The organism is Duganella dendranthematis (assembly GCF_012849375.1).
GTDB classification, from domain to species: Bacteria; Pseudomonadota; Gammaproteobacteria; order Burkholderiales; family Burkholderiaceae_D; genus Rugamonas; species Rugamonas dendranthematis.
This window is the reverse complement of record NZ_CP051684.1, coordinates 114,767-169,423: the sequence shown is the minus strand read 5'-3', so window position 1 is coordinate 169,423 and position 54,657 is coordinate 114,767. Positions and strand designations below refer to the sequence as shown.

Sequence of the window (54,657 nt, the reverse complement as noted above, 5' to 3'; positions counted from 1 at the left end):
TTATCTGACCGTGGCCGTGGTGCAGGGCCTGCTGGCGGCCGCGCTCACCTGGAAGCTGGCGCTGGCGGCCTGGTGGCGCGCGATCCAGTTGTTGTTTCCGCTGGCGGTGCTGGCCGCGCTGGCGCTGAGCCTGCCGTCGTGGCTGTTCGGCGCGGTGTTTTTGCTGCTGCTGGGCTGGTATTGGTCGACGTTCCGCACTCAGGTGCCGTATTACCCGTCCGGTCCGGCCGTGTGGGATGCGGTACGCCAGCTGCTGCCGGCCCGCCAGGGCGCTGCGCCACGTGTGATCGACATCGGCAGCGGCCTCGGTGGCCTGACCCTGTACCTGGCGCGGGTGCGGCCGGACGCCGACGTCGTCGGCATTGAACTGGCGCCGCTGCCGTGGCTGGTTAGCTGGCTGCGCGCCAGGCTCGGCGGCAGCCGTGCCCGCTTCCTGCGGGGCGACTACGAAAGCCTGGACTTTAGCCAGTTCGACATGGTATTTGCTTATCTGTCACCGGCCGCCATGTCCGGATTGTGGCACAAGGCGGCTGCTGAAATGTGTCCTGGTTCGATGCTTGTGAGCTATGAATTTGTCATTGAGGAAAGAACACCAGATAGCATCATTAGAGCCACAGAGCGCGAAATTCCCCTCTATATATGGTACTTTTAAGCATCATTTGACGTTATTCACTTGCCCGCCCCCCCTTAGTCAGGCTATTGTAGTTCTATATGTAAATTCTTGAAAAACCGGCCCACTTCGTCACAATTCGGCCGGTTTTCGCTCTGGGGAGTCAGAACACTTGTTAGTCATCATCGGATATGTAGTGGTCCTGCTTGGCGTGTTCGGCGGCTATGCCGCCAGCGGCGGGCACATGGCCGTGCTGATTCAGCCGCTGGAGCTGGTCATGATCGGCGGCGGCGCTGTCGGCGCCTTCCTGGTCGGTAACAACGGCAAGACCCTGAAAGCTACACTGGGTGCGATTCCGACCCTGTTCAAGGGCTCGCGCTACACCAAAGACCTGTACATGGAGCTAATGTCGCTGCTGTTCGACGTGCTGTCCAAGGTCCGCAAGGAAGGCCTGATGTCGATCGAAGGCGATATCGACAGCCCGGAGCAAAGCCCGCTGTTCAGCAAGTACCCGAGCGTGCTGGAAGACCATCACATCGTCGAATTCATGACCGATTACCTGCGCCTGATGGTGTCGGGGAATATGGATGCGTTCCAGATCGAGAACCTGATGGACATGGAGATCGAGACCCACCACCACGAGGGCGCCGCGCCGGCCCACGCCATCGCCAAGCTGGGCGACGGCATGCCGGCCTTCGGTATCGTGGCGGCGGTGATGGGCGTGGTGCACACCATGGAATCGGTAGGCTTGCCGCCGGCCGAGCTGGGTATCCTGATCGCCCACGCGCTGGTCGGTACCTTCCTCGGTATTCTGCTGGCCTACGGCTTCGTCGGTCCGCTGTCGAGCCTGCTGGAACAGAAGCTGGAAGAGTCGACCAAAATGTACCAGTGCGTGAAAGTCACGCTGTTGGCCAGCTTGAACGGCTACGCGCCGGCGCTGGCGGTGGAATTCGGCCGCAAGGTGCTGTACTCGACCGAGCGCCCGACCTTCAACGAGCTGGAAGACCACATCAAGAAATCCAAGTCGAAGTAAGCCATGCCGCGCAATTTCACTAGTTTAAGGATGAATCATGGCTGAAGAGGGCTTGCGGCCGATTATCGTCAAGCGCATCAAGAAGGGCGGCGGCGGTCACCACGGCGGCGCCTGGAAGATCGCGTATGCCGACTTCGTGACGGCGATGATGGCGTTCTTCCTGCTGATGTGGCTGCTGGGTTCGACCACCAAGGGCGACCTCAACGGCATTTCCGAATACTTCAAGACGCCGCTGAAGGTGGCGATGGCGGGCGGTTCCGGCAGCGGCGACAGCTCGTCGGTGATCAAGGGCGGCGGCAAGGACTTGACCCGTACCGACGGCCAGGTCAAGGCCAGCGACGACCCGCAGGTCAAGAAGACCTATAACCTGACGGCCGCCAAGGCCGCCATGGAAGCGGAAGAAAACCAGCGCCTGAAAGCGCTCAAGGAACGCATCGAGAACAAGATCGAGGCCAACCCGCTGCTGAAGAAATACAAGGACCAGCTGCTGCTCGACATCACCAGCGAGGGGCTGCGGATCCAGATCGTCGACGAGCAGAACCGGCCGATGTTCGCGCTGGCCAAGGCTGAGCTGCAACCGTACACCAAGGACATCCTGCACGAGATCGGCTTCGTGCTGAATGACGTGCCGAATCGCATCAGCCTGTCCGGCCACACCGATTCGACGCCGTATATGAGCGACGCCGGCTACAGCAATTGGGAATTGTCGGCCGACCGCGCCAACGCTTCGCGCCGCGAGCTGATCGTCGGCGGCATGCAGGATGCCAAGGTCTTGCGCGTGGTCGGGCTGGCCTCGGCCATCAACCTCGACAAGGCCGACCCGTTCAATCCGATCAACCGCCGCATCAGCATCGTCGTCATGAACCGCAAGGCCGAAGACAATGTGCTGCGCGACGGCCGCAAGATCGAGGTCGGCGACGCCGAGGATGCTGCCGAGATCGCCCCCGCAGCGGCGGCCCAGGGTAAGCCGTCCGGCCCGCCGGTGCGCAAATAAGCCAGTAGAAGTAAACAGAAGTAAACGAGACTGTTATGACGAGAAAAAAAATTCTGGGGTCCCACGTCAAGCGCCTGCTGTCCGGCGTGGCTGACCACGGTCGCCGGCATCTGACCGAAGTCGAGACCGACCTGATCCAGACCGGCCTGCTGCTGGAGGAAGCGATTGAAAAGCTGTCCTTCAACTTCATGGCGATCCATAAGACGGTGGAGGCCGAGCAGGCCACCATCCAGCTGCTGCTGCAAGGCGGCACCGCGACCCCCGAGCAGCGCGCCCAGCTGGAGGCGCTGCAAGGCCAGGTCGGCGGCTATGTGAACGCCGCCATCACCAGCCTGCAATTCCAGGACATGACCAGCCAGTTGCTGGACCGCACGCTGAAACGCGTGACCGGCTTGCGCGAGTTCCTCGGCACGCTGGGCGCCCATGGCGACGAGATGCTGCCCGAGAGCGACAACGAACAGATCGTCGAGCTGCTGGGCAAGGTCAGCATGGCGCTGGCGATACAGAGTTTGGAATTGCGCAGCGTGTTGCGCAAAGCAGTCAGTCAGCAACACCTGGAGAGCGGCGACATCGAGCTGTTCTAACAACTATATAACGTGATTTACAAGAGAGATAAAGATGGCCAAGACTATACTTGCAGTTGATGATTCCAGCTCCCTGCGCCAGATGGTGGCGTTCAGCCTGAAGGCGGCCGGCTACCAGGTGGTGGAGGCGGTGGACGGCCAGGAAGGCCTGGAAAAAGCCAAGCTGCAGAACGTCGACCTGGTGCTGACCGACCAGAATATGCCGCGCATGGACGGCCTGCAACTGATCAAGCTGCTGCGCGAGCTGCCGAGCTACGCCAAGACTCCCATCCTGATGCTGACCACCGAATCGTCCGACGAGATGAAGGCCAAGGGCCGCGCCGCCGGCGCCAATGGCTGGCTGGTCAAACCTTTCGATCCGCAGCGGCTGATCGAAGTCGTCAAAAAGGTCATCGGCTGATAAGGCGTCATGATGCGAAGCGAACGTAACGGAGTATCCCCATGACCATCGATATAAGCCAGTTTTATCAGGTCTTTTTCGATGAGGCCGAGGAGCTGCTGGCTGAAATGGAGCGGCTGCTGCTGGCCGTCGATCTGGACGCCCCCGATGCCGAGGATCTGAACGCGATCTTCCGCACCGCCCACTCGGTCAAGGGCGGCGCCTCCACGTTTGGCGTGACCGACATGAGCGAAATCACGCACGTGCTGGAAACCCTGCTGGACCGCATCCGCAAAGGCGAGATGGCGTTGACCGGCGAACACGTGGACGCCTTCCTGGCCGCCAAGGACATCCTCAAAATGCAGCTGGACGGTCACCGTCTCGGCAGCGCGGTCGATCAGGACGCGGTCGGCAATGTGCGCATGATGCTGCAATCGCTGGCGCAGGACGTGCCGGTGGTGGCGCTGGCGCCGGTCGCGCCGGCCTACAATGCGGTCGAAACCAAGGTGGTCGATCACAGCGGCGGCCGCCGCTACCGCCTGGAACTGCCGGCCATGCCGCACCGCGAGGTGCAGGCGCTGGGCGAGGAACTGGGCCTGATGGGCCACGTCTCGATCACGCCGCTGGACAAGGACCGCAACGCCATGCTGGTCACCACGCATGAGAGCCTGGACGACGTGATCGCCATCTGCTCCTTCGTGCTCAATCCGGACGACATGATCGTCACCGAACTGCCGGCGCTGGACGACGCGCAGGCGGCAAAGGAACGGGCCGCGCGCAATCAGGTCGAGGCTGACCTCGGCTACGGTTTCTTCGACACTACCGAACTCAAGCCCGCCGCCGCCGGCGAGGGCTATGGCTTCTTCCAGCCGCTGGACGAAATCCGCGCCAACGCCGCCGCCGGCAGCGAAGACGCACAAGGTTACGGCTTCTTCCAGCCGGTCGAACAGATCCGCGCCGCCGCCGGCATCGTGATCGAAACGCCGCCGGAAGAAGAGAAGAAAGTCGTCAAGAAGGAAGAGAAGGAAAAAGAGAAGGCACCTGCCCACGCCGGCGCCGAGTCGGCCTCGATCCGCGTCTCGATCGAGAAGGTCGACCAGCTGATCAATCTGGTTGGCGAACTGGTCATCACGCAGGCGATGATCGAACAGCGCGTCGATACGCTCGACCCGATGGTGCACGAGCGCCTGCTCAACAGCGTCGGCCAGCTGACCCGCAATACCCGCGACCTGCAGGAAGCGGTGATGTCGATCCGCATGATGCCGATGGACTTCGTGTTCTCGCGCTTCCCGCGCATGGTGCGCGACCTGGCGCACAAGCTGGGCAAGAAGGTCGATTTCATCACCAACGGCGCCGCCACCGAACTGGACAAGGGCCTGATCGAGCGCATCGTCGATCCGCTGACGCACCTGGTGCGCAACTCGATCGACCACGGCATCGAAATGCCGGAAGTGCGGCGCGCCGGCGGCAAGAGCGATGCCGGCCGGCTGTTCCTGTCGGCTTCTCACCAGGGCGGCAACATCATCATCGAAGTATCGGATGATGGCGGCGGCTTGAACCGCGAGCGCATCCTGGCCAAGGCCGAACAGAACGGCCTGCCGGTAACGGAAAACATGAGCGACGCCGAAGTCTGGCAGCTGATCTTCGCGCCGGGCTTCTCGACCGCCGACGTGGTCACCGACGTGTCGGGACGCGGCGTCGGCATGGACGTGGTCAAGCGTAATATCACCGCCATGGGCGGCGTGGTCGACATCCGCTCGGCCAAGGGCTTCGGCACCACCATCTCGATTTCGCTGCCGTTGACGCTGGCGATTCTGGATGGCATGTCGATCCGCGTCGGCGACGAGATTTACATCTTGCCGCTGGGCTTCGTGATCGAATCGCTGCAGCCGGTGCCGGAAGACGTCAAGGAAATCAGTGGCAAGGGCCGCGTCATCAAGGTGCGCGGCGAGTACCTGCCGCTGGTGCCGCTGCACCAGATGTTCGACATCGCGCCGCGCTTTACCGACCCGTGCCAAGGCATCGTCATCATCGTCGAGACCGACGGCCGCAAGGCTGGCCTGTTCGTCGACGACCTGGTCGGCCAGCAGCAGGTGGTGGTCAAGAACCTGGAATCCAATTACCGCAAAGTAGCCGGCATTTCCGGCGCAACCATCCTGGGTGACGGCGGCGTATCGCTGATCCTGGATGTAGCCGCGCTGATACGCTCGTCGCGCCAGTTGGCCGACGAATCGATTTTTTCTTCATAGGGGGCCATCATGGCAGAGATCCAATCCAACGTCGCACAGGCCAACGAAATCGCCGGCCACGAATACCTGGCCTTCAAGCTTGGTACGGAAGAGTACGGCATCGACATCCTGAAGGTGCAGGAAATCCGCGGCTACGAAGCGGTGACCCGCATCGCCAACGCGCCTGAATTCATCAAGGGCGTGATCAATCTGCGCGGCATCATCATTCCGGTGGTGGACATGCGCATCAAGTTCCACCTCGGCGATCCGGTGTATGACCAGTTCACCGTGGTCATCATCCTCAACATCAACGGCCGCATCGTCGGCATGGTGGTGGACTCGGTGTCGGACGTGACCACGCTGACCCCGGAACAAGTGAAGCCGGCGCCGGAAATGGGCACCGCCTTCAGCACCGACTATATGATCGGCCTCGGCACCATCGACGAGCGCATGCTGATCCTGGTTAACATCGACAAGCTGATGTCCAGCCCGGAAATGGGCTTGATGGACCAGCTGGCGGCCGCTTGAGTGACCAACACTTAGCCTAGCCCGCCCCGCCGGCGCCTCAACCCCGCGCCGGCACCTTGCAGTACACGGACGTGTCCCAAAAAGAAGGACGCGCCGCCACACGACGATAGAGCACAGACAGAGGGGAGTACCACATGAACTTACGCGACTTCAAGATCGGCGCACGGCTGCGCATCGGTTTCGGCATTATTTTGCTGATCCTGGTGGCCATCGTGCTGATGACCAACTACCTGAATTACAGCAACAAGAGCAAGCTGACCAGCGGGTTGGAAACCGCGACGGCCAAGAACCTGCAGGCCGACGTGATGAAGAGCGCGATGCTGGAAACCGGCATCGCCATGCGTAACATCGGCCTGCAATCGGACGTCAGTCTGATGCAGAAGGAAGAGCAGAAAGTGAAAGACCAGCGCGCCCGCTACGAGAAAGCGCTGGCCGACCTCAAGGCGCTGGGCCTGAACGACAACGAGAAGAAAGTGCTGGCCGACATCAGCGTGCTGGACGCCGACACCAACACCGCCTTCAAGGAAGCCATCGGCCAGATTCTGGCATTTAACAGCGAGGGCGGCGCCAAGGTGATTTCCGGCCGCATCGATCCGCTCAATACGCAGACGCTGGTGCAGATCAACAAGCTGGTCGCCATGCAGCGCGCCAACGCCGAGGAAGTGATGGACAGCTCGGTCACCTCGGACCGCGGCCTGATGGTGGTGCTGTTCGTGCTGGGCGGCGTGGCGGTGGCGCTGGGCGTGGTGTGCGCGACGATCATCACCCGTTCGATCACGGTGCCGTTGTCGGGCGCGGTGGAAGTGGCGCAGAAAGTGGCCAGCGGCGAGTTGACCTCCGACGTGCAGGTCACCGGCCAGGATGAAACCAGCGAACTGTTGCAGGCGCTGAAGGATATGAACGAAAGCCTGGCCAAGACGGTGGGCGATGTGCGCACCGGTACTGAATTGATTTCGACGGCGTCGCAGGAAATCGCTTCCGGCAATGCCGACCTGTCGGCCCGTACCGAATCGCAGGCCAGTTCGCTGGAAGAAACGGCGTCGTCGATGGAAGAACTGACCTCGACCGTCAAGCAGAATGCCGACAATGCGCGCCAGGCCAACCAGCTGGCCGTGTCGGCGTCATCGGTTGCGGAGAAGGGCGGCACCGTGGTGTCGCAGGTGGTACAGACCATGGGGTCGATCACCGAATCGTCACGCAAGATCGCCGACATTATTTCGGTGATTGACGGTATCGCTTTCCAGACCAACATCCTGGCGCTGAATGCGGCGGTGGAAGCGGCCCGTGCTGGTGAGCAGGGCCGTGGCTTCGCCGTGGTGGCGTCGGAAGTGCGCAACCTGGCGCAGCGCTCGGCCGGTGCGGCCAAGGAAATCAAGGAACTGATCACCGACTCGGTGGACAAGGTCGATGCCGGTAGCAAGCTGGTGGACGAAGCCGGTCAGACCATGGACCTGATCGTGACGTCGATTCGCCAGGTGGCCGACATCATGGGCGAGATTACCGCCGCCACCCAGGAACAGAGCAATGGCATCGAGGAAGTCAATCAGGCGATTTCGCAGATGGACGAGATGACGCAGCAGAATGCGGCCCTGGTGGAAGAGGCGGCTGCGGCAGCGGAAAGCATGCAGGAGCAGGCCGAGTTGCTGTCGCAGGCGGTCAGCATCTTCAAGCTGTCGCATGACACGGCGGTGCGCCGCGCACCGACTCCGGCGCCGCAGCGCGCTGTGGTCAAGCCGGCCGCCGCGCCGAAACGCGCAGCCATTGCCGCCGCATCGCGTCCGGCATCGGCGCCAGCGCCAGCACCGACCGCTGCCGCGCGTCCGGCCGCGCCGAAGAAAACCACAGCGGCGTCCTCGGGCGCCGACGAGTGGGAAGAATTTTAAGTGGTCGTCGCACTCGCGCATGCGGGTGCCCATGCTGAGTATGGGTTCCCGCCTGCGCGGGAATGACGGCGGGCATTGTTAGTAAGCAGTACCAGAGAAGGGTTAACATATGCCGCAAAGCAAAGACACGGTCAAGGAATTTGACTTCAACGCGCGCGACTTCGAACGCGTACGCGGACTGATCTACAAACGCGCCGGCATCTCGCTGGCCGACAGCAAGCAGGAGATGGTTTACAGCCGTCTGGCCCGCCGGCTGCGCGCCACCGGCATCGATTCCTTCGCCAAATACCTGGACGACCTGGAAGCCGGCCGCCTGGGCGAAGAGTGGGAATCGTTCACCAACGCCCTGACCACCAACCTGACCTCGTTCTTCCGCGAAGCGCATCACTTCCCGCTGCTGGCCGACCACGTCAAGGGCAAGCGCGAGCCGCTGACCATCTGGTGTTCCGCCAGCTCCACCGGCGAAGAGCCGTACTCGATCGCCATGACGGTGTGCGAAGCGTTCAACACGCTGACGCCGAACGTGCAGATCGTCGCCACCGATATCGATACCAATGTGCTGGCGACCGCCGCCAACGGCGTCTACGGCATGGACCGGCTGGACAAGATGTCGCCCGAACGCCAGCGCCGCTTCTTCCTCAAAGGCAAGGGCGACCGCGAAGGTATGGCACGCGTGCGGCCTGAACTGCGGAATATGATAACGTTCAAGCAGTTGAACTTGTTGGCGGACAGCTGGCCGATCAGCGGCCAGTTCGACGCCATTTTCTGCCGCAACGTGATGATTTACTTTGACAAGGCCACCCAGCGCAAGATTCTGTCGCGCTTCGTGCCGCTGATGAAGCCGGATGCGCTGCTGTTTGCGGGGCACTCGGAGAATTTCCTGTATGTCTCGGAGTCGTTGAAACTGCGCGGCAAGACCGTCTACGAATTGGACGATACCGCTGCGGCCCGTAAAGCACCGCAACGCACATGAGAATAAAACATGGACCTCGAACAATTTGCCACGAACGTCTATTTTGACCGCACGTTCGACTGCCAGGCCGCCAAGATTCTGCCCGGTGAGTATTACTTCACCAACAAGGACATGCTGATCGTCACCGTGCTCGGTTCGTGCGTGTCGGCCTGCATCCGTGACCGTGTCACCGGCCTGGGCGGCATGAACCACTTCATGCTGCCGGACGGCGGCGGCGACGGCAGCCCGGTATCGGCCTCGGCGCGCTATGGCACCTACGCGATGGAAATCCTGATCAATGATTTGCTGAAGGCCGGCGCCCGGCGCGAAAACCTGGAAGCCAAGGTATTCGGTGGCGGCGCGGTGCTGAAGGGCTTCACCGCCATCAACGTCGGCGAACGCAACGCCGCCTTCGTGCTGAACTTCCTCAAGGTGGAAAAAATCCGCGTGGTGGCGGAAGATCTGAACGACATCTACCCGCGCAAAGTGTATTTCTTCCCGCGCACCGGCAAGGTGTTGGTCAAGAAACTGATGCAGAGCCATAACGATACGTTGGTCAAGCGGGAAATCGAATATGCCAGCCGCCTCAAGGTGGCGCCGGTGGGTGGCGAAATCGATCTGTTTTAAATAACAAGAAAGCCTTTTTATGAAGATCAAAGTCCTGGTGTGCGACGACTCCGCACTGATACGCAGCGTGATGAGCGAGATCATCAACTCGCAACCCGACATGGAAGTGGTGGGCGTGGCGCCCGATCCGCTGGTGGCGCGCGAACTGATCAAGCAAACCAACCCCGACGTGCTGACGCTGGATGTCGAGATGCCGAAGATGGACGGCCTCGACTTCCTGGAAAAACTGATGCGCTTGCGACCGATGCCGGTATTGATGGTGTCGTCGCTGACCGAGCGCGGCTCGGAAATCACCATGCGCGCGCTGGAGCTGGGCGCGGTCGATTTCGTCACCAAGCCGAAGATCTCGATCCAGGCCGGCATGCGCGAGTACACCGAACTGATTACCGACAAGATCCGCGCCGCTTCCAAGGCGCGCGTGCAGGCGCGTCGCCTGCCGCAGCCGGGCGCGGACGGCCATGCCGCATCGCCGCTGTCGGCCTTGCGCAATCCGCTGCTGTCGTCGGAAAAACTGATCATCATCGGCGCCTCCACCGGCGGCACCGAGGCCATCCGCGAATTCCTGATGCAGATGCCGTCCGACTGTCCCGGCATCCTGATCACTCAGCACATGCCGGAAGGCTTTACCCGCTCGTTCGCCAAGCGCCTCGATTCGCTGTGCAAGATCTCGGTGCAGGAAGCGCAGGGCAATGAGCGCGTGCTGCCGGGCCATGCCTACATCGCGCCCGGTCACTCGCACCTGTACCTGACCCGTAGCGGCGCCAACTACATGACCCGCATCGACCAGGCCGAGCCGGTCAACCGGCACCGGCCCTCGGTCGATGTTTTGTTCCGTTCTGCTGCACAAGCCGCCGGTAAGAACGCGGTCGGTGTTATCCTGACTGGCATGGGCAAGGATGGCGCGGCGGGGATGCTGGAGATGCGCAACGCCGGAGCGTATAATTTTGCCCAGGACGAGGCGAGTTGCGTGGTGTTCGGCATGCCGCGCGAGGCGATTGCGGTCGGCGCGGCGCACGAAGTTGGGGCACTCCAGGCACTGCCGGGCATGGTTCTTGGACACCTGGCACAGCATGGGATGCGCGCCTTGCGTGTTTAATCGTGCAACTGTGACGTTTTACTGCTACTTTGTTCGCCTTCAGGCAACGAAAATGCTATCCTACAACTTAATGCCGATGTGGGCACGATTAGTAGGCAATATTAACAACCGCGTAGAGAAACAACGGAGCAATTCATGGCTGATCCAAAGATGAAATTTTTAGTTGTTGACGATTTTTCGACGATGCGCCGCATCGTCCGGAATCTGTTAAAAGAACTGGGTTATGCCAATGTCGACGAGGCAGAAGATGGCGTGATGGCGCTGGCCAAACTGCGCGCCGAATCGTTCGACTTCGTCGTGTCCGACTGGAACATGCCGAACATGGACGGCCTGACGATGTTGCAAAACATTCGTGCCGATCCAGCACTGGCCAAACTGCCAGTACTGATGGTGACCGCCGAGGCGAAAAAGGAAAACATCATTGCGGCGGCCCAGGCCGGCGCCAATGGCTACGTGGTGAAACCATTCACCGCCGCTACGCTGGACGAAAAACTGAACAAGATCTTCGAGAAACTCGGCGCTTGATCTAAGTGTTACGCGGCTGTCAGCGGCACCCGTGCACCCCCGCACACCGCTGCGGCCAGGGTCTGACCTCGTACGGGGTCAGACCCTTTCGTTTTGGGGTATTGTGAATCATGCACCAGACTAACTTCATCGTCCGTGAACCTTTGCTCGACCCCAAGCAGCGCGTGGTCGGCTACGAGCTGTGCTGGCAACAGTCCAGCAGCGGCGCGGCGTCCACGCTGGAGGCGCTAGAGTCGCTGGTCGGCTTCGTCGCCGGCCAGGTGGTCGATGAGGATGACGGCTGGCTGCTGCGCGACAAGACCCTGTTCCTCGAAGCCGTGCCGGCCATGCTGTCGACCGATGCGCTGTACGCGCTGCCGCCGGAACGCACGGTGTTGTCGATCAAGGCTGCCGAGCTGGCCAATCCGGATACGCTGGCGGCGGTACAGGGCTTGCGCGCCGGCGACGTCGGCGTGCTGCTGCGGGAGGCCGACCTGGCGCGCATCGGCAGTCGTCTGCCGAGCATTGCATCCTATGTTGAAATGCGCTTCACCGGCGCCGATGTGGCCACCCAGGCCCGCACCTATGCCGGCCTGAAGCAAACCAGCGTGGGCATGATCGCCCGCCCGGTCAGCAACTGGGCCGACTTCGACGCCTGCGCCGCGCTGGGCCTGAACGCCTTCGTTGGCAAACTCCACCTGACGCCGCGTCCCTCGACCGACAGCAAAGGCCTGAATCCGGCCCAGACCATCATCATGCAGCTGATGCAGATGGTGCGCCAGAACGCCGATATCGCCCAACTGGAGGCGGTGCTGAAGCGCGATGCAACGCTGTCGTACAAGCTGCTGCGCTTCATCAACTCGGCCGGCTTCGGCGCGGGCAGGGAAGTGCAGTCGCTGCGCCAGGCGCTGACCTTGCTGGGTTACCAGCCGCTGTACCGCTGGCTGACCTTGCTGCTGGCAACCGCCAGTACCTCGGGCTATTCGCCGGTGCTGCTGGAAACGGCGGTGGTGCGCGGCCGTCTGGCCGAGCTGCTGGCGCAGTCTGCGCTGGGCAAGAGCGAAGCGGAAAATGTCTTCGTGGCGGGCATGTTCTCGCTGCTGGACCGGCTATTGGGGATTCCGATGCAGGAAGTGCTGGCCAACATCCAGCTGTCCGACGACGTGGTGGCGGCGCTGCTGACGCGCGGCGGCAAGTACGGGCCTTATCTGGCGCTGGCCGAGGCCTGCGAACTGAATTCGGACCTGGTAGCCTCGCTGGCCGCGACCCTCAAGCTGAGCCCGTTGGATGTCAACAAGGCGCATCTGTCAGCCCTGGCCTGGGCCCAAAACGTCGCCGCCTGATCTGCCTCAAACACCGCACGCGCAGCCGTTGACGCCCCCGATTGCGCGGCGCATGATGGCTCCATCATGAACGCCAATTCCGACAGGGAGTATATCGACAATAAGGTGGGCGACGTTCGCACCGCTGTGGACGACTTGCGGGTCACCATGACCGAGCGCTTCGAGGGCGTTCGTTCGCAGTTCGGACTTGTCTACGCTCGCTTTGACGCGATTGACGCCAAGATAGAAAGTTCGGCTGAGACGGTGAAGGCCGAGATCATCAAATGGATCGTTGGGGTACTTATCGCTATCATCGGGATGTTCATCGCCATGATCGGTCTCATGGTGAACTTGCTGACGCGTCAGCCGCCCGCGCCAGTGCAAGCGTCGGCGCCGGCAATCAGCACGCCGGCGGTCATTCTCCAGCTGACGCCGCAAGGCGCGACCGTGTTGCCGGCCGCGCCAGCCGTTGCGGCGCCCGGCGGCAAACCTTAAATTTCCAGATTGTCGATCAGGCGAGTCGTGCCCAGCTTGGCGGCGGCCAGCACCACCAGCGGCGTGCCTTGCGCCAGATCGCCGGCGTTCGGCGGTTGCAGGTCGCCGCGTTTGCGGATCGAAATGTAATCCGGCTTCCAGCCGCGCTGGGCCAGATCGTCCATCGCCTTGTGCTCCAGCTGGAACACATCCAGATGGCCCGAACGGACCTCGTCCGCCACCGCATTCAGCGTCTGGTACAGTGCCGGCGCTTCAGCCCGCTCGGTCGCCGACAGATACATATTGCGCGACGACAGCGCCAGGCCATCGTCCGCGCGATACGTTTCGGCGGCGATAATCTCGGTCGGCATGGCGAACTGGCGCGACATATTCCGGATGATCATCAACTGCTGATAATCCTTCTTGCCGAACACCGCCACGCGCGGCTGCACGCACGAGAACAGCTTGGTCACCACCGTGCACACGCCGTTGAAGAAGCCCGGACGGAACTCGCCCTCCAGCGTATTACCGAGGCCGTCCGGCGGCTGCACGCGGTACTCCTGCGGCTCCGGATACAGATCCTTCTCGGTCGGCGCAAACAGCACGTACACGCCTTCCTTCTCCAGCTTCTCGACGTCGGCCTGGAAGGTACGCGGATACTTGTCGAAGTCTTCGTTCGGGCCGAATTGCAGGCGGTTGACGAAGATCGACGCCACCACCGGGTCGCCGTGCTTGCGCGCCAGACGCATCAGCGACAGGTGGCCTTCATGCAGATTGCCCATGGTCGGGACAAAGGCGGTGCGCAGCTGGCCACTGAGTTGGTCGCGCAGTTCTTCAATCGAGGTGATGATTTTCATGGTGTAAGCTCATTCGTATGCCGGCTCACGCCGGCGAGTAGGCCAGCCGCACATAAATCGGTGCGAACGGTTCGGCCTGGGTAATTTCAATCAGGGTTTCCTTGGCCAGCTCCAGCAGCGCGACAAAGTTGACCACCACCACCGGCACGCCGCCGGCCACGTCAAACAAATCGGCAAACTCGACAAAGCGGGCCGATTGCAGCCGCCGCAGGATGCCGGTCATGTGCTCGCGCACCGACAGCTCTTCGCGGCTGATCTTGTGATGCTGGGTCAGCTTGGCCCGCTTCATCACATCCAGCCACGCTTGTTGCAGGTCGCTGGCCACCACCTCGGGCCAGGTCGGCACCAGGCTCTGCTCGATGAAGATTTCGGTGCGGGTGAAATCGCGGTCGAGCTGCGGGATGGCGTTGAGGTCGTACGCGGCCAGCTTGATCTGTTCGTATTCCAGCAGTCGGCGCACCAGCTCGGCACGCGGATCGTCCGCTTCCACGTCCAGGTCGACCTGGCGCTGCGGCAGCAGCATGCGCGATTTGATCTCGATTAGCATGGCCGCCATCAGCAGATACTCGGCCGCCAGCTCCAGGTTGGACAGGCGGATCTGGTCGACATACTTCAGGTATTGCAGCGTCAGCTGCGCCATCGGGATATCGAGGATGTTGAAGTTCTGCTTGCGGATCAGGTAGAGCAGCAGGTCCAGCGGACCTTCAAACGCATCGAGGAAAATTTCCAGCGCGTCCGGCGGGATGTACAGGTCGGTGGGCAGCTTGAGCAGCGGCTCACCGTACAGGCGGGCGAGGGCGGAAACTTCGGCTGTGACGGCAACCGCGTCGGCAACCGCAGCGTCCTGTTCCGGCGGCTGCACCTCAGCCGTCTGATCTGGCAACATCCTTGCCGCCCCGCGTGTGCTTAGAGTTTGTTCTGGTAGACGTAAGCTTGTTGCTTGACGGCCGATTCCAGCTGACGCTGTTGCTCATCCAGCGAAACCGGTGGACGATCCCACAGCAGCGCGCGGCCCAGTTGCTGGCCTGCCTCAATACCTGGGTTCTTTTCCTTCAACGCCTTGATGAACAAGGTGTGCTCGGATTCGTACATCGAATGTTGTTTAGAAAGTTTCATATTATCTAAGTGGGTGGATCAGCAACGGCTATTTTACCGCGCCCCGGCGTTGCAAAGCTATTTCTATCGCTTGTGGCGGGCCGGATCGGGTATGCTCCTGAAAATAATGTTGTGTAAACATAAAAATGACCACGCGCCTGACGTCCAAAACCATCTTCCTGCTGACCTTGCCGCCCTTGCTGTGGGCCGGCAACGCCATCGTCGGCCGGCTGGTGCACGACCAGTTGCCACCGGTGCTGCTGAATTTCCTGCGCTGGGGCATCGCTTTCTTCCTGCTGCTACCGCTGGCCGGCCCCGTATTCCGCCGTGATGCCGGCCTGTGGAAACATTGGAAACGCTACGCCATGCTTGGCCTGCTCGGCATCGGCATGTACAACGCGCTGCAATACATGGCGCTGCAAAGCTCGACGCCGATCAACGTCACGCTGGTGGCGTCCGGTATGCCGGTGTGGATGATGCTGACCGGCTGGCTGTTCTTCGGCGTGCCGGTTAACCGGCGGCAAGTGGCCGGCGCCGTGCTGTCGATCGCCGGCGTGCTGCTGGTGCTGGCGCGCGGCGAATGGCGGCATGTGCTGGAATTGCGGCTGGTGCCGGGCGATCTGTTCATGATCCTGGCCACCATCGCCTGGTCGTTCTACAGTTGGCTGCTGACGCGCACCACTGAGCCGGCTGGCATCCGTGCCGACTGGGCCGGTTTCCTGCTGGCGCAGGTGGCGTTTGGCGTGCTGTGGTCAGGCGGTTTCGCGCTGGGCGAACAGGCGCTGGGCGCGATTCCGGTGCAGTGGAGCCGGGCCCTGGCGGCGGCGCTGTTGTACGTCTCGACCGGCCCGGCCATTATCGCCTTCGGCTGCTGGGGCGCGGACGTGCGAGAGGCGGGGCCGTCGGTGGGCAGCTTCTTCGTCAACCTGACGCCGTTGTTTGCGGCCGTGCTGTCGGCGGCCTTCCTCGGCGAAGCGCCGCACGGCTACCATGCCGCCGCGTTTGCGCTGATTGTTGGCGGCATCGTGGTTTCCGCCCGTCGCGGCTAGAAAGCTTGACGGAGCGTAACAAGCTCCGGTTAGCCCCGTTCTACACTGCAACTCCGTCAATTTCCGGAGTGACAGCATGCCGCCCCGTCCCGTTCTCGCTGTGCTGGCAGCGGCAGCCCTGTACTACACGGCCGCCATGTCATCGCACGCTGCCCCGCCACCAGACACCAGCGTTCGCGACGCCCTCGCACCCGGCTTGCTGGGACTGTATGCCACCGACCGCTTCAAGCTGTCCACTGGCCGCTGCCGGGACTGCCTCGCCCCGGAGCAAGCGCTGTGGTACTTCAACGATGACATGATCGCCGTGGCCAAGGCTGATGCCGTCGGCTACGATCCGCGCCTGCGTGCGCAGGAAGATGTGCAGGCGTGGCTCGCCAACGGCAAAGGCAGGCCCGGAGACCAGCCGCCATCCTTGCTGTGGATCGGCTCGCCGCATGTGGCGGAAGGACGCTGGCAGCCGGGCGGGCAACTGTCACGCGCCGGCAATGCCGCGCCGCTGGCCGTGACACTGACGCCGCGCCTGTCGAGCAACCGCGCTTACGTGGACGACAGCAGCGTCGCCTTTTTCGCCGATGGCGATATCAAGGCGCGCGGCGTGCTGCGCGACGAGCATTTTGTGATCCGCACGCTGTGGCCCAAACGCTATGCCATTGATGCCGCGGCCGCCAGCCAGCCGTTGGCGCGCGGCGAAACCATCGAAAGCCTGGTGCGCGCAGACCACGGCGGTGCCCAAGCCGATTTTGCCGTGCGCACGCTGTGGCGCCGTGACGGTGGTGCGCAGCCGATGCCGCTGGCCGGCAAGCCGGCGCTGGGCTTTGTTCTGAACGGCGCGCAAGGCGATGACGATGAGTCTTACGGCGGCCATTTTGCCGTGGCGACCGGCCGCTTTGGCGGCGCCGGCGAGTGGGATGACTGGCTGGTGAATAATTTCTACAGCCTGGCTTCGGTCAGCGAGAAAGGCATCATCGCCGCCACACTGCCCATGGATGCGTATATGGGCGACCTGAACAGCGGCCAGTCCTGGTATCGCCCGTCGTACATGCTGGTGGCGGTGCTGAAGGACGCTCGCGCGCCGGCCTTGTATCAGGAGGCGATCAGCCGGGTGTTCAGTCATTTCTATCGGCAGGATTTTCATTACAGGCACGCCAGCACCAACTGCGCCGGCATCAACGTCGAGACGTTGCGTACCTTGGGTTGGCAGATTCCACGTCTGGGTGGCGAAGCGCCGCTGAAGGCTGCGATGGCCTTGCCTTATATGGCGCTCAAGGACGTCAGTCTGGCAAGCGGTCAGAGCGCTTATGACTACCTGAAAACCGAGCGTACAGAGTTGCTGCCGTTTGTGGCGTTCAACACCATCGGTGATGATTTGCTGCGGCGCCTGACCAGCGGCCCGGCCCGCAGCGGACTGGAGGCGCAACTGGCTGACGATCTGGAAGCGCTGCTGTTCGTGCGCCTGCCGCAATATCCATCGTCGCGCGCGTTCGGCAGCGACCCGGTGTTGTCGTTGCGCGAGTACCAGCAGCGCGCGCCGGCCAACCGCGCGGACTGGCAGATCGTGCCGGTTGCACCGCGCGCGTTTCCAGCCACCTTCAGAGATCCCGCTGCGCCGCGTGAGCGCCGGCCTGCATCAGCCGTGGCAACCTGGGTTTGGGGCGGCGTTGCGGTGACGGCGTTCGTGGCGAGCGGGTGGATCGTCACCCGCCGCCGCAAGACGGCTAGGCGGCCGTTGCAGCCTTCAGCGCGTCGATAAACACGCGCACTTTCTGCGGCACGTGCGAGGTGGCGGGGTAGACGGCGTGGATATCGCTTTCCTGCAGCGACCAATCCGGCAGCACGCGCACCAGCCGGCCCGCCGCCACATCGTCCTTGACCGAAAACACGGTGGCGCGCAACACGCCGTCGCCGCTCAGTGCGGCCGCGCGTGTGGCGTAGGCGGTGTTGGAGGAGAACACGGTGTTCAGCATGCGCACGTGTGCCTGTTTGCCGGCGCCGTCACCCAGCGTAAATTGCGTCGGCTGCGCCAGCACCGACAGCGAGACATACGGCAACGCCGGCAAATCCTCCGGTGTGGCCGGCATGCCATGACGGGCGATAAAGTCGGGACTGGCCACCAGCCAGCGCACCAGCGTGTCCACGCGCGTCGCCATGTGGCCGGAGTCGGCGAGCTTGCCGAGTCGCACGGTCACGTCGATGCCTTCGGCGATCAGGTCGATGATGTGGTCGCCGCAGGTAAGGTCGATCTTCAGCGCTGGATAGCGCGCACGCAGTTGCGCCAGCAATGGCGACACTACAATCAGCCCATAGTCGATCGGCGAAGCCACCCTCAGTATCCCTTGTAACTGGTCGCGGCCGCTGCGCGCCTGCTCGATGGCTTGTTCGGCCGCTTGCAGCAACTGGCGGCTGGCTTCGTAAAACGTGCGGCCGGCTTCAGTCAGGCTTAGCTTGCGCGTTGAGCGCAGCAGCAGGCCGACGCCGATTTCCTGCTCCAGCAGCTGCATATGCTTGCTGACCATGGATTTTGCCAAGCCCAGCCGCTCGGCGGCGGCCGTCAACGAACCGGCCTCCACGACGGCAACAAAGGTGGTCAGGCGGTTCAGGTTAATGGTGCTGAGATCAATCATGGCTTTATTGTACACTTTTAGTGGACATTGATTCCGATTTTGTCCGTCTTATCAGCACGATGCGCGCTCCTTATACTGGCGTCATCATCAACTCACCAAGGACGCATCATGAAACTGTACGGCATTCCTCTCTCCGGCCACACCCACCGCGCACAACTATTCCTGGGCGTGCTGAACCTGCCGCACGAATTCGTCTCGGTCAACCTCGGTGCGGGCGAGCACAAGCAGCAGCCTTTCCTGTCGCTCAACGCGTTCGGCGAAATTCCCGTGTTGCAGGACGGCGATGTGACGCTGGCCGATTCCAACGCCATCTTGGTCTACCTGGCCTCCAAATACGACGACACCGGCCGCTGGCTGCCGCGCGATCCGCTGGCCTCCGCCAACGTGCAGCGCTGGCTGTCGGCCGCTGCCGGCAAGATCGCCTACGGCCCGGCCGCAGCGCGCCTGGTCACCGTGTTCAACGCCCCGCGCGACCACGAGGTCGCTAAGGACATCGCCGCACGCCTGTTCGACGTCATGGAGCAGGAACTGCAAGGCCGCCGCTGGCTGGTGGGTGAGCACGCCAGCATTGCCGATATCGCCGGCTACAGCTACGTCGCCCACGCCCCCGAAGGTGGCGTCTCGCTCAAACCATATCCGAATATTCGCGCCTGGTTGGACAATGTGCGCGCACTGCCGGGCTTCGTGGCCATGCCTGCCACCAAAGCCGGCCTCGCTCCCGAGGAGGTGTAATCATGAACGCCGCTGCCTCTCCATTTCATGCCGGTGAACTGGCGATCCAGGAGCGCGTCGGTGTGCGCGAACAAATGGCCGGTGCAGCGGCATTCATCCGCGACCACATGCCGGCGCAGCATCGCGAGTTCTTCCAGTCGCTGCCGTTCTTCTTCCTCGGCGCGCTGGACGCGGCCGGGCAGCCTTGGGCGACCATGCTGGCGGCCGATGCCGGCTTCATCGTGTCGCCGGACGCACGCACGCTGGATTTCAACGGCGGCATGTTGCCAGGCGATCCGCTGCAAGGCCAGTTGCATGCCGGCGCGCACGTCGGTGGACTGGGACTGGAACCGACCACGCGCCGCCGTAACCGCGTCAATGGCGAGATTGTGTCGACGGATAACGGCGTGCTGCGCATCGCCATCACGCAGAGCTTCGGCAACTGCCCGCAGTACATCCAGCACCGTCAGCACAGCCCGGCGCCGGATGATGGCCACGCCGTGCAAGTCCTGCGCGCCGGCAAGCTGAGCGACGCCGACCGGGCGCTGATCGCCCGCGCCGATACTTTCTTCATCGCCAGTGCCAACATGGCGTCCGATGCGGGGCGGGGCCGTGGCGTAGATGTGTCGCATCGCGGCGGCCGGCCCGGCTTTGTGCGGGTGGACGACGATCAGACGCTGACCTCGCCTGAGTTCGTCGGCAACTACTTCTTCAACACCATGGGCAATTTGCTGACCTCGCCCCGCGCCGGGCTGCTGTTCATCGACTTTGAAAGTGGCGACATGCTGCACCTGGCGGTGGAAGCGGAAATCATCTGGGACGGTCCGCAGTTACAGGCTTTTGTCGGCGCTGAAAAACTGCTGCGTTTCCATGTACGCGAAGTGGTGCGCAACGTCGGCGCGCTGCCGTTTCGCTGGACTGCACCGCAACCTGCCATGCAAGTGGCGCGCACCGGCAACTGGACCGAGGCGGACAGCGTGCAGTCCGCTGCCGCGCTGGTCAAAGGCTGGCGCTCGTTTGCCGTGGCCGATGTAGTGAGGGAGAGTGACGGCGTTCGCTCGTTCTATCTGGAGCCAGCGGACGGCGCCGGCGTCGCGCCGCATGTGCCGGGCCAGTTTATCTCGCTGCGCGTGCCGGCGTGGGCGGACGAGGGCGTGGCGCCGCAGATCCGCAGCTATACGATTTCCGACGCGCCGAATGGCCGCCAGTACCGCATCAGCGTCAAGCGTGACGGCGTGGTGTCGGCGTGGCTGCACCAGCATCTGGCGCCAGGCGCGCTGGTAGAACTGATGGGGCCGGGAGGTGAGTTCACGTTTGAAGAGGGCACGCAGCGGCCGGTGGTGATGTTGTCGGCCGGCATCGGCATCACGCCGATGATCGCCATGCTGAATGGCTTGCTGGTGAACGGCAGTCGCACGCGGCACAAGCATCCCATCTGGTTCGTCCACGGCGCGCGCAGCCGCAGTGAACATGCATTTGCCGCGCATCTCGATGCGTTGGCGGCGGGCCATAACAATCTGCATCTGCACACGCGCTACAGTAGCCAGGACGGGCATATCGACATGGTGATGCTGAAGGAGTTACTGCCATTTGATGACTATGACTTTTACCTATGCGGCCCGGCTGCCTTCATGCAGGCGATGTACGACGGTTTGCGCAAGCTGAATGTGGCCGATGCACGCATTCGCTTCGAAGCGTTCGGCCCGGCCAGCTTACGGCGCGATGCGGGCCGGGTGGCCAAACAGGCCGTCACGGAGCCGGCCAGCGGACCGGTAGAGATACGCTTCGAGCGCTCTGGTGTCGATGCGACCTGGGACGGCAAGCACAGCAGTTTGCTGGAATTGGCCGAGGCAAGCGGCGTGGAGGCGCCATCCGGGTGTCGTTCAGGCCTGTGTGGCTCGTGTGCGGCAGGGCTGGCTGGCGGCGACGTCAGCTACACACGTAGCTGCGGCACCGAGCCGGAAGCCGGCCAGGTGCTGCTGTGTTCCGTCGTGCCGCGCGCCGGTAGCGGCGCGCTTACGCTGGCGCTGTAAATCAGCCGCGTTTCGACTTCACGTTCTTGTCTTCACACGGCGCGTGGGCTGGTGCAGTTGCGCCGCCGTCGGTGGCTGCGGTGTTGCAATCGACCTTGTTTTTATCGCGTTGCATCTGCTTGCGCTCCTTGGCGGTTTTGGCCGGCGCGGTGTTTTGCATGTTGGAATTGTTTTGCATCGTGGTGGCTTGCTGTTCGCCGCTGGTGGCCGAGCTTTGGCCTGCGGTTGGCGTGCCGGTATTGGTGGTGCCGGAGGTTTGCGCCAGGGCGGCGGTGCTCAGACATGCGGCTGCGATCAGGGCGATAAATTTGCTATTCATGATGGTCTCCATTAATGAGGTTCAAGAGCGTTCATTGTTCCACGCTAGGGCTGGCGGGCTCGTAGGAGCCGGCCTTGTGTTGGGGTCAGACTAGGACCGGCTTTTAACGTCTGGATTGGGTGTGGTCGGCGCGGCGTGAGGAGCGGAAGCCTTGCCGTTGTGCTGGCCGCAGCCAGCGGTTTTCGCCTTGCCAGTCTTGGCCTGCGTCTCGACGTTTTCGCCGCCGCTGGCCTCGGTGCCACCTGCCATATTGCTACAGGCGGACGCGCTGGATTTTTTCGCCGGCGCTGCTTTGCCGTCGCCGGTTTTCACGGCTGGATCGGGCTGGGCCTGATGTGCCCAGACGGGTGCACCGAGGCAACCCGCCATCAGGTAGAAGGCGAGCGCGCGCTTCATGGTCGCACCTGGCCGGGCTGGGCGCCGTTATTACAGGCAACGTTGGGAGCGGTGTCCACGCGGCTGCTATTGGTCAGCGGCGGTGCGCCGGTGGTTGCGCTGCTTGTTCCGTTGACGCAATTAACGGTGCTGCCATTGCGATTGAGGGTGTTGTTATTGGTGTTGTTCAGATTGTTATTATTGAGGTTGTTGCTATTGAGATTGCTGTTGGGATTGTTGTTATTCAGGTTGTTGCTATTGAGGTTGCTGTTTGGATTGGTCAGCGAATTCGGCGGGTTGCTGAGCGTGCTGCGGCTCTGGTTCAACGGCATGGCGTTGGGATTTTGCGTGCCGGCTGGTTGCATGGTGGTCGGCCGCGCGGCGGTACCCGTCGTTGCGCCGTTCGTACCCGTGGTACCGGTCGCGCCGGTTTGGCCGGTTTGGCCGGCTGGGGTGGTCTGGGCGGTGGCTGCAAAGCTGAAGCCGGCGGCTACGATCAGGGCGATAAATTTGCTGTTCATGTTCTGCTCCTCGAAACGATTCGGTGAGCAATGATTCTTTCATGCGGGCCGGGGTGTACACGTAGGACACACGCCCGTATGCCTGTCAGTGTCGTAGCAGACGCCGCATGACCAGCGGCGGCGGTTCGAGCGGATTGGCGTGGGAATATTCCAGCTCTTCCGCCAGTTCAAACTCGTAGGCGGCGTAGAAATCAATCAGTTTGGGCTGGTCTGCACGCACCGCCAGCCGTACTTCCTGCACGCCGGAGGTCAGCCCGTGATGAATCACCGCCTCCAGCAGGTGCTGCGACAAATTGGTGCCGCGATGCCCGGGCAGCACGCCCATGCGGCACACTTCCCACACGTCCTGCTCCGAATCCAGCGGCAGCCAGCGCACCGAGCCGATCGCCTGGTTATCGACCTCCAAAACAAAACCGCCGCCATCGCGCAGGTGTTCTGCAACGATGACGGCGGTTTCGCGGTGGCCGCTGGAAGTGACACTGACCTTGCCGGCCCACGCAGCGCGCGTGAGCTCGGCGATCAGTCTGGCATCATCCGTTGTTGCTTCGCGCACACGCAGGTTCATGCCCAGTCCTTAGCTGATGCGCATGCCCGGCTCGGCGCCCGGCCACGGATTCAGGATGTAGATGCCCGGCTTGGTTTTCTCATCCACCGCCGAGGCCGCCATGACCATGCCTTCCGACACGCCAAACTTCATCTTGCGCGGCGCCAGGTTGGCCACCAGCACGGTCAGCTTGCCGATCAGGTCTTCCGGCTGGTACATCGACTTGATGCCGGAGAACACGTTGCGCAGGCGGCCTTCGCCGGCGTCCAGCGTCAGGCGCAGCAGCTTGTCGGAGCCTTCCACGTGTTCGCAGTTGACGATTTTGGCGATGCGCAAGTCGACCTTGAAGAAGTCGTCCACCGAGATTTCCGGCGCGATCACTTCGATGCCGGTCTCGGTCACGGCGACTGCTGGCGCTGCCTTGGCCTTGGCTGGCTTCTCGGCCTTGACGGCAGGAGCGGCGGCTTGCGCGGCGGCGCCCTGCGGCGCGTCGAACAGCTCTTCGATCATCGTGGCGTCAACGCGGGTCATCAGGTGCGCGTAGGCGCCGATGGTGCGGCCCAGCAGCGCGCTCGACACGACGCCGCTGGCGACATCGGTATCGGCCCACACCAGTTGCTCGTCGTTGAGGAACTTGGCGACATTGGCGGCGACGCCCGGCAGCACCGGCGACAGCAGCAAGGTCAGCTGGCGGAACAGGATCAGCGCGGTGGTGCAGACGTCGTGCAGCTCGGCCAGCTTGGTCTCGTCCTTGGCCAGAATCCATGGCTTGTTCTCGTCCACGTACTGGTTGGTGATGTCGGCGATTTCCATGATTTCGCGCAGCGCCTTGCCGAACTCGCGCGCCTCGAAATTGGCGGCGATGTTGGCCTGGCGTTCCACGCCTTCCGGCGTCACCAGTGCGCGCTTGATCCATTCCTGCGCATTGGCGGACAGGCTGTCGGCCAGTTTGCCGTCAAATTTCTTGGCGATGAAGCCGGCGCAGCGCGAGGCGATGTTGACGTATTTGCCGATCAGATCCGAGTTGACGCGGGCCACGAAATCGTCGCCGGTGAAGTCCAGGTCTTCTACCTTGGAATTCAGCTTGAAGGCGATGTAGTAACGCAGCCATTCCGGATTCATGCCCAGGTTCAGGTAGCGCAGCGGCGAGATGCCGGTGCCGCGCGACTTGGACATTTTTTCGTTGTTGACGGTCAGGTGGCCGTGCACCGCCACGCGCATGCGCTCGACCGTCGGCAGGCCCGAAAACTTCAGCATCGCCGGCCAGAACAGCAGGTGGAAGGAGACGATGTCCTTGCCGATGAAGTGGATCTGCTCGGTATTCGAATCGCGCAGGAACGCCTCGTAGTCCAGGCCCTTCTTGTCGAAGTAATTTTTCAGCGAGGCCAAGTACCCGACCGGCGCGTCCAGCCAGACGTAGAAGTATTTGCCCGGCGCGTCAGGGATCGGGATGCCGAAGTACGGCGCGTCACGCGAGATATCCCAGTCGGCCAGCTTTTCGCCGGCTTCGCCCAGCCATTCGGAGACCTTGTTGACCATTTCTGGCTGCAAACGGCCAGGCGTGTTCAGCCAGGCCTTGAGGAACTCGTAGCAGCGCGGGTCGGACAGCTTAAAGAAATACTGTTCCGAATCCTTCAGCACCGGCGTGGCGTTGGTGAACACCGAGAACGGGTTGATCAGTTCGGTTGGCTGATAGGCGGCGCCGCAGACTTCGCAGTTGTCGCCGTACTGATCCTTGGCGTGGCACACCGGGCACTCGCCCTTGATGTTACGGTCGGCCAGGAACATGCCCTTAACCGGGTCGTAGAAGCGCGGCACGATTTTGGTCTGGATCAGGCCGGCATCGCGCAACTTGCGGTAGATGCCTTGCGACAGTTCGACGTTTTCCGGCGAATCGGTCGAGTACCAGTTATCGAAGGCGATGTGGAAACCGTCCAGGTACTGGGCGCGGCCGGCGGCGATCTTGGCCACGAACTGCTGCGGCGTGATGCCTTCCTTCTCGGCGGCGATCATGATCGGCGTGCCGTGGGTGTCATCGGCGCCCACAAAATGCACCTCGCGCGCCACACCGTTGTCGCGCTGCATTCGCTGGAAGCGTACCCAAATGTCGGCCTGGATGTACTCCATCATGTGGCCAATATGGAAAGCGGCGTTAGCGTAGGGCAGGGCAGTGGTGACGAACAGCTTGCGGGTCATGGTTTGTTGCACTTTGTGGATGGAAAGGGATCATTTTAACAGCGGATGCGGCACTTGCGCAGGTTGCGCTAGAATGGCGGCATATTTAACGGAGAGTTACATGACCATTGCAGTAGAAGACGTCAAGGCCGCCCTGTCCAAAATTGTTGATCCAAACACAACGAAGGACTTCATTACGGGTAAAGCCGTCAAGAATTTAAAGGTCGATGGCAGCGATATTTCGCTCGATATCGAACTGGGCTACCCAGCCAAAAGCCAGATCGACGGCATCCGCGCCAGCATCATCGCCGGCCTGAAGAGCTTGCCGGGCGTGGGCAACATCAGTGTCAGCGTGTACACCAAGATCCTCGCGCACACGGTGCAGCGCGGCCTGAAGCCGATGGTCAATGTCAAAAACATCATTGCCGTGGCCTCGGGCAAGGGCGGCGTCGGTAAATCGACCACCGCCGTCAACCTGGCGCTGGCGCTGGCCGCCGAAGGCGCGTCGGTGGGCCTGCTGGATGCCGATATCTACGGCCCATCGCAGCCGATGATGCTGGGCGTGAAAGGTCGTCCGGAAACCAAGGACGGCAAATCGATGGAGCCGCTGGAGAACTACGGCGTGCAAGTGTCGTCGATCGGCTTCCTGATCGATCCGGACGAGCCGATGGTATGGCGCGGTCCGATGGTCACCCAGGCGCTGCAACAGCTGCTGGAACAGACCAACTGGCGCGACCTGGATTACCTGATCGTCGACATGCCGCCAGGCACCGGCGACATCCAGCTGACCCTGTCGCAAAAAGTGCCGGTCACCGGCGCGATTATCGTCACCACGCCGCAGGACATCGCGTTGCTGGATGCGCGCAAGGGCCTGAAGATGTTCGAGAAGGTCGGCATCCCGATCCTGGGCATCGTGGAAAACATGAGCGTGCACATCTGCACCAACTGCGGCCATGCGGAAGAAATCTTCGGTCACGGCGGCGGCGAGAAGATGTGCAAGGACTTCCACGTCGACTTCCTCGGCGCGCTGCCGCTGACCATGGCGATCCGCGAGCAGGCTGACGCCGGCAAGCCGACCGTGGTGGCCGATCCTGACGGCCAGGTCGCTGCTATCTATAAGGCGATTGCCCGCAAGGTAGCGATCCAGGTGTCGGACAAAGCCAAGGACATGACCAGCAAGTTCCCGACCATCGTCGTCAAAAACGACTAAACAGGAGCGTTATCATGATGAAATTGGTATTGGCGGCGGGCTTGCTGGCGCTCAGCGCTGCGGCGTTTGCGCAGCAGTCGGTGTCGTTTGTCGAACCGGCCAATGGCGCGACCGTGAGCAGCCCGTTCAAGGTCAAGTTTGCGGTGGCCGGCATGGACGTCAAGCCGGCCGGCGACATGACCGCCAATACCGGACATCATCATTTGCTGATCAACGCCGCGGCCATCAAGGCCGGCGAAGTGATTCCCATGGATGACAAGCACATCCACTTCGGCAAGGGGCAGACTGAAACCGAACTGACGCTGCCGCCGGGGAATTACACCTTGACCATGCAGTTTGCCAACGGCCTGCACCAGGCTTACGGCCCCGGCATGAACAAGGAAATCAAAGTCACCGTCAAGTAATGCCCGCGCAGCCCGCCGCACTGAGCCTGCGCAAAGCCCCACGCCAGCGCCGCGCCGCCTACACGGTGGACGCCATACTGGAAGCGGCAGCGCTGGTGCTGGAAGAGGCGGGGCTGGCAGGATTCAATACCAATGCCGTGGCGCGTCGCGCCGGCGCCAGCATCGGCACGCTGTACCAATATTTCCCTAGTAAAGATGCGTTGACCCTGGCGCTGCTGATGCGCGAGGAAGCCAAGGCGCACGCCGCCGCCGCTGCGGCCGCCGCGCTGCCATCGTGGCGCGAGGCGTTGACGGCCTTTATCGACGTCGGCGTGGCGCAGCAGCTGACGCGGCCCAATCTGGCGCGGTTGCTGGATCAGGAAGAGGGGCGCCCGGAGATTCGCGCGGCGATGGAAGGGCAGCACAGCTTTCATGACCTGCTGCTTATCGTGCTCGACAAGCCCGACACGCCGACGCATTTACAGGATGATGCGCGCCGCAGTGTCGCTGCCGCCGATCTGTTCGTGATCATCCGTGGTCTGGTGGACGCCGCCGGCCAGCGCGGCGAGCGCGATGTGGAGGATCTGGCCCGCCGTGTGCGCGCGGCAGCCTTTGGCGTGCTGGGCGGCTAGCTAGCTACCACGGCCAAGCCACGTTCAGGCCCGCGCCATTCCCTTGTGCAGCTTTATATAGATACTCTCCCAGCACCAGATCCTGCAAGGCCAGGCCGGTCATATCGAAGATCGTGATATCCGATGGTTCGCGCGTGAACGATGCGTGGCCAGCCAGCAGGTCGCCCATCTGCACGCATGCCAGTCCTGTCGCCCATTGCATTTCACCCAGCGCGCTTGCTTGGGCCTGGTCGTCCACGACGATGCGCGCCTGTTGCAGCAAGCCTTCCGGCAGCTCGCGCTTACCGCGCGTATCGGCGCCGACGCAGTTGATGTGTGTCCCCGGCTGCACCGCGCCTGCGCTGAACAGCGGCCCTCGGCCCGGCGTCGCCGTGATGACGATGTCGCTGGCGGCGACCGCTGCATCGGCATCGGCAGCATGTTCGGGCTGGCCCCATGCAGCAAATTTCGCTTCAAAACCGGCATCCGGCGCGCCGCTGTGCGACACATAGCGAATCTCTTTCAGCGAAGGCAAGGCGCGCAACGCTGCCGCTGTTTGGGCTACCGCCTGCACGCCGGTGCCGAAGACGCACAGCGTTTCGCTATCCTGCCGCGCCAGCATGCGCAAGCCGAGTTCGCCCGCCGCCGCAGTGCGCGCGGTGGTGATCGCATTGCCGTCCATAATGCAGCGCGGCCGCCCGGTGGCCGGGTCGAATAGCATCACTGTGGCCTGGTGCGGCTCGCCGCCAAGTGCGCGGTTGGCGGGCCAGAAACCGGCAGCCTTGAAACCCAGCACGTCCTGGCTGGCGATATCACCCGATTTGATGCCAAACACGCCGCCGGTCGCCAGCGCCTCGCGCACGACAGGGAAGATCCGTCCCTGCTGTGACCCCTGCAGTGTGAATGCAGTGCTCACCGCTGTGAGCGCCATGTCCGGCGTGAGCAGGTCGTTAATGGTATCGCGGTCCAGAAGCAAAAGTTGGGCTTGGTTGCGCATGATTGGCTAATTTGTCTAAAATTGGATAGAATGTATTTTATCGCAAATAAGGAGTTGGTCATGCAAAACATCCTGGAAACCCCAGTCCTGTTGTTGGACGAGCGCCGCATGCAGAACAATATCGAACGCATGCAGAATCGCATGGACCTGCTGGGCGTGTCTTTCCGCCCGCATGTGAAGACCAGCAAATGCCTGGAAGTGGTGCGCCGCCAGATCGCCGCCGGCGCGCATGGCATCACCGTTTCGACCTTGAAGGAGGCGGAAGAGTTCTTCCGCGCGGGTGTGGAGGATATTCTGTATGCAGTCGGCATCGTGCCAAACAAGCTGGACCACGCGCTGAGGCTGATCCGCGCCGGGCTGCGCCTGATGCTGCTGGTGGAATCGGTTGCGATGGCGCAGCAGGTGGCCCGCCACGGCGCCGAACACGGGCTGAGCTATGAGGTGCTGATTGAAATCGATACCGACGGCCACCGCTCCGGCGTCAAGCCTGCCGATCCGGTACTGCTGGACATCGCCGCCGCATTGCATGGCGGCGCCCGCCTCAAGGGCGTGATGACGCATGCTGGCGCCTCCTACGACCTGAACACGCCGGAAGCGCTGGAAGCGATAGCGGAGCAGGAACGTTCGCGTTGCGTGGCGGCCGCCATGCTGCTGCGCGGCGCTGGCCATACGTGCGAAGTGGTCAGCGTCGGCTCCACGCCTACCGCCCTGAGCGCGCGCCATTTGGAGGGCGTGACGGAAGTGCGCGCCGGCGTCTACGTGTTCTTCGATATGGTGATGGCCGACGTGGGTGTGTGCACGCAGGACGAGATCGCCATCAGCGTGCTGTGCACCGTGATTGGTCACCAGCCGGCGCAGGGCTGGGTCATCACCGATGGTGGCTGGATGGCGATGAGCCGCGACCTTGGCCATCAGGAGCACGGCTACGGCGTGGTGTGCGATGCCGAGGGCCAGCCGCTTCCTGACCTCGGCTTCGGCAAGGCCAACCAGGAGCACGGCGTACTGCAATGGCGCGGCGAAGCGGGCGTGGACATCGTCCAGCGCTTCCCGGTTGGCAGCAGCCTGCGCGTGCTGCCGAATCACGCTTGCGCCACCGGCGCGCAGCATGGGCAGTACCACGTTATTCCACAAGACGGCGGCGATTGGCCGGTGTGGCCGCGCTTCAGCGGCTGGTAAAAGCGAGTAATTCGTTTGCGGCGGCGTTAAGTCGTTGACGGAAAAGCCTTTTCTGCGAGCGGAAAGCGAGTTGAGGGCAGGACGTCCGGGTCGTATTCTGATGGCTTCACCAACAGGAGTCAGACCATGAAATTCAATCACCTCAGCTTTCCATCCAGCGACGTTAAAGCCACCGCCAACTTCTTTGTGCAGCACCTCGGCTGCTCGCTGGAATTCATCAGCCCGGCGGCGGCAATGCTCAAGCGCGCCGGTTTCGACATCGTTATCGAGGCCAAAGACCATACCGTGGTGTGGCCGCACAACTTCCACCTCGGCTTCGAGCTGCCGTCGGTGGACGCGGTCAGCGAGCTGTACCAGCACTTGCTGGCGCAGGGCGTCACGATGAAGACCGGGATGTTTCAGCACGAGCGCGGCTCACGCTTCTTCTGCGAGGCGCCCGGCGGCCTGCTGTTCGAAATGAACACCCGTGCCGACGCCCACGAGAAGTACCGCGCCAGCTTTGAGCGCCAAGCCCTCGCCGACGCGGTAAAATAGCATTCTTTATATATCTCAGCTTTCACTCCGATGACCAACGCACCAGCCAAGCCAGTCCGTACCCGTTTCGCACCCAGCCCGACCGGCTACCTCCACCTCGGCGGCGCCCGCACGGCGCTGTATTCGTGGGCCTTCGCCCGTCACTTCGGCGGCACCTTCGTGCTGCGTATCGAAGACACCGATCTGGAACGCTCGACCCCGGAAGCCGTGCAAGCGATTATCGAAGGCATGGCGTGGCTGGGTCTGAATCACGACGAAGGTCCGTTCTACCAGATGCAGCGCATGGACCGCTACCGCGAAGTGGTGGGCCAGATGCTGGAAGCCGGCACCGCCTACCACTGCTACTCGTCGCCGGAAGAAGTGCAGGCGATGCGCGACCGCGCCACCGCCGCTGGCCAGAAGCCGCGCTACGACGGCACCTGGCGTCCAGAGCCGGGCAAGACCCTGCCGGCGATTCCGGAAGGCCGCAAACCGGTGGTCCGCTTCAAGAACCCGCTGGACGGCGAAGTGACCTGGAACGATTTCGTCAAAGGTACCATCACCATCGGCAATAAAGAGCTGGACGATCTGGTCATTGCCCGCACCGACGGCACGCCGACCTATAACTTCTGCGTCGCCATCGACGACCTGGATATGGAAATTAGCCACGTGCTGCGCGGCGACGACCACGTCAACAACACGCCACGCCAGATCAACATCCTGCGCGCCATCGGTGCGCCGCTGCCGGAGTACGGCCACCTGCCGATGATTCTGGGTTCGGACGGCGCCAAGATGTCCAAGCGCAAAGACGCGGTCAACGTCATGCAATACCCGGCCGAAGGCTATCTGCCGGAAGCCATCCTGAACTACCTGGCGCGCCTGGGCTGGAGCCACGGCGACGAGGAAGTGTTCTCGATGGAGCAGGTGTGCGGCTGGTTCGACGGTTCGCACCTGTCCAACTCGGCGGCGCAGTTCAACATCGAAAAACTGAACTGGCTGAACAACCACTATATTAAGCAGGCCGACAACGAGCGTCTGGCCGAGCTGGCCAAGCCGCGCATGCTGGCCAACGGCGCCGTGCTGGAAGGCGCGCCGTCGCTGGCCGTGGTGCTGGGGCTGCTGAAGGAGCGCACCAATACCGTCAACGAACTGGCCGACGCCGCCATGCTGTTCTACCGCGAGCCGCAGCCGGACGCTGCGCTGCTGACTCAGCACGTCACCGACGCCATCAAACCAGCGCTGGCCGACTTCGCCGAACGTTGCAAAACGGTCGAGTGGAACAAGGCGGCGATCGCCGCGATGATCAAGGAAGTGCTGGCTGCGCATGGTTTGAAGATGCCGCAGATCGCGATGCCGTTGCGCCTCTTTATTACCGGCCAGTTGCAGACGCCGGCGATTGACGCGGTACTGGAAATCTTCGGCCGCGATGCGGTTGTCGCGCGCCTGGCAAAGTTCATTTAATTAATTCATTGAAGCAGGGGCAAAGTTGCAAAAGGGTATTTGCATAATACGGCGCCTCTGCTATACTCTTGTCTCTCGCGCAAACGGGGGTATAGCTCAGCTGGGAGAGCGCTTGCATGGCATGCAAGAGGTCAGCGGTTCGATCCCGCTTACCTCCACCAGTTTGCAGAGGTTGTAGTACCGTAGTAGTGCCAAGGTCCCCATCGTCTAGAGGCCTAGGACATCACCCTTTCACGGTGAGTACGGGGGTTCGAATCCCCCTGGGGACGCCAGCTTCGCCAAGGCTGGTGAGTAGTAAATAATCTGTGCCAGAGGGGGTATAGCTCAGCTGGGAGAGCGCTTGCATGGCATGCAAGAGGTCAGCGGTTCGATCCCGCTTACCTCCACCACCGCACAGAGGATGATCGTAGTGCCGTAGTTCCGAGGTCCCCATCGTCTAGAGGCCTAGGACATCACCCTTTCACGGTGAGTACGGGGGTTCGAATCCCCCTGGGGACGCCAGCTTCGCCAAGGCTGGTCGGTAGTAGTCAATAGTTTCTGTGCCAGGGGGTATAGCTCAGCTGGGAGAGCGCTTGCATGGCATGCAAGAGGTCAGCGGTTCGATCCCGCTTACCTCCACCAACGCACGGAGATGATAGTAAGCCGTAGTTCCAAGGTCCCCATCGTCTAGAGGCCTAGGACATCACCCTTTCACGGTGAGTACGGGGGTTCGAATCCCCCTGGGGACGCCAAAAATGATGAAGCCGCTTAGAGCGGCTTTTTTGTTTTCTAGGCCCACCAAACATCCTTCCTTCTGCTTGCTTGTCGCCATCTGTGTGACAATTTGTGCATTTTTTCTTGATTGCAACATGGTAGGCTGTTGCCATGAAAAGAAAAATCGAAATTTCCCTGCTTGTGTGGTTTGTTTTTTTAGGTGTGGTGAGTGGAATTTTTGCTGCTCGTCATACGCCGGAGCCTTCGTGGTGGCCTTTGGTTTCAGGACTGATTGCCAGCATCGTCATATTCAGTTGGTATCGGATAGACAGTATCCAAAAAGGATTCAAGCGCACATTTTGGTTAAGCGTAGGCGTGATCGCCATCGCCCCGTTGGCAATTCCGCTGTACGTAGTGCAAAGCAATGAATCTGGATTCCGCATGCGTGCAGTGGGGCGTGTGCTTGGTTATTTCTGCCTCCTCTTTGTTGCATGTGTTATTGGTGGCCTGATTGGCGCCTTCATCGCGTAGAACAATGGAGCGCCGCCCCCACGACTTCATGCTTCGCCTTCGGGATGCACTCGCTGCTTCCTGGGATAGGCAAACCGCTTATCTGGGAGTGGCAGAAATAGGAAATCCGGCCCTCGGCCAATGCTATCCAACGTCGTGGACCGTGCAGCATTACTATCCCGAGACAGAAATCATCAAGGGAAAGGTGTGGACTGGAAAATCGCTAGAGGTCCATTTCTGGAATGGGCTCCGCGTTGGCGACGATTGGTATCACATTGATCTAAGCTGGCAGCAGTTTCCGGCTGGTTCCATCGTTCGAGAATTCGCAGTCCTCGAGCGTCAAGAATTGAATGATAGTGAAGCGACCCGATTGCGCTGTGCATTGCTGTTAAAGCGGGTTGATGACTACCTGCAAGCTTAGGTCTCAATCGGCAAGGTACAGGATGAAAAATCTCATTTTACTTTTATCGCTGGTGATTTCTGGTTGTGCCACCCAAGGCAACGTGGCTGACATCTCTATTTCCAAGTCAGGGGCTAATTTCGAAGGCAATACTTATACTTCCAGAACAGACCTCGCAGCGGCCCTGGTATCGAAGAGGGGCGCAACTATTCATTTGGTGCTAGAGAAAGATGTTCCATACAAGCAGGTTGAAATGACCATGGGTGCTGTCCAAGATGCAGGTGCTGTTCTTGATGTTGGGTTGGTCGGCAAGTGCAAAGGACTCGATTGTTGAACCAGGAAGGCTGCAAGGCAGCAACCGAAATCGGCCAGGAGCAGCCAGATACCTTAAGTTTGACTATATGGTTGAGCGACCAAGTACAAGTGGCTGGACCGTAGACGCCCTGGTGGTACTCCTTTGCCCATTTACTCAATGCTTTAGCGTGTCATCAATAAAATAACGCATTTTAAATTTGAATTGTCCTAATTTACGCCACTTGGCGCCACTTACATTTAAAAATCCAAGGTATAGAATGACCCAAAGCGAGCTGACTGTTAATTCACTTTCCGATAACGATATTGAGGATTGGTTTGAGGCTGAGGAGGCTGACGGGCCAGAAGCTGTTCTTAGCGACGAAGAGCTTTCTCAAAAATATGCAGATACACAAATCCGCATTGTTCGAACTAGTCTCGATTTTACTCTCCATACACTTGTTGCATCGATTAAAGACAAATCGTACATTAATATTGCCCCAGGTTACCAGCGGCGCGCTCGGTGGGATAGACGAAAAAAATCTCTGCTTATTGAATCATTTTTGATGAATATTCCAGTTCCTCCATTATTTCTGTTTGAGAAGGATTACAACCAGTACGAGATAATGGATGGACGCCAACGATTAGAGGCCATTTCGGAATTTTTGGACAATAAATACCCGCTAACCGGGCTTGAGTTCTGGCCAGAGCTTCAAGGCAAACGTTTTACTGATCTACCCGGGACAGTCCAACGCGGATTACTTCGACGTACGTTAAATGCAGTTGTTTTACTCGCTGAAACGTCACGATCCGAAGACTCTGTAGATATTCGACTTGTCCTATTTCGACGATTGAATACTGGTGGTATTAAACTGAATCCCCAAGAGCTACGGAATGCACTATACCCCGGAATATTTAATACCGCGCTTCATGAGTTGTCGCGAGAAGAGCTTTTCTGCGACCTGTGGAAAATTCCCAAGCGTACTCCGAAAGAAGACGAGCAACCAGCGACAGAGTTACTGCGAAATACCTTATATCGATCAATGATGGACTGTGAATTAGTTCTGCGTTTCTTTGGCATTAGGGATGCTGTCGCAGGAAAGACAAAGGGTTCACTACGACAGATTTTTGATCGGACAATGGAACGGTACAGCACCTTAACGGTGAGCCAAGTTGATCTGTTAAAGTCAGACTTCCTTGGCACACTTCTGCGGATAACGCGTGCTCTTAGTTCTCACTTCCATCTACTCCCAGATGGCCGGCCCAGCCGTCCGCTGTATGATGCGATTTTGGTTGCTGCCAACGCTAACCCAATGATAGATCTCGATATCGATTCTGTTGCGATTAAGGAACGGCTAGCCGCCGCACTCGCAGAGCCAGAGAAATATGAAATACTCGTCGGGCGAGGTAACACTTTGGAGGCCATTAAAGAGCGCGTCGCACTCGCTACAACTATCTTGGTCGGATGAACGCTATGGATCCAATCATTAAAGACTTCGAAGGTGACTTAGATAAAGTATCCGCGCAGCTAGATTTCATCGAAGTAATTCGAAAGTTTACAGCCTATTTACCTAGCGAAGATGATCCATTATTAACTGAACCATTTGGGATAGAGGCCAAAATGGTTCATGAAGGTGCCAAACGGATTCATGGAAACTTACCTTTAGCCAGCGGAACTTTAATCCTTTATGCCTGTGGCCGTTTTGAGTCTATGACTCGCGTACTTTTTGAAGATCTTTGTCAGCGACTAGTAGCAAAAGCCGGACGTTTTGCTCGTCTTCCTAAGAAAATGCGCGAGAACCTTCCTCTATTCACCGCGAAAGTTATCTCTGAGCCGCGCAAGTACGGACATGCCGAAAATGGCGTCCGGACTTTTGTAACTACACTTGCCTCCAATCTTGCTGTTAATGCAGCAGTCGAGCGAATAAATCATGAATGTCTTTCCGTGACAGAGTCGAACATGCGTGCGGATGTGTTGGCAGACTTGTTTGGAAGAATTGGTGCCTCAAATATATGGGCACAGGTTTCAGCGCAAGTTGCCCTAAAAGCCTTTTTTCAAGAGGCTGACTCAGCGAAGGTTGAAGCCAATGCAAAGCGCAAACTCAATGATCTTATGGATTTGCGAAATCGAATCGCTCATCCTTCCGGCGAATTCGATTGGCCGTCCGTGGAATCACTGCGGGAGTACATTAGTTTCCTTCGGGTTTTGTCCCGATCTATGGCCGAATTAGCCACTGTGTATGAGGTAACTTTGTGTATTCCTGAGGCAAACGAACCAAAGGTGGAGGCTGTTGAAAAGTAGTACTCTGGGGACCTCGAATAACCTCATTTCCGCAAATTGGGAACTATAGGAATCAATAAGGTACAACGTCAATCTGTTGAAGTAGGGTTTTCGAGGTGACCTTCCGATGATCAAAACCAGCTTGTTTGCAGACCAGGAGCGCGAAGCGAAGCTGAACAAGCTTTGGCGATGTACTGCGACTGCTGGAGCCCATGTGGACTTTGCGGCGCTGGGCGCCGAAGTCGCGCAAGCCGCGCCAAGATCCGGCCTCGGGGGATCGCGCCTGCGCCCCATGGGCATCATCGGCGTCATGCACGGGGCCTATTTTCCGATAATTCGAAATCCTTTGGTATCCTAACTAATATTTTAGGCTCGCCAAATTTGGGGCGCGCGCTTGGAATAAGTCCGTCCGGCATGGCATGAACACACCTCTCAGCAAGTGTCCGCAATGGGGCGTAAGCGGCCGGTCGTGACCATTAGGTTAAAGAATATTTCTCTACGTGGGCCAGATGCGCTTCTATGCCTTGATGCTGTGGTTGCGAAATATTGCGCTCCCATTAAACTGGGAACTCCGTAGAACGGCCAATTCAGCGACGTCATGTTCCCGTCATCTTGGCAAAGTAATGTGGATTCTTTTCGCTGTCGGCTCTTAGTCGGCGTAGAGTCTTCATCATGCAGATGGTCGCCAATATCAATCTGGATTCGTTGCTCGATACGCTGGTGTCGCTCGGCGTGGCGTTTGTGCTGGGCGGCGTGATTGGGCTGGAGCGGCAGTATCGGCAGCGCACTGCTGGCCTGCGGACCAATGTGCTGGTCGCGGTCGGTGCGGCGATGTTTGTCGATATGGCTAATCGCCTGCAAGGGCATGAGGGCGCGGTGCATGTGATTGCCTACGTGGTATCGGGTATCGGTTTTCTCGGCGCCGGCGCGATCATGCGGGAAGACGGCAACGTCCGCGGGCTGAATACGGCGGCGACGCTGTGGGGTTCGGCCTGCGTCGGTGCTGCCGCAGGCGCCGATCTGATCCTCGAAGCGGTGCTGGCCGCGCTGTTTGTGCTGGCCGCCAATACGCTGCTGCGACCGATAGTCAATCAGATCAACCGCAAGCCGATTGATGTCGAATCGGTTGAGGTAACCAATATCGTCTACGTCATCGCGGAAAGGCCGCATCAGAAAACCGTGATGGCGCAGCTGGAGCAGGCGCTGGAGCGCGGCAACTATCCGACCCGCGCGCTTAATCTGCATCCCTTTGGCAATGACGAAGTGGAGATCGAGGCAACGCTGGCCAGCACGTCGGTGGACGGCGATGACCTGGATCTGCTGGTCGCGCAGCTGCAGGCGCTGCCTTTCGTGCGCCAGGCATTCTGGAGTCCCAGCACCGCTGAATAGGCAACGTTGCGGCGATGCCAATCTTGCTGTGTTTTTTCAGCAAAAACCGGCTTGGCTATTGCGTTCGCGGTAGGCTGCTGCTATGATTCGCGCCTTGGAAATGTCCCCATCGTCTAGAGGCCTAGGACATCACCCTTTCACGGTGAGTACGGGGGTTCGAATCCCCCTGGGGACGCCAACGCGACATTTCCAAGCGGCCAGTACGGACAGTTTCTGTCCCCATCGTCTAGAGGCCTAGGACATCACCCTTTCACGGTGAGTACGGGGGTTCGAATCCCCTGGGGACGCCAAATCATGCAAAAAGCCGCCTTGTGCGGCTTTTTGCATTTCCGGGCTCACCACATGATCGGGTTGTACGGTTTCGGGATCGGGAACTGGCCCACGTGCAGCTGCGGCCACTGCATGCCGAAGTTGCCCAAGTGCGTACGCGCGACGTCGAACGCGAACGGATCGTACACCGGCGCCTGCGCCATCAGCGGCGCCGCCATCAGTGGTGCAATCATCGGTGCGACGAGTGGCGCAACCATCGGTCCCATCATCTGCTGCGGCTGCATCGCCGGCCGCGCGGCCGGCGTTTGCAATCCCACCGCCAACAACACATCCGGCAAACCGAACCCGGTGCGGCTCTGGTCGCCCAAGCTGACGCGGTGCGCGCTGGCGCGGATGATCTGGAACAGCCGCTCGACCCGCTCCGGTCCGCGCGCCTGATACTGCGCGGTCTGGAAGTCGGGATGATGTGCCACCGTCAGCGCCGCCAGTCCGGTCACGTGCGGCGTGGCCATCGAGGTGCCGTCCCAGGCGGCGAAGTTATTCGGCGGCACGCACGAGGTAATCGCTACGCCCGGCGCACACACGCCCACCTGCGGTCCGAAGCAGCTGAACTTGGCCGTAAAGTAGCCGTTGGCGTCGACATTGCTGTCCAGCGTCTGCGCGTGGTAGCTGTCGGCCGGGAATTCGTCCAGCTTGCCGATGGCCGACACCGCCAGCACGTTGGGCGACGAGGCCGGGTACTGCACCGGTCCGCCCGAATTGCCGGCCGCGACAATGCACGCCACGCCGGCGCGCTTGGCGCGGATGATCTGCTGCTCCAGCGCCTCCGAGACGTCGGCGCCGCCCAGTGACAGGTTGACCACGTCGATCTGCTTGTCGATGCAGTATTCCAGTGCGTCGATCAGCTGGCTGACCTGGCCGCCGGGGAACAGTTTGCAGGCGTGCACTTCCGCATCCGGCGCGAAGCCGCGAATGCCGGACGCGATGTCGGCCGCCGCGATCACGCCGGCGCAGTGGGTGCCGTGGCCCAGCGTGTCCTGGTCCCAGCCGTCCGGGTTGCTTTGCTTGTTGAGCACATCGAAGCCGGCGTGGATGCCGTGCAGGTTGTCGTGCGAGGTGGCGGCGCCGGAATCAATGATGGCGATCTTCACGCCCTGGCCGCGATAGTTGCCGGGCAGTTGATCGAGCCGCATGGCCTTCTGGCCCCAGCCGTAGCAGCGCTGGCGCGGGAAGCCAGACAGCGCCGGCCAATCGGACAGCGCACGCAGCGCCACCACGTTCGGCTCGTCGCTGCTGATGTCGGGATCGCTTTGGTAGAAGCTCCAATAGTCGGCCTTGGGCTTGACGTACAGGCCGCGCACGGTGTCGGGCGTTTCGCCGAACAGCGACAAGGTCACGCGGCCGTTGGCGTCGGTCACGCCGCTGGCGGGCAGCATGCTGCCGAACAGCGACACTTCGGCGTTGGCCTGCGGCGTGCCATCCTTGCCGACCACGCTGATGACGGCGTTGAGCACCGGTCCGCCGCCATTGGTCGGCGTCACGCCGGTGACCATGGCGGGCAGGCGCAGCGACGGGTCCATCAGCGCCAGATGCTGGTCGCGCTCGACCAGCAGGCGGCCCTGGCCTTGCTGATGCAGCGCGGCGGCTTTCTGCTCCGTCATGCGCGCCACCAGCACGCCTTGCGACGAGCCGCTGCCGTCGGATAGCGCGCTCAGCACCGAGCGCGGACCGACCTTATCGACCACCTCGATATCGTTGCTGTTGCGTAGCGCCTGTTCCAGCGCGTCGAACTGCAAAGGCTGGAAGCCCAGTGTCTGCAAGGCTTCGGTCTGGTGGCGCGGGGCGATGACGAATTGTTTTTTGCGCGCGCCGATGGCGTGGCCGGTGCCGCCGGCGTGGCCGTTGCTGTGCGGCGCAGACTCGCCGTCGGCGCCAATGGCCACCGTGTCGGCAGCGCGCGTGTCGCTGCTGCTGCTGCTGCTGCTGGCGCTGAAGCCAGAGCGGCGGCTGCCGGGATTGCTGCTTTCCACCGGCGAGGCGCTGTCGCCATCGCTGGTGGAGGGAAGGTCTGACGGCGGTGTGCTGCCGCCATTGGGATTTTTAGGCATGATGTTCCTTTCAAAAGGGATCGACTGCGCCGCCGTCGAACATGGAGAGCGGGCGGTCCGGTTCTATGGTCAATTGGTGCGACGGCGTGCCGGTGCGGCGGAAGTGCTGATCGAGCAGGCGCGCCTTGTCCTGAGTGATTTCCACGACCGCCGTGTGCGGCTGGTCGCGCGGGCCGATGACGTCGACCACGGCGATCTCGGGATCGGTGGACGCCACCGCCAGGAAGTCGTTGAGCGGCGCGCCACGCGCGGCATGAACCAGGAAGCGGGCCTTGTCCGGCATCGCTTGCGTGGCGCTTGAGGTTTCGGGCATGAGGAATTCTCCTTAAAGCACAGCGCCCTCCGGCAGCCGGGCCGCCGGAGGGCAAATTGGCGCGCGCCCGCGTCCGGGCGCTGCCGTGATCAATGCAGGGTTTGCTGGCCGTACAGCGCGCTGTTGCCTTGCTGTGCCGCCGCCAGTTGCGCCAGCTGTGCCTGTTGTGCTTGTTGTGCGTAGGCGGCCGTCACCGGATCGACGCCGAACGGCAGCATGCCGCCCAGTTGGCCGGCGATGCCGCCGATGGTGTTGCCCAGGCCGGCGTTACCGAAGGCGCCGCCGATCGCGCCGCCCAGCGGCTGCGCCACGCTCTTGATGATGTTGCCGAACCAGCCTTGCGGCGCCAGGCCTTGTTGCGCCAGTACGTCCTGCTGGCCCTGCGCGTAGGCCTGGGTGACGGGGTCGGCGCTGAACGGCAGCATGGTCGATTGCGGCGGCACCGGCACGGTGGGGCTGATGATGCCGGTATATGGACGGTATTTGCGCATCAGGTCGCCCAGCCAGCCTTGCGGGGCGATGCCTTGCTGCTGCATCAGTGCTTCCTGCTGCGCGTAGGCCTGCGCGACCGGATCGGCGGCGAAGGGAAGCATGCCGCCCAGATGGCCGGCAATGCCGCCGATAGTATTGCCCAGGCCCGCATTGCCCAGTGCGCCGCCGATCATGCCGCCCAGTGGACGGCCGACGCTCTTGATGATGTTGCCGAACCAGCCTTGCGGCGCCAGGCCTTGTTGTTGCAGCTGTTGTAGTTGTGCTTGCTGCGCATAGGCTTGCGTCACCGGATCGGCGGCAAACGGCAGCATGCCGCCCAGCTGGCCGGCGATGCCGCCGATGGTGTTGCCCAGGCCGGCGTTACCAAACGCGCCGCCAATCGCGCCGCCCAGCGGCTGCGCCACGCTCTTGATGATGTTGCCGAACCAGCCTTGCGGGGCCAGGCCTTGTTGCGCCAGCTGGGCTTGTTGCAGCAGTTGCTGTTGTTGTGCTTGCTGCGCATAGGCGGCAGCAACCGGATCGACGCCGAACGGCAGCAGCCCGCCGCCAATGCCGCCGGCGGCCGAGCCGATCTGGCGGCCCAGGTTGGCATTGCCGAACAGGCCGCCGATGCCGCGACCAATCAGGCCGCCCAGCGGGGCGCCGATCAGACCACCGAAGAAACCTTGCGGGGCGAGCTCGCCGTATTGCTGTGGTGCGATTTGTTGTCCATAGTATTGTTGAAACTCGTTCATGACATCTCCTTGTTGTTGGTGACTGCAGCGGGCCAGGGGGCCACGCTGGAAGGATTGGACTGGGCGCGATGCATGAAGTTTTGGTATTCTTGGTGGCCGTTGCGCGGTAATCAGGTATCATCCAGCCTCGATTTTTTCTGCCTGCACACATATGAAACTGGACCTGTTCTGCCGCGTGGTCGACAATTACGGCGACATCGGCATCTGCTGGCGTCTCGCCAAACAGCTTGTGCGTGAGCATCAGTTGGCGGTGACGCTGTATGTCGACGACCTGGTCAGCTTCCAGCGCATCTGCCCGCCGGTGGACGCGGCCGTCGAACAGCAGCAAGTGGAGGGCGTCACCGTGCGTCACTGGCGCAGCCAGGACGATGTCTACACGCCGGACGAGGTGGCGGACATTGTGGTCGAATTTTTCGCGGTCGATCTGCCGCCGGGCTACATTAACGCCATGGCGCAGCGCCAGCCGCGTCCCGTGTGGTTCAACCTGGAAGGGCTGACGGCCGAGGAGTGGGTGGAGGGCTGCCACCGCCTGCCGTCGTCGCAGCCGCAGTCGCTGGTCAAGCATTTCTTCTTCCCGGGCTTTACCGAAAAAACCGGCGGCCTGCTGCGCGAGGCGGCGCTGGAACAAGAACGCCTGCAATTCGCGCCGGCGCCGTTCCTCCAGCAACTGGGCCTGACGCCGGACGAGATCGCGGCCACCAAGGTGTCACTGTTCTGCTATCCGCATGCGCCGGTGGCGGCGTTGTTCGAGGTCTGGCAGCAAGGCGCTGCGCCGGTCGCCTGCCTGGTGCCGGAAGGCGTGGCGGCCGACGCCGTGCGCGCCTTCACCGGCGGCGAGGGCAAGGCGGGCGAGGTTGCCAGGCATGGCGCGCTGACGCTGCGCGTGCTGCCCTTCGTGCCGCAGCCGGATTACGACAAGCTGCTGTGGGCTTGCGATTTGAATTTCGTGCGCGGCGAGGATTCCTTCGTGCGCGCGCAGTGGGCAGGCAAGCCGTTCATCTGGCATATCTACCCGCAGGACGAAAACCTGCATCACAAGAAGCTGCGCGCCTTCCTGCAACGCTACGCCGGCGAGCTGCCTGGCCTGGCCGCGTTCTCGCTGGCCTGGAACGGCGCCGCCGCGAATGGCGACGACTGGTCCGCCCTATGGGGCGCGCTGGGAGGGGAGCGCGCCGTTGCCACCGTCCGCGCCGCCGAATGGCGGCAGAAAATGCTGGCGCACGGCGATCTGGCCAGCAATATGCTGTCGTTTGCAGCCACGCTGAGATAGGCGCTGCCGGAAAAACAAGGTACAATGCCGGGTTAATCTCTGACGCATTTTTTACCCGATCAAACGTAAGCCTGCGTGGCGACGATGATCTTTACGCAACCACCTTATTAAGTAGAATTACTATGAAACCTGCAAAAGAAATTCGTGTTGGCAATATCATTATGGTTGACGCTAAGCCATTCATCGTGCTGCGCTCCGATGTCAATGGTTCGAGCCGCACGGGCTTCACCTACAAGTGGAAGATGAAGAACCTGCTGACCAACGCACCGCTGGAAAACGTCTTCCGCGGTGACGACAAGTTCGACGTCGTGGTTCTGGACAAAAAGCCAGTGACCTACTCGTACTTCGCCGATCCACTGTACGTGTTCATGGACGCTGACTACGAACAGTACGAAATCGAAGAAGAAAATCTGGGTGAGTCGCTGAACTACCTGAAAGACGGCATGGAATGTGAAGCCGTGTTCTACGATGGCAAAGCCATCTCGGTCGAACTGCCAACCACCATCCAGCGTCAGATCGTGTACTCGGAGCCTGCAGTTAAAGGCAACACTTCGGGCAACGTGACCAAAGAAGCGAAAATCGAAAACGCCATCGAATCGAAGCAGTTCTCGATCCAGGTGCCACTGTTCGTTTCGCAAGACGACCTGATCGAAATCGACACCCGCACTAACGAATTCAAGAAGGTCGTACGCAACTAATACGACGTTTTTGCAAAAAAGGCACACCCGCGCAAGCCGGTGTGCTTTTTTTTTCATCAATTTTTGTGGTGGAAGTTGCAACCTGCTGATATATTAATGCAACGCAACAAATGCAATTCAACCACGAGGATGGCATGGACCGCAGGGATTTCGTAAAAATTGGGCTGGCGGCAGGCGCTGTCGCGGGTGGCGCAGTGGCCAAGACGCTGGGCACCGGCGGCATCCTGGACGCCGGCGTCTGGGAGCAGCAGCAGATGATGGAGGCCGGCAAGCTGACCTCGCATTCGTTGACGTCGCAGTATCTGGCGCGCATCAAGACTATCGACAAGGCGGGCCCGCGGCTCAACGCCATCATTGAAATCAATCCGGAAGCGCTGAAAATCGCGCTGGACATGGACCGCGAGCGCAACCTCAAGCGCGTACGCGGCCCGCTGCACGGCATCCCCGTTCTACTGAAAGACAATATCGCCACCGGCGACCGCATGAGCACCACCGCCGGTTCGCTGGCGCTGGCCGGCGTGCGCGCCGCGCGCGATGCGCATGTGACGGCACAGCTGCGGGCGGCCGGCGCGGTCATCATCGGCAAGACCAATTTGAGCGAGTGGGCCAATATGCGCTCCACCAATTCCATCAGCGGCTGGAGCGGGCGCGGTGGCTTAACCTTGAATCCCTATGCGCTGGACCGCAATTGCAGCGGGTCCAGTTCCGGCTCCGGCGCGGCGATTGCGGCCGGCCTGGCGACGCTGGCGGTGGGCACCGAGACCGATGGTTCGATCGTGTCGCCGGCGTCGATTTGCGGGCTGGTGGGCATCAAGCCGACACTGGGGCTGGTCAGCCGTAGCGGCATTATCCCGATCGCGCATTCGCAGGACACCGCCGGCCCGATGGCGCGCAGCGTCGCCGATGCGGCCTTGATGCTGTCGGCGATGGCAGGCGTGGACCCGAAGGATCCGGTGACGTCGGAAAGCGTCGGCAAGGCTGGCGACTACCGCGCGGCGCTGGACAAAGGCGGCTTGAAGGGCGCGCGCATCGGCGTGGCGCGTAATTTCTTCGGCCATCTCCCGGAACTGGATGCGGTCATCGAAAAAGCGTTGCTGGACCTGAAGGCGCAAGGCGCGGTGCTGGTCGATACCGAAGTGCCCAATGTCGGCAAGTATGGCGACAGCGAAACCGAGGTGCTGCTGTATGAATTCAAGACCGATCTGGAGGCGTATCTGAAGGAGTATGCGCCGAACGCGCCGGTGTCCAATATGGCCGACGTGATTGCCTTCAACCAGAAGCATCGGCAGCAGGAGATGCCTTACTTCGGGCAGGAGTACCTGGAGCAGGCGCAGGCCAAGGGCAATCTGGAAACGCCGGCCTACAAGGAGGCGCTGGCCAACAACCGCCGCTACGCGCGCGCGGAAGGCATCGACCAGGTGATGAAGCAGCACCAGCTCGACGCACTGGTGGCGCCGACCGGCGGCCCGGCGTGGCTGACGGACTTCATCAACGGCGACCATTTTGTCGGCGGCTTCTCGTCGCCGGCGGCGGTGGCGGGTTATCCGCACATCACGGTGCCGGCCGGGCATATACATGGACTGCCGGTGGGCCTGTCGTTTGTCGGCGCGGCCTACAGCGAGGCCGCCTTGATCCGCATGGCGTATGCCTATGAACAGGCGACGCTGCACCGGCGCGCGCCGCAGTTCCCGCCGAGCGTATCGCTGGCGGTGCGCTAGTTTTTCAGTACGTGGCGGAAGGTGGGCTCGATGCCCAGCGCATGCAGGTGTTTGACGATGTCTTCCAGCGTGGCGTCTTTCAGCAGCAGGCTTTGTGGCGTGGCGGCTGACGGCACAGGCGCTGGCGCGGCTTTGACGGCGGTGTGACGGCGTTGCAGCGTGTCCATCGCGTGCGCGAATGCTTCGTCGCTGATGCAATGCAGCTTTTCCAGAAAGGCCGCCTGCGATAATTCGTTTGGTGGCATTTCCAGGCCCAGGTCTTCGGCCAGCGCGCCGCCCATACCCGGATTGATGAACGACGCCCACAAGCCGGTGGCGACGTGCAGGCATGGCGGCAGTTCTACGACCGTGCGGCCCAAATCAATCGCCTCGTCTTCAAAGTAAGCCTTGTGCAGCAAGGCCAGGAACTGGCGCGCGCGCTCGGTGGAGATGGGTGATGCCAGCGACAGCCACAGACGATAGCTCTCGCCGCCCGACACGCTAACCGCCGGCGCCGGCAAATCCAGATCCGATTGCAGCGCATTGGCCACCTCGCACAGTCGCAGCCAGTGCTGTTCGCCGGAAGCCTTGTGAAAATCGATGACGATGGCGCGCGTCATGCCGTCCTGCGCCAGGTCGAAGGCAAACGTCGCCTCGCCGCGCAGGTGATGCTGCAGGCGCTGGTGATTGTCGGCGTTGAGCAGGAACAGCCTTCTCAGTTCTGAAATTAATTTGTCCATGCCTGCATTATCGCCGATGTCAGCGCAGCCAGAAGAGCCATCGGGATTTCTTCCTCGGCGGGTCCGATGGGGACGGTGGTGGCGAGGGCGTCAGGCGTGGCGGCCATTCGTCCGATGCGTTGGCGGTGCCGGCCAGCCGGAAGCCCTCGATCTGCTCCAGGCTTTCGCTGGCCGACACGCTGATGAGATTTCGCATTGCGTCGCCAAGCCGAAGTTCGCCGGTCTGGCGCGCATGTTCCAGGTCGTCGAAGGCTGCGCGCAGCTGGCGTTCCAATTCGCCTTCGTCGTCCATCCAGTCCAGTTCCACCGTGCGCACCAGCATGTGCTGGAAAGGTTCGGCTGCAATCCGGCCGATCCACTCCTCGTACAGGGCGAAGCGCCTGGAACCCAGTGCGGCGCGCATGGCCGGCGACAACGCGCGCAGGCGTTCGACGCCCGCCGCCTTGTCGCCAAACAGGTAGGCGTACTTGCGGTCTTCCTCGTCCAGGTCATTCTGCTTTGCCAGCGCAATGTCGCCGGCGGAGAACAAAGCAAGCCAGAACAGCGGAATCGTGTAACTGGCTTCGTATTCGATGCCGCTAGCGTCACTGAAAGCGTCGAAGTCCTTGTCGTCGTCGGGCAGACCGGCAAAATCGGAGCAGTAGAAATAAACGCGGTTAGACATGACCTCTCCTGCGTGAATGATGCCGCGCAGCTTAGCATTCTCACGCAAGAGGCGGCGCTACATAGCCTTGCGCACCAGGACCGCATCCGCGCGATACTGGTCCGGCAGCACGCGCTTTAGATTTGACACTTTTGGCAAGTCGTTATAAACGATGTAGGGATCGGTCGGATGCAGCGTCAGGTAATTCTGGTGGTAGGACTCGGCCACGTAGAACTTCTTGTCCGTTTCGATCCTGGTCGTCAGCGGCTTCTTGAATACGTGCGAGGCGTCCAGCTGGGCGATATACTTCTCGGCCACCGCGCGCTGCACCGGCGTTTGCGGGAAAATGGCGGAGCGGTATTGCGTGCCGACGTCGCCGCCCTGGCGATTCAAGGTGGTGGGATCGTGCGTCACCGAGAAAAAGATTTGCAGCAGCTTGCCATAGCTGACCTGCGTTGGATCGTAGGTGATCTTCACAGATTCCGCATGGCCGGTGTCGCCGTTTTCGATCATCTCGTAGGTGGCGGTGCGCGCGTCGCCGCCGGTGTAGCCGGAGATGGCGTTGCTGACGCCTTTCACGTGCTGGAACACGCCTTGCACGCCCCAGAAGCAGCCGCCGGCAAAGATGGCGGTGGCCGAGTGTTCGCTGCCGGCCGGTTCGTCCACCACCGGCGGCGCGATGATGACCGCTGCTTCCGCCGCCGACGCGGCGTGCTGCTGGAAGATGACGCCGACGACGAGGGCGATTGGTGCGCCGATTTTCAGTACAAGGTTTTTCATGGTGATGCTCCTGTTTAACCGAAGGTGAAGGCGTAGGCTTGTACGCCGGGATCGAGGAATTCAATGTTGAAGGTGTGGTCGCCGACATCGCCGGCATTACCCGTTTGATTGCCCGTTTGCCGCACCAGCTGATACAGGCGCTGGCTGTCGACGATGCCGCTGCCGTCGGACGCCACATCGGCGCCGTGGTTCTGGCCCGGTGCGGCGCCGTCGATGGTCACGCGGAAGCGCACCGGCTTGCCGTCTTTGGTTGGCCCCAGCACCAGATGCAGGTCACGCGCATGGAAGCGGTAGACGATACTGCCGCTGCCCTGGTTCAGCGTGATCTGCTCCGCCTGCGACAGCCAGTTGCCGCCCAGGCCCCACTGGTTCAGTGCCGGCTTGGCAGGCGCCGTGTATTGACGGGCGGCGTTGGCCGCCTGTGTTTCCGGCGAGGCGAAATTCTGGGTGCGCTCGAAGCCGAGATAGGTCTCCGGCGATCCGACCGAGCCCATGTCCGACTGCTGCTGCACGCCGTGCGCGTCCTCCGTGCTGACCACGGTGTTGGTCACGTTCTTTCGGCCAGCTTCTTCCAGCAGTTGCTGGATGACCTGTTCCGACTGCGCGTACTCGCCTTCGCCGAAGTGGTGGTGGCGGATGCGGCCCTGGGCGTCGATGAAGTAATGCGCGGGCCAGTATTGGTTGCCGAAGGCGCGCCAGATCGCATAATCGTTATCGATCGCCACCGGGAAGGTGATGCCCTGGTCCTTGACCGCCTTGCGCACATTGCCGACGTTGCGCTCGAAGGCGAATTCCGGCGCGTGCACGCCGATCACCACCAGGCCCTGGTCACGGTACTTCTCGGCCCAGGCCTTGGTGTAGGGCAGGCTGCGCAAGCAGTTGATGCACGAGTAGGTCCAGAAGTCGACCAGCACCACTTTGCCTTTCAGCTGCGCGGCAGTCAGTGGCTTGGAGTTCAACCATTCGACCGCGCCGTCCAACTGCGGCAGCTTGCCTTCGACCGGCAGTTCGTCGTTGCCGTGCGCCGCGGCGCGCATGGCCCGCATGGCAGGCCCGGCGGCGTCGCCAACCATGGCGGCACGCGACATCATCGCGCCGCCCGGCGCAACGTCGTCGCTGCGGGCCGCTGCTGCACTGCGCATCATGGCGCCTCCTTGGGCGGGCAGGTTGCCGTGCTCCGGATTGCTGCGCGGGGCCAGCGTATCGATCAGCTTTTGCTCCACGCCTGCGGTGGCGACGGTCGAGACTTGCGTCAGCAGGCCGGTGTCCAGGCCTGTGGCGATGGCTGCCACGCCGGCCAGCATCGCAGCGCCCAGGCCACGGCGGACCCACTCGCCGGCGCCCAGCGAACGCTTCATCGCGCTGAAGACTTTACCGCCGACCAGCAGCGCCAGTGCCAAGGAAGTGGCGGCGCCGGCTGCATACGCCAACAGCAGCAGCGTGGTGCCGACGCTGGCGCCATTGAGCGCAGCGCCGGTCAGCACGAGGCCCAGCACCGGCCCGGCGCACGGCGCCCACAGCAAGCCGGTCGCCACGCCGAGCAGGAATGACGAGCGCGCGCCCGTTGCACCTTCGCCCGAGGCGTCAGCCTGCTGCGCCTTGTTGGAGAGCCGGTCGCCCAGCGCCACCAGTGGCTTGGTCAGGCGATCTGCCAGATGCGGCAGCAGCAAGGTCAGGCCGAAGAAGGCCATCAGCGCCAGTGCCAGCCAGCGGCCGTACTGGTTGGCTTGCACCACCCAGCCGCCGCCGACGGCAGCCAGCGTGGCGACCAGCGCAAAGGTCAGCGCCATCCCGGCCAGCAGCGGCAGGCCGCTACGGGCGAACGGTTGGCCTGTTCGGGCAAACACAAACGGCAGCACCGGCAGAATGCATGGGCTGACGATGGTCAGTGCGCCGCCGAGATAAGCAAGCAGTATCAGTAACATGAGGTGATCTCCTTATCAGGCTTCGCCGGCGGCGAAATTGAGTGCGACGCCGTCGATGCAGTAGCGCAGGCCGGTCGGTTCCGGGCCGTCGTCGAACACGTCGCCCAGATGGCTGCCGCAGCGGCGGCACACCACTTCCACGCCGTACAGGCCAAGCGCATTGGTGCGGCTGGTGATCACGCCACGGTCCAGCGGTTTCCAGAAGCTCGGCCAGCCAGTGCCGCTATCGAACTTGTTCCTGGACGAGAACAGCGGATTCTGGCAGCCGGCGCATAGGAATTTGCCGGCGCGATGCTCCTTGTACAATGGGCTGCTGAACGGCCGTTCGGTGCCATGCTTGCGCAGCACCTCGTATTGGGCCGGCGAGAGCAGGGCACGCCATTCGGCGTCGGTGTGGGTGACTTCCCATGCGGCGGCAGGGCCGGCGATGGTGCTGCGGTAGGCGATGCTGGCCAGCAGGGCGGCGCCGCTGGTGAGCAGGAAAGAACGTCTGGTTGTCATGCTGGTCTCCGTAGGTGGAATGACGATGGAGCCATTCTGCGCTCCCAGTGCTGACAAAATCCTCACGTAAACGTAAACGATTTGTGATACTTTTCATCGCTGGAATCCTGCACAATACGGACCATGGAACCCGCTAAACGTGTCTTAATTGTCGAAGACGACATACATATCGCCGACCTGCTGCGCATGCACCTTCAGGATGAGGGCTATCAGGTAACGCATTGCGCCGATGGCGCGCAAGGACTGGCCCAGGTGCGCACTGGCGGCTGGGATGCGCTCATCCTCGACATCATGCTGCCCGGCGTGGATGGCCTGGAAATCTGCCGCCAGGCGCGCGCCATGACGACTTATACGCCGATTATCATCACCAGCGCGCGGGCCAGCGAGGTTCACCGCATCCTCGGCCTGGAGCTGGGGGCGGACGATTACCTGCCCAAGCCGTTCTCGGTGCTGGAGCTGGTGGCGCGCGTCAAAGCGCTGCTGCGCCGGGCCGACGCCATGTCGCGCAACCAGCGCATCGAGGGAGGGGCGCTGGAACTGAACGGCGTGCGCGTCGATCCCTTGACGCGCCAGGCCAGTGTCAACGGCAGTGCGCTGGACCTGACGCCGCGTGAATTCGACCTGCTGTACTTCTTCATCAAACATCCTGACAAAGTATTCTCGCGGCTGGACTTGTTGAACCAGGTGTGGGGCTACCAGCATGACGGCTACGAGCACACCGTCAATACCCACATCAACCGCCTGCGCGCCAAGATCGAAGCCGATCCGGCCGACCCAACCCGTATCCTCACCGTCTGGGGCAAAGGCTACAGATACGCCAGCGCCGGCGAGGCCGCATGAACCTGACGCTGTCGCAGCGCCTGTCGCTGGTGTTCTCAGTCCTGCTGCTGGCCTGCTGCGGCGCGTCCGCATGGTTGCAGATCCGCGCCAATATCATGCATGAGAAGGAAGTGGTGCAGGGCCTGTCGCGCGGACTGGCGCGCAGCATCGCGCTGGACGCACAGCTGATGCATGCGGAAGACGACACCACTGCAACGCAAGGCATCAGCCCCGAGGCCGTGCGCCGCCTGTTCAGCCGTTTGATGGATGTGAATCCCAGCGTGGAAGTCTACCTGCTGGACATGGACGGCCGCATCGTCGGCCACGCCGCGCCGAATGGAAGCCTGAAGCGCGACCACGTGGGCCTGGAGCCGATCCGCCGCCTGCTGGCCAACGAGCCCTTGCCGATACAGGGCGACGATCCGCGCAGCGAGACCGGCCGCAAGGTTTTCAGCGTGGCCGTGCTGCGCGCCGGTGAACGCAAGGTCGGCTACATCTATGTGATTTTGCAAAGCGAAGAGCACGACCGCCTGTCCGCGCGCGCCACCGCCAGTTCGGTGCTGCGCACCACCTTGTGGTCGATGGTGGTGGTGGCTGCGCTGGTGCTGATCGCCGGCTTGATCGCCTTCCGCCTGATCACCCGTCCCCTGCGCCGGCTGACCACCACCATGCGGCAGCTGGACACCAAGGCTGATCAACTGACGCTGCCGGTAGCGGTCCCGGACGCTGCCAGCCAGCGCGATGAAATCGCGGTGCTGGAACACGCCTTTGGCGATATGGCCTCGCGCATCAACGACCAATGGAAAACCATGCGCCAGCTGGACCACGACCGGCGCGAAGTAGTGGCGAATATTTCACACGACCTGCGCACGCCGCTCGGTTCCTTGCACGGCTATCTGGAGACGCTGTCGCTGAAAGACGAGACGCTGAACGCGGCGGATCGCCAGCGCTACCTTGGCATCGCACTGGCGCAGAGCCAGAAAGTGGGTCGGCTGGCGCAGGCCTTGTTTGAGCTCGCGCGCCTGGAACATGGCTCGGTGCAGCCGGAGCTGGAGGCGTTTTCGCTGTCGGACCTGATCCAGGACGTGTTCCAGAAATTCGAGCTGCAAGCGGCCGAGCGCGAGGTACGCTTGATGGCGACGCTGCCGCATCCGGCGCCGATGGTGCGCGCGGACCTGGGCATGATCGAGCGCGTGCTGACCAATCTATTCGATAACGCGCTGCGCCACACGCCGGCCGGCGGCGAAGTCGAAATCACGGTGCAAGCGGGGACCGGCGGCAAGGTCGTCGTGACGGTGGCCGACACCGGCCCCGGCGTGCCGGCCGCCATGCGCGACAACCTGTTCCGCCGTCCGGTGGCGCTGCAAGGCGAATACCGTGTCGGCGGCCTTGGCCTGCTGACGGTCAACCGCATCCTGCAACTCCATCACAGCAGCATAGAATTGGTGAGCGAACCCGATCTCGGTGCGGTGTTCCGCTTTACGCTGGATGCTGCGTGAGCGGCTGGCGCCACTCGGTCAGGTAATGCTGCGGCGTTTTGCCGAGAATGCGGCGGAACATGGCGCTGAACGCGCTCGGACTGGCATAGCCTAGCGTCGCCGCAATCTCGCCCACGCTCTGGCCCTCAGCCAGACGTTTAAACGCTTCCGCCAGATGCACCTGCTGCACCCACTGGCGGTAATGCAGGCCGGTCTCCTTGGGGAACAGGCGGATCAGCGTGCGCGCGCTGGCGCCCACTTCATCGGCCCACTGTTCGATATTCCTGCTGCTGCCCGGATCGGCCATGATGGCGCTGCACACCGCCACCAGCCGCCGGTCGCGTGGCCATGGAATCGCAATCGGCACTGTCTCCGCCCCCTTCAATTCCGACAGGATCAGCATCGCCAGATGCTCGCCGCGTCCCGGAATCGGATATTCAATCGGCTCGTCCAGCAGCGCCAGTATCAGCTCGCGCAGTAAAGGACTGACTTCGATCACGCGGCAGCTGTCGCCAAATTGTTTGGCGGCGCCGGCTTCCACATAAATGGTCCGCATGGTGACTTTGCTGACCGAAGTCCAGTGATGCGTGACGCCCGACGGGATCCAGAGCGCACGGCGCGGCGGCAATATCCACACGCCGCCGTCGGTCTGCACACGCATCAGGCCCTGTGTGGCATAAAGCAGCTGCGCGCGTTCGTGGTTGTGCGCAGGTGCGGTGACGCCATGCTCCGCATCGCGCGCCAGCGCCGTGACCACGCGCGGCACGCGCTGGTAATCGCGGTGGTCGGTGCTGCGGCTGGCATCGGGCATTTGTCACCTATTCGACGAAAGTTGGAATATCAGGCTTTGCCGACCATATTACACTGTCATCATCCTAAAACAAGGTCTTTACTATGAATACTGCAACCGCACCCGCCGCCACAGCTATCGGGCGGCCCCACGGCGATACCGTCATGCGCATCCTCGGCGTGGTGGCGCTGGTCCACCTGCTGAATGACCTGACGCAGGCCATGCTGCCGTCGATCTACCCGATGCTGAAGGCCGAATTTGGCCTGACCTTCACCCAGGTCGGCCTGATCACGCTGACCTTCCAGTGCACCGCGTCGCTGCTGCAGCCGTGGATAGGCGCGTACACCGACAAGCGCCCGATGCCGTTCCTGCTGCCGATGGGGATGGTGGCCACGCTGGTGGGCGTGTTGATGATGTCCTTCGCCTCGTCGTTCCACGCGCTGTTGATTTCGGCCGCGCTGATCGGCGTCGGTTCGTCGACCTTCCACCCTGAAGCCTCGCGCGTGGCGCGTGCCGCATCGGGCGGACGTTTCGGCTTCGCGCAGTCGTTGTTCCAGGTGGGAGGCAATGCCGGTTCGGCGCTGGGTCCTGTGCTGGCGGCGGCGGTGATCATCGGCCGTGGCCAGGCCAACATCGCCTGGTTTGCGGTGCTGGTGGTGGCCGCAATTGGGGCGCTGGTGTATGTGAGCCGCTGGCACAGTCACCATCTGGCGCAGCCGAAGAAGGCTGCCACCGTGGCGGTGTCACCGCTGCCCAAGGCCAAAGTGTATGGCGCCATGACGGTGCTGGCGCTGCTGGTATTCTCCAAGTACATCTACATGTCCAGCCTGACCAGCTACTACACCTTTTACCTGATCGATAAATTCGGCGTATCGGTGTCGAATGCGCAGATGTACCTGTTCCTGTTCCTGGCGGCTGTCGCTGCGGGCACTTTCATGGGCGGCCCGATTGGCGACCGCATTGGCCGCAAGCGCGTGATCTGGATGTCGATCCTGGGCGCGGCGCCGTTCACGCTGGCACTGCCATATGTGAACCTGTTCTGGACTGCGGCGCTGACGGTGATCATCGGCTTCGTGATCTCGTCGGCCTTCTCGGCGATCGTGGTATTTGCGCAGGAACTCATGCCGGGCAAGGTCGGCATGGTGGCGGGGATCTTCTTTGGTCTGATGTTCGGCATCAGCGGCATTGGCGCAGCGGCCATGGGCCACATTGCGGACGTCAGCGGCATCGCCTACGTCTACCAACTGTGTTCGTACCTGCCGCTGCTGGGTATCCTGACGGTGCTGCTGCCGCACGTTGAGCAGCAGAAGCACTAAGCTTGATTCACCAAGCCTGATCAGGCGTCGATAAAGCGCATCTTGAAGTTGCGGCCTTTAAAGGCGCCGAAGTCGCCGCCCAGCGGATTGCCCTTGCTGAGGTTTGCGAAAGCGTCATACGCCACGCGGCGGTCGATGGCGACGTAGGTCTGGAACTCGGTCACGTTGATCTTGCCGACTTGTTCCTTGCTCAGGCCAGCGTCGCCGGTCAGTGCGCCCAGCACGTCGCCCGGACGCAGCTTGTCTTTCTTACCGCCCGAAATCACCAGCGTCATCATCGGCGCTGGATCGACGCCGTATTCGTTGTCGTCCAGGCTTTTCAGGTCGAACCACTCGACCGGCTGGCCTTGATATTCTTCGATCAGCTTGACCCACTTCTTCTCGTTCGGTGCGCACAGCGACAGCGCCAGGCCCTGTTCGTCGCCACGGCCGGTACGACCGACGCGGTGAATGTGCACCTCGGTGTCCTTGGAGACGTCGACGTTGATCACCGCTTCCAGATTCGGAATATCCAGGCCGCGCGCGGCGACGTCGGTGGCCACCAGTACGGAGCAGCTACGGTTGGCGAACAGGATCAGGATCTCGTCGCGCTCACGCTGCTCCAGCTCACCATACAGCGCCATCGCGGAAAAGCCTTTCTGCTGCAAGGACTCG

General features: G+C 61.7%; 57 protein-coding genes and 8 tRNA genes (2 of these 65 only partly in view). 45 read left to right on the top strand and 20 right to left on the bottom strand.

Features of this window, described 5'->3' with window-relative positions; all coding sequences use genetic code 11:
• From HH213_RS00895 to HH213_RS00830, 14 genes are all read left to right on the top strand, one after another.
• Window positions 1–652: the 3' portion of a class I SAM-dependent methyltransferase gene (locus HH213_RS00895; protein ID WP_169114878.1), read on the top strand. The gene continues 77 nt to the left of window position 1, outside the view; 652 of the gene's 729 nt are visible here — the last part of the coding sequence; its start codon lies beyond the left edge, outside the window; it ends in the stop codon at window positions 650–652.
• 130 nt (window positions 653–782) lie between these two features.
• Window positions 783–1,643 (top strand): flagellar motor stator protein MotA, encoded by an 861-nt coding sequence (motA, locus tag HH213_RS00890; protein ID WP_110848821.1) that lies wholly within the window; start codon window positions 783–785, stop codon window positions 1,641–1,643.
• Between the two features lie 37 nt (window positions 1,644–1,680).
• Window positions 1,681–2,637: a flagellar motor protein MotB gene (gene motB, locus HH213_RS00885; protein WP_110848820.1), complete on the top strand. Its 957-nt coding sequence runs from the start codon at window positions 1,681–1,683 to the stop codon at window positions 2,635–2,637.
• A gap of 35 nt (window positions 2,638–2,672) precedes the next feature.
• The gene (locus HH213_RS00880) at window positions 2,673–3,221 is read left to right on the top strand and encodes a chemotaxis protein (RefSeq protein WP_110848819.1); all 549 of its coding nucleotides are present in this window, start codon (window positions 2,673–2,675) and stop codon (window positions 3,219–3,221) included.
• A gap of 34 nt (window positions 3,222–3,255) precedes the next feature.
• Window positions 3,256–3,621, top strand: coding sequence for a response regulator (locus HH213_RS00875; protein ID WP_110848818.1), 366 nt, complete (start codon window positions 3,256–3,258; stop codon window positions 3,619–3,621).
• A 41-nt stretch (window positions 3,622–3,662) separates the two neighbouring features.
• Window positions 3,663–5,849: a chemotaxis protein CheA gene (cheA, locus tag HH213_RS00870; protein WP_169110182.1), complete on the top strand. Its 2,187-nt coding sequence runs from the start codon at window positions 3,663–3,665 to the stop codon at window positions 5,847–5,849.
• A 9-nt stretch (window positions 5,850–5,858) separates the two neighbouring features.
• Window positions 5,859–6,356, top strand: a complete 498-nt coding sequence (locus HH213_RS00865; protein WP_110848816.1) for a chemotaxis protein CheW — start codon at window positions 5,859–5,861, stop codon at window positions 6,354–6,356.
• Between the two features lie 134 nt (window positions 6,357–6,490).
• Window positions 6,491–8,239, top strand: a complete 1,749-nt coding sequence (locus HH213_RS00860; protein WP_110848815.1) for a methyl-accepting chemotaxis protein — start codon at window positions 6,491–6,493, stop codon at window positions 8,237–8,239.
• A 109-nt stretch (window positions 8,240–8,348) separates the two neighbouring features.
• Entirely contained in the window at window positions 8,349–9,212 is an 864-nt protein-coding gene (locus HH213_RS00855; protein ID WP_110848814.1) for a CheR family methyltransferase, read from the top strand.
• Between the two features lie 9 nt (window positions 9,213–9,221).
• Window positions 9,222–9,818: a chemoreceptor glutamine deamidase CheD gene (gene cheD, locus HH213_RS00850; protein WP_110848813.1), complete on the top strand. Its 597-nt coding sequence runs from the start codon at window positions 9,222–9,224 to the stop codon at window positions 9,816–9,818.
• 19 nt (window positions 9,819–9,837) lie between these two features.
• Window positions 9,838–10,914 carry a protein-glutamate methylesterase/protein-glutamine glutaminase gene (locus HH213_RS00845; RefSeq protein ID WP_110848812.1) on the top strand — a complete coding sequence of 359 codons (1,077 nt, stop codon included), beginning with the start codon at window positions 9,838–9,840 and terminating at the stop codon, window positions 10,912–10,914.
• A gap of 135 nt (window positions 10,915–11,049) precedes the next feature.
• Window positions 11,050–11,439: a chemotaxis response regulator CheY gene (gene cheY / locus HH213_RS00840; RefSeq protein WP_008450066.1), complete on the top strand. Its 390-nt coding sequence runs from the start codon at window positions 11,050–11,052 to the stop codon at window positions 11,437–11,439.
• Window positions 11,440–11,549: 110 nt separating this feature from the next.
• A complete protein-coding gene (locus tag HH213_RS00835; RefSeq protein ID WP_169110180.1) occupies window positions 11,550–12,761 on the top strand; it encodes an EAL and HDOD domain-containing protein in 1,212 nt (403 codons plus the stop codon).
• Window positions 12,762–12,827: 66 nt separating this feature from the next.
• Window positions 12,828–13,235 carry a hypothetical protein gene (locus HH213_RS00830; RefSeq protein ID WP_169110179.1) on the top strand — a complete coding sequence of 136 codons (408 nt, stop codon included), beginning with the start codon at window positions 12,828–12,830 and terminating at the stop codon, window positions 13,233–13,235.
• Here HH213_RS00830 and panC read toward each other — a convergent pair.
• The 3 genes from panC to HH213_RS00815 are packed head-to-tail and all read right to left on the bottom strand — an operon-like array spanning window position 13,232 to window position 15,187.
• Window positions 13,232–14,071, bottom strand: coding sequence for a pantoate--beta-alanine ligase (panC, locus tag HH213_RS00825; RefSeq protein WP_110848809.1), 840 nt, complete (start codon window positions 14,069–14,071; stop codon window positions 13,232–13,234). The genes HH213_RS00830 and panC overlap by 4 nt on opposite strands.
• Before the next feature lie 25 nt (window positions 14,072–14,096).
• Entirely contained in the window at window positions 14,097–14,957 is an 861-nt protein-coding gene (locus tag HH213_RS00820) for a segregation and condensation protein A (RefSeq protein ID WP_110848808.1), read from the bottom strand.
• Window positions 14,958–14,977: 20 nt separating this feature from the next.
• Window positions 14,978–15,187, bottom strand: a complete 210-nt coding sequence (locus HH213_RS00815) for a DUF3460 family protein (RefSeq protein ID WP_110848807.1) — start codon at window positions 15,185–15,187, stop codon at window positions 14,978–14,980.
• A 125-nt stretch (window positions 15,188–15,312) separates the two neighbouring features.
• Here HH213_RS00815 and HH213_RS00810 point away from each other — a divergent pair, with 125 nt between their 5' ends.
• Both HH213_RS00810 and HH213_RS00805 read left to right on the top strand, forming a co-directional pair.
• Window positions 15,313–16,215: a DMT family transporter gene (locus HH213_RS00810; RefSeq protein WP_169110177.1), complete on the top strand. Its 903-nt coding sequence runs from the start codon at window positions 15,313–15,315 to the stop codon at window positions 16,213–16,215.
• 76 nt (window positions 16,216–16,291) lie between these two features.
• Window positions 16,292–17,965 (top strand): hypothetical protein, encoded by a 1,674-nt coding sequence (locus HH213_RS00805; protein WP_169110175.1) that lies wholly within the window; start codon window positions 16,292–16,294, stop codon window positions 17,963–17,965.
• On the opposite strand, the gene HH213_RS00800 is transcribed toward HH213_RS00805, so the two are convergent.
• Window positions 17,931–18,836, bottom strand: coding sequence for a LysR family transcriptional regulator (locus tag HH213_RS00800; RefSeq protein ID WP_169110173.1), 906 nt, complete (start codon window positions 18,834–18,836; stop codon window positions 17,931–17,933). The genes HH213_RS00805 and HH213_RS00800 overlap by 35 nt on opposite strands.
• A 108-nt stretch (window positions 18,837–18,944) precedes the next feature.
• Between HH213_RS00800 and HH213_RS00795 the strand changes: the two genes are divergently transcribed.
• Both HH213_RS00795 and HH213_RS00790 read left to right on the top strand, forming a co-directional pair.
• Window positions 18,945–19,568 (top strand): glutathione S-transferase family protein, encoded by a 624-nt coding sequence (locus tag HH213_RS00795; RefSeq protein ID WP_169110171.1) that lies wholly within the window; start codon window positions 18,945–18,947, stop codon window positions 19,566–19,568.
• Window positions 19,569–19,570: 2 nt separating this feature from the next.
• The gene (locus HH213_RS00790) at window positions 19,571–21,580 is read left to right on the top strand and encodes a 2Fe-2S iron-sulfur cluster-binding protein (protein ID WP_169110169.1); all 2,010 of its coding nucleotides are present in this window, start codon (window positions 19,571–19,573) and stop codon (window positions 21,578–21,580) included.
• A gap of 1 nt (window position 21,581) precedes the next feature.
• Here the strand turns inward: HH213_RS00790 and HH213_RS00785 are convergent, their stop codons facing one another.
• The 5 genes from HH213_RS00785 to metG all read right to left on the bottom strand — a co-directional run bounded on the left by HH213_RS00785 (window position 21,582) and on the right by metG (window position 25,535).
• Complete coding sequence (locus HH213_RS00785) at window positions 21,582–21,899, bottom strand: hypothetical protein (RefSeq protein WP_146235967.1); 318 nt, start codon at window positions 21,897–21,899, stop codon at window positions 21,582–21,584.
• A 90-nt stretch (window positions 21,900–21,989) separates the two neighbouring features.
• Complete coding sequence (locus tag HH213_RS00780) at window positions 21,990–22,295, bottom strand: hypothetical protein (protein WP_110848800.1); 306 nt, start codon at window positions 22,293–22,295, stop codon at window positions 21,990–21,992.
• Window positions 22,292–22,795: a hypothetical protein gene (locus HH213_RS00775; protein WP_169110167.1), complete on the bottom strand. Its 504-nt coding sequence runs from the start codon at window positions 22,793–22,795 to the stop codon at window positions 22,292–22,294. Before HH213_RS00775 ends, HH213_RS00780 begins: the two co-directional genes overlap by 4 nt.
• Before the next feature lie 85 nt (window positions 22,796–22,880).
• Window positions 22,881–23,360: a GNAT family N-acetyltransferase gene (locus HH213_RS00770; protein ID WP_110848798.1), complete on the bottom strand. Its 480-nt coding sequence runs from the start codon at window positions 23,358–23,360 to the stop codon at window positions 22,881–22,883.
• Between the two features lie 9 nt (window positions 23,361–23,369).
• Window positions 23,370–25,535, bottom strand: a complete 2,166-nt coding sequence (gene metG / locus HH213_RS00765) for a methionine--tRNA ligase (protein WP_169110165.1) — start codon at window positions 25,533–25,535, stop codon at window positions 23,370–23,372.
• Between the two features lie 100 nt (window positions 25,536–25,635).
• Here metG and apbC point away from each other — a divergent pair, with 100 nt between their 5' ends.
• Genes apbC through HH213_RS00750 form a run of 3 tightly spaced genes read left to right on the top strand, consistent with a single transcriptional unit; the run spans window position 25,636 to window position 27,739 of the window.
• Entirely contained in the window at window positions 25,636–26,724 is a 1,089-nt protein-coding gene (gene apbC, locus HH213_RS00760; RefSeq protein ID WP_169110156.1) for an iron-sulfur cluster carrier protein ApbC, read from the top strand.
• A gap of 14 nt (window positions 26,725–26,738) precedes the next feature.
• Entirely contained in the window at window positions 26,739–27,128 is a 390-nt protein-coding gene (locus HH213_RS00755) for a DUF4399 domain-containing protein (protein WP_110848795.1), read from the top strand.
• The gene (locus tag HH213_RS00750) at window positions 27,128–27,739 is read left to right on the top strand and encodes a TetR/AcrR family transcriptional regulator (protein ID WP_169110154.1); all 612 of its coding nucleotides are present in this window, start codon (window positions 27,128–27,130) and stop codon (window positions 27,737–27,739) included. Before HH213_RS00755 ends, HH213_RS00750 begins: the two co-directional genes overlap by 1 nt.
• 4 nt (window positions 27,740–27,743) lie before the next feature.
• Here HH213_RS00750 and HH213_RS00745 read toward each other — a convergent pair whose 3' ends face one another.
• A complete protein-coding gene (locus tag HH213_RS00745) occupies window positions 27,744–28,715 on the bottom strand; it encodes an ornithine cyclodeaminase family protein (protein WP_169110152.1) in 972 nt (323 codons plus the stop codon).
• Between the two features lie 60 nt (window positions 28,716–28,775).
• Between HH213_RS00745 and HH213_RS00740 the strand changes: the two genes are divergently transcribed.
• The 18 genes from HH213_RS00740 to HH213_RS00660 all read left to right on the top strand — a co-directional run bounded on the left by HH213_RS00740 (window position 28,776) and on the right by HH213_RS00660 (window position 37,719).
• Complete coding sequence (locus HH213_RS00740) at window positions 28,776–29,891, top strand: alanine racemase (protein WP_169110150.1); 1,116 nt, start codon at window positions 28,776–28,778, stop codon at window positions 29,889–29,891.
• Between the two features lie 126 nt (window positions 29,892–30,017).
• A complete protein-coding gene (locus HH213_RS00735; protein WP_110848792.1) occupies window positions 30,018–30,425 on the top strand; it encodes a VOC family protein in 408 nt (135 codons plus the stop codon).
• Window positions 30,426–30,455: 30 nt separating this feature from the next.
• A complete protein-coding gene (gene gltX, locus HH213_RS00730) occupies window positions 30,456–31,865 on the top strand; it encodes a glutamate--tRNA ligase (protein ID WP_169110148.1) in 1,410 nt (469 codons plus the stop codon).
• Between the two features lie 85 nt (window positions 31,866–31,950).
• Window positions 31,951–32,026: transfer RNA gene (locus HH213_RS00725), tRNA-Ala, on the top strand.
• 35 nt (window positions 32,027–32,061) lie between these two features.
• Window positions 32,062–32,137, top strand: a tRNA-Glu gene (locus HH213_RS00720).
• A 41-nt stretch (window positions 32,138–32,178) separates the two neighbouring features.
• A tRNA-Ala gene (locus HH213_RS00715) sits at window positions 32,179–32,254 on the top strand.
• A 36-nt stretch (window positions 32,255–32,290) separates the two neighbouring features.
• Window positions 32,291–32,366: transfer RNA gene (locus HH213_RS00710), tRNA-Glu, on the top strand.
• A gap of 44 nt (window positions 32,367–32,410) precedes the next feature.
• Window positions 32,411–32,486 (top strand) — tRNA-Ala (locus HH213_RS00705).
• A gap of 34 nt (window positions 32,487–32,520) precedes the next feature.
• Window positions 32,521–32,596, top strand: a tRNA-Glu gene (locus HH213_RS00700).
• Window positions 32,597–32,729: 133 nt separating this feature from the next.
• The gene (locus HH213_RS00695; protein WP_169110146.1) at window positions 32,730–33,089 is read left to right on the top strand and encodes a hypothetical protein; all 360 of its coding nucleotides are present in this window, start codon (window positions 32,730–32,732) and stop codon (window positions 33,087–33,089) included.
• Window positions 33,090–33,093: 4 nt separating this feature from the next.
• Window positions 33,094–33,489: a YunG family protein gene (locus HH213_RS30750; RefSeq protein ID WP_443093324.1), complete on the top strand. Its 396-nt coding sequence runs from the start codon at window positions 33,094–33,096 to the stop codon at window positions 33,487–33,489.
• 22 nt (window positions 33,490–33,511) lie between these two features.
• Window positions 33,512–33,802 carry a hypothetical protein gene (locus HH213_RS00690; RefSeq protein ID WP_169110144.1) on the top strand — a complete coding sequence of 97 codons (291 nt, stop codon included), beginning with the start codon at window positions 33,512–33,514 and terminating at the stop codon, window positions 33,800–33,802.
• Window positions 33,803–34,040: 238 nt separating this feature from the next.
• On the top strand, window positions 34,041–35,228 hold the full coding sequence (locus tag HH213_RS00685; protein ID WP_169110143.1) for a DUF262 domain-containing protein: 1,188 nt from the start codon (window positions 34,041–34,043) through the stop codon (window positions 35,226–35,228).
• Between the two features lie 5 nt (window positions 35,229–35,233).
• Window positions 35,234–36,061 carry a HEPN domain-containing protein gene (locus tag HH213_RS00680; RefSeq protein WP_169110140.1) on the top strand — a complete coding sequence of 276 codons (828 nt, stop codon included), beginning with the start codon at window positions 35,234–35,236 and terminating at the stop codon, window positions 36,059–36,061.
• Between the two features lie 106 nt (window positions 36,062–36,167).
• Window positions 36,168–36,398, top strand: a complete 231-nt coding sequence (locus HH213_RS00675; protein WP_169110138.1) for a hypothetical protein — start codon at window positions 36,168–36,170, stop codon at window positions 36,396–36,398.
• A gap of 314 nt (window positions 36,399–36,712) precedes the next feature.
• Window positions 36,713–37,429, top strand: coding sequence for an MgtC/SapB family protein (locus tag HH213_RS00670; RefSeq protein ID WP_110848784.1), 717 nt, complete (start codon window positions 36,713–36,715; stop codon window positions 37,427–37,429).
• Window positions 37,430–37,531: 102 nt separating this feature from the next.
• Window positions 37,532–37,607 (top strand) — tRNA-Glu (locus HH213_RS00665).
• Window positions 37,608–37,644: 37 nt separating this feature from the next.
• A tRNA-Glu gene (locus HH213_RS00660) sits at window positions 37,645–37,719 on the top strand.
• Window positions 37,720–37,764: 45 nt separating this feature from the next.
• Here the strand turns inward: HH213_RS00660 and HH213_RS00655 are convergent.
• The 3 genes from HH213_RS00655 to HH213_RS00645 all read right to left on the bottom strand — a co-directional run bounded on the left by HH213_RS00655 (window position 37,765) and on the right by HH213_RS00645 (window position 41,346).
• Window positions 37,765–39,807, bottom strand: coding sequence for a S8 family serine peptidase (locus tag HH213_RS00655; protein WP_169110136.1), 2,043 nt, complete (start codon window positions 39,805–39,807; stop codon window positions 37,765–37,767).
• 10 nt (window positions 39,808–39,817) lie between these two features.
• The gene (locus HH213_RS00650; RefSeq protein WP_110848782.1) at window positions 39,818–40,120 is read right to left on the bottom strand and encodes a hypothetical protein; all 303 of its coding nucleotides are present in this window, start codon (window positions 40,118–40,120) and stop codon (window positions 39,818–39,820) included.
• A gap of 89 nt (window positions 40,121–40,209) precedes the next feature.
• Complete coding sequence (locus tag HH213_RS00645; RefSeq protein ID WP_169110134.1) at window positions 40,210–41,346, bottom strand: hypothetical protein; 1,137 nt, start codon at window positions 41,344–41,346, stop codon at window positions 40,210–40,212.
• Window positions 41,347–41,497: 151 nt separating this feature from the next.
• Between HH213_RS00645 and earP the strand changes: the two genes are divergently transcribed.
• The 3 genes from earP to HH213_RS00630 all read left to right on the top strand — a co-directional run bounded on the left by earP (window position 41,498) and on the right by HH213_RS00630 (window position 45,032).
• Window positions 41,498–42,616, top strand: a complete 1,119-nt coding sequence (gene earP, locus HH213_RS00640; RefSeq protein WP_169110132.1) for an elongation factor P maturation arginine rhamnosyltransferase EarP — start codon at window positions 41,498–41,500, stop codon at window positions 42,614–42,616.
• A 122-nt stretch (window positions 42,617–42,738) separates the two neighbouring features.
• Window positions 42,739–43,314: an elongation factor P gene (locus HH213_RS00635; RefSeq protein WP_110848779.1), complete on the top strand. Its 576-nt coding sequence runs from the start codon at window positions 42,739–42,741 to the stop codon at window positions 43,312–43,314.
• Window positions 43,315–43,448: 134 nt separating this feature from the next.
• Complete coding sequence (locus HH213_RS00630; protein ID WP_169114876.1) at window positions 43,449–45,032, top strand: amidase; 1,584 nt, start codon at window positions 43,449–43,451, stop codon at window positions 45,030–45,032.
• Here the strand turns inward: HH213_RS00630 and HH213_RS00625 are convergent.
• From HH213_RS00625 to msrB, 5 genes are read right to left on the bottom strand one after another with little or no spacing between them, the layout of a single operon-like run.
• Entirely contained in the window at window positions 45,029–45,751 is a 723-nt protein-coding gene (locus HH213_RS00625) for a TOTE conflict system archaeo-eukaryotic primase domain-containing protein (protein ID WP_169110130.1), read from the bottom strand. The genes HH213_RS00630 and HH213_RS00625 overlap by 4 nt on opposite strands.
• Before the next feature lie 19 nt (window positions 45,752–45,770).
• Window positions 45,771–46,415 (bottom strand): hypothetical protein, encoded by a 645-nt coding sequence (locus HH213_RS00620; protein WP_169110128.1) that lies wholly within the window; start codon window positions 46,413–46,415, stop codon window positions 45,771–45,773.
• Between the two features lie 57 nt (window positions 46,416–46,472).
• Window positions 46,473–47,174 carry a peptide-methionine (S)-S-oxide reductase MsrA gene (msrA, locus tag HH213_RS00615; protein ID WP_169110126.1) on the bottom strand — a complete coding sequence of 234 codons (702 nt, stop codon included), beginning with the start codon at window positions 47,172–47,174 and terminating at the stop codon, window positions 46,473–46,475.
• A 14-nt stretch (window positions 47,175–47,188) separates the two neighbouring features.
• Window positions 47,189–49,099: a cytochrome c biogenesis protein DipZ gene (locus HH213_RS00610; protein WP_169110124.1), complete on the bottom strand. Its 1,911-nt coding sequence runs from the start codon at window positions 49,097–49,099 to the stop codon at window positions 47,189–47,191.
• A gap of 15 nt (window positions 49,100–49,114) precedes the next feature.
• Complete coding sequence (gene msrB, locus HH213_RS00605; RefSeq protein WP_169110122.1) at window positions 49,115–49,600, bottom strand: peptide-methionine (R)-S-oxide reductase MsrB; 486 nt, start codon at window positions 49,598–49,600, stop codon at window positions 49,115–49,117.
• A 123-nt stretch (window positions 49,601–49,723) separates the two neighbouring features.
• On the opposite strand from msrB, the gene HH213_RS00600 reads away from it, so the two are divergent.
• Together HH213_RS00600 and HH213_RS00595 are read left to right on the top strand one after the other, a co-directional pair.
• Window positions 49,724–50,440 carry a response regulator transcription factor gene (locus HH213_RS00600; protein ID WP_169110120.1) on the top strand — a complete coding sequence of 239 codons (717 nt, stop codon included), beginning with the start codon at window positions 49,724–49,726 and terminating at the stop codon, window positions 50,438–50,440.
• On the top strand, window positions 50,437–51,918 hold the full coding sequence (locus HH213_RS00595) for a HAMP domain-containing sensor histidine kinase (protein WP_169110118.1): 1,482 nt from the start codon (window positions 50,437–50,439) through the stop codon (window positions 51,916–51,918). Before HH213_RS00600 ends, HH213_RS00595 begins: the two co-directional genes overlap by 4 nt.
• Here the strand turns inward: HH213_RS00595 and HH213_RS00590 are convergent.
• Complete coding sequence (locus HH213_RS00590) at window positions 51,899–52,708, bottom strand: AraC family transcriptional regulator (RefSeq protein ID WP_169110116.1); 810 nt, start codon at window positions 52,706–52,708, stop codon at window positions 51,899–51,901. The genes HH213_RS00595 and HH213_RS00590 overlap by 20 nt on opposite strands.
• Before the next feature lie 83 nt (window positions 52,709–52,791).
• On the opposite strand from HH213_RS00590, the gene HH213_RS00585 reads away from it, so the two are divergent.
• Window positions 52,792–54,003: an MFS transporter gene (locus tag HH213_RS00585; protein WP_110848769.1), complete on the top strand. Its 1,212-nt coding sequence runs from the start codon at window positions 52,792–52,794 to the stop codon at window positions 54,001–54,003.
• Window positions 54,004–54,023: 20 nt separating this feature from the next.
• On the opposite strand, the gene dbpA is transcribed toward HH213_RS00585, so the two are convergent.
• A protein-coding gene (gene dbpA, locus HH213_RS00580; protein WP_110848768.1) for an ATP-dependent RNA helicase DbpA crosses the window boundary here: on the bottom strand, window positions 54,024–54,657 show its 3' portion. It continues 776 nt past the right edge of the window; 634 of the gene's 1,410 nt are visible here — the last part of the coding sequence; the start codon falls outside the window, past its right edge; the stop codon is at window positions 54,024–54,026.

Coding starts and splice junctions, on each gene's coding strand:
- msrA (WP_169110126.1), bottom strand. CDS start 47,174: ATGAAAAACCTTGTACTGAAAATCGGCGCACCAATCGCCCTCGTCGTC.
- HH213_RS00830 (WP_169110179.1), top strand. CDS start 12,828: ATGAACGCCAATTCCGACAGGGAGTATATCGACAATAAGGTGGGCGAC.
- HH213_RS00695 (WP_169110146.1), top strand. CDS start 32,730: ATGAAAAGAAAAATCGAAATTTCCCTGCTTGTGTGGTTTGTTTTTTTA.
- HH213_RS00655 (WP_169110136.1), bottom strand. CDS start 39,807: ATGCCTAAAAATCCCAATGGCGGCAGCACACCGCCGTCAGACCTTCCC.
- earP (WP_169110132.1), top strand. CDS start 41,498: ATGAAACTGGACCTGTTCTGCCGCGTGGTCGACAATTACGGCGACATC.
- gltX (WP_169110148.1), top strand. CDS start 30,456: ATGACCAACGCACCAGCCAAGCCAGTCCGTACCCGTTTCGCACCCAGC.
- HH213_RS00755 (WP_110848795.1), top strand. CDS start 26,739: ATGATGAAATTGGTATTGGCGGCGGGCTTGCTGGCGCTCAGCGCTGCG.
- msrB (WP_169110122.1), bottom strand. CDS start 49,600: ATGACAACCAGACGTTCTTTCCTGCTCACCAGCGGCGCCGCCCTGCTG.
- HH213_RS00845 (WP_110848812.1), top strand. CDS start 9,838: ATGAAGATCAAAGTCCTGGTGTGCGACGACTCCGCACTGATACGCAGC.
- HH213_RS00865 (WP_110848816.1), top strand. CDS start 5,859: ATGGCAGAGATCCAATCCAACGTCGCACAGGCCAACGAAATCGCCGGC.
- HH213_RS00810 (WP_169110177.1), top strand. CDS start 15,313: ATGACCACGCGCCTGACGTCCAAAACCATCTTCCTGCTGACCTTGCCG.
- HH213_RS00875 (WP_110848818.1), top strand. CDS start 3,256: ATGGCCAAGACTATACTTGCAGTTGATGATTCCAGCTCCCTGCGCCAG.
- motB (WP_110848820.1), top strand. CDS start 1,681: ATGGCTGAAGAGGGCTTGCGGCCGATTATCGTCAAGCGCATCAAGAAG.
- HH213_RS00815 (WP_110848807.1), bottom strand. CDS start 15,187: ATGAAACTTTCTAAACAACATTCGATGTACGAATCCGAGCACACCTTG.
- HH213_RS00630 (WP_169114876.1), top strand. CDS start 43,449: ATGGACCGCAGGGATTTCGTAAAAATTGGGCTGGCGGCAGGCGCTGTC.
- HH213_RS00600 (WP_169110120.1), top strand. CDS start 49,724: ATGGAACCCGCTAAACGTGTCTTAATTGTCGAAGACGACATACATATC.
- apbC (WP_169110156.1), top strand. CDS start 25,636: ATGACCATTGCAGTAGAAGACGTCAAGGCCGCCCTGTCCAAAATTGTT.
- HH213_RS00880 (WP_110848819.1), top strand. CDS start 2,673: ATGACGAGAAAAAAAATTCTGGGGTCCCACGTCAAGCGCCTGCTGTCC.
- HH213_RS00740 (WP_169110150.1), top strand. CDS start 28,776: ATGCAAAACATCCTGGAAACCCCAGTCCTGTTGTTGGACGAGCGCCGC.
- HH213_RS00855 (WP_110848814.1), top strand. CDS start 8,349: ATGCCGCAAAGCAAAGACACGGTCAAGGAATTTGACTTCAACGCGCGC.
- HH213_RS00780 (WP_110848800.1), bottom strand. CDS start 22,295: ATGAAGCGCGCGCTCGCCTTCTACCTGATGGCGGGTTGCCTCGGTGCA.
- HH213_RS00820 (WP_110848808.1), bottom strand. CDS start 14,957: ATGTTGCCAGATCAGACGGCTGAGGTGCAGCCGCCGGAACAGGACGCT.
- HH213_RS00860 (WP_110848815.1), top strand. CDS start 6,491: ATGAACTTACGCGACTTCAAGATCGGCGCACGGCTGCGCATCGGTTTC.
- HH213_RS00675 (WP_169110138.1), top strand. CDS start 36,168: ATGATCAAAACCAGCTTGTTTGCAGACCAGGAGCGCGAAGCGAAGCTG.
- HH213_RS00625 (WP_169110130.1), bottom strand. CDS start 45,751: ATGGACAAATTAATTTCAGAACTGAGAAGGCTGTTCCTGCTCAACGCC.
- HH213_RS00650 (WP_110848782.1), bottom strand. CDS start 40,120: ATGCCCGAAACCTCAAGCGCCACGCAAGCGATGCCGGACAAGGCCCGC.
- HH213_RS00835 (WP_169110180.1), top strand. CDS start 11,550: ATGCACCAGACTAACTTCATCGTCCGTGAACCTTTGCTCGACCCCAAG.
- HH213_RS30750 (WP_443093324.1), top strand. CDS start 33,094: ATGGAGCGCCGCCCCCACGACTTCATGCTTCGCCTTCGGGATGCACTC.
- HH213_RS00590 (WP_169110116.1), bottom strand. CDS start 52,708: ATGCCCGATGCCAGCCGCAGCACCGACCACCGCGATTACCAGCGCGTG.
- HH213_RS00745 (WP_169110152.1), bottom strand. CDS start 28,715: ATGCGCAACCAAGCCCAACTTTTGCTTCTGGACCGCGATACCATTAAC.
- HH213_RS00680 (WP_169110140.1), top strand. CDS start 35,234: ATGGATCCAATCATTAAAGACTTCGAAGGTGACTTAGATAAAGTATCC.
- HH213_RS00770 (WP_110848798.1), bottom strand. CDS start 23,360: ATGAACCTGCGTGTGCGCGAAGCAACAACGGATGATGCCAGACTGATC.
- HH213_RS00685 (WP_169110143.1), top strand. CDS start 34,041: ATGACCCAAAGCGAGCTGACTGTTAATTCACTTTCCGATAACGATATT.
- cheD (WP_110848813.1), top strand. CDS start 9,222: ATGGACCTCGAACAATTTGCCACGAACGTCTATTTTGACCGCACGTTC.
- HH213_RS00795 (WP_169110171.1), top strand. CDS start 18,945: ATGAAACTGTACGGCATTCCTCTCTCCGGCCACACCCACCGCGCACAA.
- HH213_RS00595 (WP_169110118.1), top strand. CDS start 50,437: ATGAACCTGACGCTGTCGCAGCGCCTGTCGCTGGTGTTCTCAGTCCTG.
- HH213_RS00750 (WP_169110154.1), top strand. CDS start 27,128: ATGCCCGCGCAGCCCGCCGCACTGAGCCTGCGCAAAGCCCCACGCCAG.
- HH213_RS00735 (WP_110848792.1), top strand. CDS start 30,018: ATGAAATTCAATCACCTCAGCTTTCCATCCAGCGACGTTAAAGCCACC.
- HH213_RS00690 (WP_169110144.1), top strand. CDS start 33,512: ATGAAAAATCTCATTTTACTTTTATCGCTGGTGATTTCTGGTTGTGCC.
- HH213_RS00785 (WP_146235967.1), bottom strand. CDS start 21,899: ATGAATAGCAAATTTATCGCCCTGATCGCAGCCGCATGTCTGAGCACC.
- HH213_RS00800 (WP_169110173.1), bottom strand. CDS start 18,836: ATGATTGATCTCAGCACCATTAACCTGAACCGCCTGACCACCTTTGTT.
- HH213_RS00610 (WP_169110124.1), bottom strand. CDS start 49,099: ATGTTACTGATACTGCTTGCTTATCTCGGCGGCGCACTGACCATCGTC.
- HH213_RS00775 (WP_169110167.1), bottom strand. CDS start 22,795: ATGAACAGCAAATTTATCGCCCTGATCGTAGCCGCCGGCTTCAGCTTT.
- HH213_RS00635 (WP_110848779.1), top strand. CDS start 42,739: ATGAAACCTGCAAAAGAAATTCGTGTTGGCAATATCATTATGGTTGAC.
- HH213_RS00805 (WP_169110175.1), top strand. CDS start 16,292: ATGCCGCCCCGTCCCGTTCTCGCTGTGCTGGCAGCGGCAGCCCTGTAC.
- HH213_RS00645 (WP_169110134.1), bottom strand. CDS start 41,346: ATGAACGAGTTTCAACAATACTATGGACAACAAATCGCACCACAGCAA.
- panC (WP_110848809.1), bottom strand. CDS start 14,071: ATGAAAATCATCACCTCGATTGAAGAACTGCGCGACCAACTCAGTGGC.
- HH213_RS00585 (WP_110848769.1), top strand. CDS start 52,792: ATGAATACTGCAACCGCACCCGCCGCCACAGCTATCGGGCGGCCCCAC.
- HH213_RS00620 (WP_169110128.1), bottom strand. CDS start 46,415: ATGTCTAACCGCGTTTATTTCTACTGCTCCGATTTTGCCGGTCTGCCC.
- HH213_RS00790 (WP_169110169.1), top strand. CDS start 19,571: ATGAACGCCGCTGCCTCTCCATTTCATGCCGGTGAACTGGCGATCCAG.
- cheY (WP_008450066.1), top strand. CDS start 11,050: ATGGCTGATCCAAAGATGAAATTTTTAGTTGTTGACGATTTTTCGACG.
- HH213_RS00670 (WP_110848784.1), top strand. CDS start 36,713: ATGCAGATGGTCGCCAATATCAATCTGGATTCGTTGCTCGATACGCTG.
- cheA (WP_169110182.1), top strand. CDS start 3,663: ATGACCATCGATATAAGCCAGTTTTATCAGGTCTTTTTCGATGAGGCC.
- metG (WP_169110165.1), bottom strand. CDS start 25,535: ATGACCCGCAAGCTGTTCGTCACCACTGCCCTGCCCTACGCTAACGCC.